The sequence below is a fragment of the Thalassospira australica genome (genome assembly GCF_000763295.1).
Lineage (GTDB): Bacteria > Pseudomonadota > Alphaproteobacteria > Rhodospirillales > Thalassospiraceae > Thalassospira > Thalassospira australica.
The window spans coordinates 173014-230684 of sequence record NZ_JRJE01000005.1 but is presented as its reverse complement, the minus strand read 5'-3'; the positions used below and the strand labels follow the sequence as shown (position 1 = coordinate 230684).

The following is a 57671-nucleotide window of genomic DNA, read 5'->3' as shown; positions in this document are numbered from 1 at the left end:
CGCTGGTTTCAAGCGGCTGGTGTTCTGTCACGATTGAACCGATGACTTTTGCCAGACCGGTCGCCTTGTTGATCGCGCCTTCTGCGGCTGCGAATGGGAGCGACGGACTTGCACCACCGTTTGGCGTAATCGCCTCATTGACGGCCTGTGCCGCTGAACCAAGTCCTGAACCTTGAACCGAACCGATCATCCTGACCTCATCACATTCCTGATGGAGAACTACCTTTATCCATCACTGGGATCATCAAAACTGCCTGATGATTAAGGTATGGCGTAACGATGCCCGAAAAAGTGACGGTTGTCACACCGGTCCTGTCTGCGGTGCGTACGGGCATTGCAATTACTTGGTTTACAAGCATTTTGAGGAAGGTGGACGGGTAAGATTTTTTTAACCAACTGGCGATGTTGGTGGTCGGCAAGGATTGCTGTGGTTGGGGACTCGGCCGTTTTAACAGTCGTTAGGTCCAGGTCCAGGTCCCGTCCCTGATCCCTGACTCCAGCCCCGGCCCCGGCCCTGTATTGACCCTGCCTCTAAGTCCGGACGCGCTCTTTGGTTGTCGCGATCGCATCATGGACAGCTTTTTGAAGCTGTGCTGGCCTGAACGGCTTTTTGATAAAGACATGGTTGCCCAAAAGGTTTTCAAGTTCCTTGCGCGACCGTGCAGGATAGCCCGACATAAACACCACGCCATAGCGCGGGTTGTGGCGTAGCGCCTCGATAACCAGTTGCGGCCCGGTTCGGCCGGGCAGAACGACGTCAGTCAGAATAACGTCAAATGGATCACTGTCATTTGCCTGTTTGAGCATCGAAAGCGCTTCTTCGGTGCTTTTGGCGGTTTCGGTCTGATAACCGGCATCGCTCAGGATAATTTGCGCTGTTGTACGCAAGGACAGCTCGTCATCAACGACCAGAACGCGTTCGCCATTGCCCGGAAATTCGCCAGGGTCACTAACGGTATCCACCGGGTCGGTGCCCGGTTCAGAGCGCGGAAGATAGACCGAAAATGTCGTGCCTTCACCCTCGATGCTTTCGACATTGATAAAGCCTTTGGACTCTTCAACCCAACTATGGACGATCGATAGGCCAAGGCCCGTGCCCTTGCCCGGCTCCTTGGTCGAAAAGAAGGGTTCGTAAATATTGTTGATGATCTCATCAGGGATGCCGGTTCCGGTATCCTGAACCGTGATGACAACAAACTGTCCCTCGACCTCAAGAGGATAAAAGTCTTCGTCCTCGTCGTCATTGCGTCGGGCTGCGGGGGGGATATCAATGCTGCGACACGAAATTTGCAAAGTTCCGCCATCGGGCATGGCATCACGCGCATTGATGGCAAGGTTCAGGATGCAGGCTGAAAGCTGTGTCGGGTCAACACGGGTATAAAGATCGGGTGCATCTGACCAGATTTGCAGATCAATCCGGTGTTCCAGCAAGGTGACAAGCAACTGTTCCATTTCTGAAAAGATGCTTTCGACCCGCACATTCTTGGGTTGATCGATCCTGCGGCGCGAAAACATTAAAAGCTGGTCGGCAACGCTGGTGGCGCGTTCGCCCAGTGAAATGACGTGCTCAAGATATTCTCTGACCTTTTCAGGGTCATCGATTTTTGCCCGCGCGACTTCGGCGAAGCTCAGAATACCGGCAAGACAGTTATTGAATTCATGGGCAACGCCCCCGGCCATTTGACCAACAGCTTCAAGCTTTTGCGACGTCGCAAGCTGGCGTTGCAGGGCGTGCTGCTCTTCGGCGGCACGGCGTTGATCGGTAATGTTGCTGCCCGTGCCGCGGTAACCATTAAAGCTGCCATCAAGGGCAAAAACCGGTACGCCGTTGATGCGCCCGTAATGTTTTTCGCCGTCGCGGGAGGTCCAGGAAAACTCAATGTTATGGAAGGCCGTATGTTCATCCAGATGGTGTTTAAGGTCGCGCCAGCCATCAGGACTTTCCGGTTGCAGGCCAAGTTGATCAAATGACTGCCCCTGGGGGGAGCCGTTAATTTCTTCGATCAGCTGATAGAACTTGTAGGAGGCAAAGGCGATCTTGAGATCACTGCCCATCTCCCAATACCAGTCAGCAGACGACAGCGTAAAGTCGCGGAAGCGTTCTTCGCTGTCGCGCAATGCTTCTTGTGCGACCTGATGTTGCTTGGTGCGCCGTTCAAGGCTTTCGGCCATGGCGTTCAGGCCGCGCTCAAGTGTGCCGATTTCATCACGCCCCATTGGTGTCAGCCGTGAACTGAGCTTGCCGATCTGGATTTTGTTGACGAACTGGGCTGCGGTGATCAGGCGATTGAGGACGGTCTGCTGGGTAAACAGAAAGATCAGCGCCGAGGTCATGAAAATGCACATCGCTGACCCGACGACCAGCACCGTTTGCATCTGACGTTGGCTTTCCTCAAGCCCAAGCGTGGACACCTTGAGGAAGACATACATGAAGGGCTGGTTGGCATTCAGGTTGAAGATGGGGGTGATGCTGACCATGCTGTGTCCGCTTGCATCATCCACGGTCATCAGCACCTGTTCGGTCAGGTCAGGTCTAAGTTGGTCAGACGGGAAGTTTCGCAAATCATTGACCGACCGGCCGATCATCATCGGGTCCGTCGAATGATAGATCGTCCCGTCAAAACCAATCGCCAGCGCTTGCCTGAAATGCTTTCCGAGCAGCAGTTCCATCTGCTCGGGGTCACTCAAGATAGAGATTTTAAGTTGTTCTTGCTGGATGAGGCGGCCGGGGCTGCTGATTTGCTCGGCAATTCGGCGGTCGATTTCCGCACCGAAGTATTGAACATAATAGCCACCAAACAGGCTAAGAAGAATGGTTTCCACAATGATAATCGCAAGCGCGATTTTGAAAACCAAACTGCCGATCATCCTGTCAAACAGCTTCTTCAAGTGACCTCGTCCCCCCCGATTAACACCTTGTTTTACTGAGTATTGTTACTTTGGCTCAATAAAATACTGACTTGGGTTTGTTGGTGCAGGTGTCGCATAACTCCAGGCAGCAGGCATCACTTTCGGGACATTATGGAAGTTGCGCGCAACAACGCCTCTGCGGTTTGGCGGCAATGCAATGCCCATAACGTAAAACTGATTTGCACTGATGTCGAGGATATCACGCATCAGTTGATTTTGTTTTTCTGTGCTCGCCGTCGCCTTGAGTTCTTCATAAAGAGAGAACTGCTTTTGCACGATGTCGGGTGGTGTGACAGCATCGATGCTTTCGGAGTTAAGGTACCAGTGCGCCCAGCCGGTCGCATACCAGGATGATTCTGACGACATCGGCAGGTAATTGATCGGAATAACCATCGCATCAAGACCGCCATCACCGCCCCAGGCGCTGGCTTGGTGATCATTGGCTTCACGCAAGGCAACGAATTCATCCCGGGGAAGGTGGCGGGCTTTTGCATCGATTCCCAAGGCGCGCCAGTATTGGACGATGGCATCAACCATTGCAAATCGACCAGCCCCCTCGGTATCAATCGTAAACGACAGGGGCTTGCCATCCGGTCGCAAGATGATGCCATTTTCGTTTTTTCGGGTAAGCCCGATTTTGTTCAGCAGGTTCTCGGCCAATTCGACATCATGGTTAATGAACTGCCGGGCAAGAACCGTGTGATAAAGCGGACTTTCCGGACGCGGGGCCGCTTGATGGGGTCTGGCACCGGGCACAAAACGGTCAATGATGCGGTCCCGGTCTATCGCGTGGGATAATGCAACGCGGAAATCCTTTGTTTGGAAAATCTTACGCAGGACCGGGTCCTTGTCATTAAGGTTAAGCGACAGCGTCAGGATATTCATGTCGCTTTCGATCAGCGTAAATGGCTGCAGATCAGGATTCTGGGCAAGAATTTCTGGGGCATAATTGCTGACGTGGCGTTCTTGCATGTTGACCAAACCCGCGATTGCGGCATCCCCGGCTGCTTTTTTGGACGGGACAAGGGTCATCGAGACAGAATCGATATAGGGCAGTTGTCGCCCGGTCGGGTCAATTTTCCAGTAATAGGGATTGCGGGTGGCGATCAACGGATCGTCTTGGCCATAAACACCGGTAAGGATCCAGGCATTCAGTGTCGGGACATCCGGGTTGTTCCAGCGTGTCGGATCGTCAATGGTGCCAGGCTGGCCAAACACATGAATGAACCGTTCTTTCCAGCCATCAAAGCCCAGTTCGCGGGCCTCGGCATCAGCATTGGCATTATACTTGGGCAAAAGCGGTTTCAAAAAATGTGCCGGATAGCTTACCGGCTCGACACCTTCTGGCCGGGCCAGTGCGGTGGGGAAAAGACCGTATGGTTTATCAAACCGGAAGGCGACAGTGTATGTGTCAATCGCTTCAATCTGGACTGTTTCACCACCAGAGCTAAGCCATTCCGGAATGGCTTCGGCAAAGGCCGGATTGATCAGAATATCTTCGTACCAGAAAACAATGTCAGCGGCTGTAAAGGGCGCGCCATCAGACCAGCGCATGCCAGGGCGTAAGCGAAACAAGAATTCTGTCGCGTCACTGCTGGGTTGGAAGGACAGGGCGACATTGGGAATCGTTGATGACCATTGCGGCGTCCAGCGCAGAAGTGGTTCATAGCCGATGTTACGGATCAAAAGCGCATGGTCGCGCTTATTGCGCTGCGCCATTTTCCAGGTGCCACCATAGGTGCCGATCCGGTCGTTGGGGCTTACGATCATTGGCGTCGTCGGCAAACGGTCCTTGACCGGCGGCAATATGCCGTTCTTTACCTTCTGGCTAAGTACAGGGGCTTCACCGAATTCAACAGCACCTGCCGTGTCCGTCCTAACCAAAAGTATGGCCATTGCGACGGCTATGACAAAAGTAAAGTGCTTCAAAAAGAACCGCGTCCCCATGGTTTCCATGCCTATAGTCAAAGGTATCGAGAGTGCTACTCAAAAGTGGTAGCCCATTAAACCATCAACCTAAATACATATGCGTAGTTGTTAAAGTACAAAATGTGTAATTGACTGTATTTTTAAGCCATTAGCATGCGCCAAACGGTCAAATATCAGGTGTTTGGCGAGATTTTGAGGCATTGGTCGGAATATTTGCGCCGACAGTAACCTGAATTCTCACACCCATAATCTCATCCGACACGACCGCATATCAAAGTTTGAGTCTATATAATAGGCCATAACAATAGAAATATCCGATAGTGTTCTGTGACATGATGTTATTTTGTGTTTGAAGTTTGCTCATTCCGCCCGATGTATAAAACTGCCCCAAAAACACGACGAAGGTTCTGTGATGACGCGATCTGACGACCCGGACCAACCGAATGGTGCGCCGTCTTTCTTGCCCGGTCCCAAACCAATGGCACCGATACCGCGCTACGAGCCGGGGTCGGATACACGGTTGCGTGACCAATTACGCGGGTCAACGACAACTGGTTCAATGATCCCTGTCAATGACGATCCGGATAATTTCAGTGTTGCAGGCGTTGAAGGCATGATTGATCGCAAAAAGGCCAATATCGCCGCCAAACTGGTCGATACAGATCCTGATCAGGCATTGCGGGTAATCCGCAACTGGCTATTGGAGGACTAGAGTCAGGCGATAGGCCACACGCCATTTTCCCCGGATATTCGCATCGCGACATCCCTTGCCTGAATGAGGTAAGCGGATAATGCTTTGGCAATGCTGTGATTTTTGTCATTCTCGGATTGGTATGAGGTGGTCCGCATTCACGCGGTGATTGGGGCCGACTATATGTTGCGGGATAAACATGGGGTAGTCCGCCAAGGATTGGCGGCATCAAGGGGGCGTATTAATGACTGATTTCAGCACGCTGATCACCGAACAGTTCTGCGTATTTGATCCCGATTATGTTGCACAGAAAGCCAGTTTCACAGCCAAACTGGCCCCGTTGCAGGATCGACTGATTGCCGCCCAGAAAACAGGCAACAGCATGGCGGCATCTGATCAGAAGATGATCGAATGCAAGTGGTTGTTGCTTTACACCGCAGACTGGAAAGCGCTTGAGACAAAGCTGGATGCATTTGCCAGGTCATTGGACAATCCCGATCAGGCATGGGCCGAAAAGCAAGTGGCAAGCGACGGGTCGTGGGGGCCTTGTTATGATCAGTGGTTCCTGAAGGTCGACGCGATGATCGATGCGGTCAACACGCTGGCGGATGCCGGGCAGCCACCGGAATATCCGTTTGCGTTTCTGGCGCCGATTGCAACGCCGGAAAAAATGATTTCCTGGCTTGAAGGTCAGAAAACCTCAAGAATTTTTGACGATGGGATCGATCGCCGTGATGCGCTGGGTGCGGTGACGGCCAGCCTGTCCCAAATGTGCTTTAAAAGTGAGATCCGCGATTATTTCCGAAACAACGTAAAAGGCTTTGACCTGACCGATGCCTATATCAATGCCTACAAGTCCTGGCTTGATGAATGGCAGGATGGCGAAAGTGGATATTGGGGCGGCTGGTTTGATACGCGCGACCAGGGTGTGTTGAAAAGCAGTGATCTGAGCCTGACTTTCCACAATATTTCCTACCAGCATGGCAAGGTTGATTTATGGCCCGAGATTTTCCAGACCACCCTTGCCATACGTGACGGGGCATACCCGTTTGGCTGGAAGCACAACGGTGATTTCAACAATCACAACAATTACGATGTGACCAAGATTTTTGATCTTGGTTGGGATCAGGTCGATAGCGCCACCCAAAAAGCGGCTTCCAAAGATATCGCACTGGTGCTGCACTGGTGTTTGACCAAATCCATGACCCCGGATGGCGGCTTCATTGATGATCCGACATTCTATAACTCGGTCGGGGCCGCCTATTATTACGGGGTCTCTTTCCTTGATCAGGCGGGATATTTCGGCACCACTGCGCCGTTCTGGACGGATAAACCATTCCCGGATGGCCCGGCGCTTTGCTGTAAAATCCAAAAGAACATCAAATCCGAAGGCCTGGATGATGACGAGGCCAAGGCAGCGCTTGAGAAACTGGTAGATGCTTGCGGAAACTGCACCTGATTGTGGTGATTTCCGCATTGGGGTTGGCGAAACCGGTCGGGAAGTTCCCATATGTAAAAGGAACAAGAACAACAACCCACGAGGTTTCGCATGACGGACCGAACAGATATTGATCTCGCAAAGTTACGCGCACGTCTGCAAAAGCGGCGAGCTGACATTCTGGCGCATTCCAATCACTCAGAGGACTACCGCAAGCCGGTTGAGCTTGATCAACAGGCCGTCGGGCGTTTGTCACGAATGGATGCATTGCAAAATCAGGAAATGCATCTTGAACAGGAACGCCGCCGAACCGCTGAACTTGCCCGGATCGAGAAGACCCTGTCGCGGATGGATGATGACGCGTATGGGCATTGCCACAACTGCGGTGAGCCTATTCAGGCGAAACGTCTGGAATTTGATCCGACCACGCCCCTGTGTGTTGAATGTGCCGATCGGGTGCGCCATACCTGACACCGGGGCGTAAACAGGATGTCCATGAATACTGCGTTCGGCCAATCTGTTGCGCAGGATCTGCATGAAAACGGGAGAAGCTGTTTGCCAGTCTTGGGGCATCTCAACCATCTGAACGCGCAGCGTGCCATAAAGATGGTGTTCGCGGCTTTGGGGCTTCTTGTCGTGGCAGGCATGAGTAATCCCGCAAACGCCCAAGGAACCTGTGGGCCTGTTCGGTCACCGCAGGCTTTTCTTGAATTTAATCATATGGACCCGATGCTTGATCGCCATCGATCTGTCAGATGGCTTAACAGTCGTGCGGGCGGGAATGCCCGTTACCTTGTCACCGGCCTGACAGAATATGAGGTCCAGGCGAGTTTCGACATGCGCTTTGAACCCCGCGACGTTGGTGGCAGGCGCTATTGTCTGGACCCTGTGCGGGTGACCCCGAAGGTCGATGTGGTCAAACATCTTGTCTATATCGCATCTGAACTTGACCGCGGCACATGCGAATATGATGTGGTCTATGCCCACGAAGGCGAACATGTGAAGATCAATCAGGGCATGGAAGCCGATATTCGGGCCGCCCTTGATGATCTGGTTGCCGACATTGTCGGCAAGGTCGGCGCGATGTATCCACTGTCAGCCGATAATGTGCCCGGTGCGATCCGGCGGCTGCTTTCCGAATATAGCCGTGATTTCAAACGCCGTCTTAATGATATCCGCCGACGCAGCCGGGAAAAACACCGGCAAATTGATACCCCGCGCGAATATGAAAAACTCTCGCTGGCATGCGGGCCAAAATCGGCGTTTCAGACCACGTTGCAGGATGCCGTCAGGTAATATGAGATCGGGACGATGATTTGAATGAGTTTTGATTCTGGACCGGATCGCGGACAGTCGCTTCGGGCAAAACCGAGGTCGCTTGATGATACAGCTGTATCTAGCCGTTCGCATCAAGGGTCACCAGACCCTTTTCAATCGCATAGCGCACAAGGCCCGCCGAACTATCAATATCAAGCTTGCGTTTGATGTTGCGGCGATGGGTTTCAACAGTTCGCACACTGATGTCCAGTTCGCGTGCGACATGTTTGTTGCTTGCCCCTTTGGCCAGCAATCGCAAGACGGTCCGCTCGCGCGATGTCAGTGGTACGCCATCTTCGCTGCTGTTATTGCGCTCGCTGATACGATCAAATGTCGAGCTATAAGCCTCGCCGCCATTGGCGATGGTCTCAATCGCGCGGACCATGTCATTGGATGACACGTCTTTTAGGATAAAGCCCTTTGCGCCCGCCTGTTGTGCCGTGCGCAGATATTCCGGGTTTTCATGCATCGACAGGATCACGACCTTGGTGTCGGGCAGGGTTTCGCGGAATTTTTCTGCTGCTTCAAGCCCGTTCATCACCGGCATGGAGATATCCATCAGGACGATGTCCGGATGCAATTCACCCGCAAGTACAAGCGCTTCGGCCCCATTTCCGGCTTCGCCAATGATGTTAATATGTTCAAAACATTCCAGTCGCGACCGGATGCCATCCATTACAAGGGCGTGGTCATCACAAAGCAAAATCCGCAAAGGCCGGTCGGTGGAATAGGCTTGATTGGCATTGGTCATGGATCGAACGCGTTCCTGTCACGTGGCTGTCGGGTTTTAGGAGCAGGACCAGATTACCCGCTGATAGGGCCTGCCGATAGGGCAATTTGGCCTGATGCGGGAATAAATGCAGTGATCTTTGTCCCGTCATCGGGTTCGGAGCGCACAGAAAGCCCGCCGCCATGGAATTCCATGCGTTCACGCATGTTGCGAAGCCCGATGCCTGCACGCGGATCACGGTTTCGGATATATCGATTGGTTTCAAAGCCAACCCCGTTATCGACGATCCGCATGACAATGCTTTTGCCTTCGTGCTTGATGGTGATCTTCACGACCGTTGCGTCGGCATGGCGTTCAATATTGGTCAGCGTTTCCTGCAGGACGCGATACAGCGTGGTCTTTTTGCTGATATCAAGCTGGGCGTCGATGTTGTCACATTTGACCTCAAACAGGATGCCCGATCGGTCCTGCAGTTCGGCGCACATGCTTTCAATCGCGGGTTTCAGGCCAAGATCATCAAGAACGGCCGGCCGCAGGTCGCGTGAAATTCGGCGCACTTCATGGATGGCATCCTGCAGGCGTTTGGCCGCCTTTTCCATGGGTTCCATCGCATTGTCGTGTTTTTGCGTGATACGCGCGATGGCCGTTTCAACGGAATATTTCACCGACACCAGTATCTGGCTGATCCCGTCATGCAATTCACGCGATACCCGAAGGCGTTCCTGTTCCTGAACATCGACAACGCGGTGGGTCAATTCCTTGAGCTTGGCATCGGCCAGTTTGCGTTCCGAAAGGGTCACAACCGTGCCCGATATGCCGACCAGAAGCACGGCAAGGATGGTCACTCCGATGATGGAAATCGTGGTTTCGCGAATGTGGGTTGAAACTTCGGCCTCGATTTCGGCAACCTGTTCTGAAATATCGTCGATGTATATTCCGGTGCCGATCATCCAGTCCCATTTTTCAAGCATCAGGGAATAGGTGATCTTTTCGGTGGGTTCCCCCGTCGATGGTCTTTCCCAGACATGTTGCAGGAAATCGCCGCCCTTTTCGGCATTAAAGATCAGGGCCTGAATAACGGTGTTGCCGTTAATATCGCGCAGGTTCCAATATGTGCGCCCCTGACGCCAGGGCTGCGGCGGATCAACCAGTGCCGTGCCATCGCGATCATAAATAAAGAAATAGCCATCTTCACCGTAAGACAAATCCTCGATGATCGCCTTGACCCGTTCCTTGGACACCGCATCAAGCGGGCTTGCCACCGAATAGATGTGGTCGATCGAGGCCATCGCCAGTTCGAGGTAGCTTTTGAGCTCTTCCTTGCGCGCTTGCAGGATGTTGCGTTCAAAGGTTCTGATCTCGGCTTCGGCCAATCTTTCTGCCTGGGCAAAGACCAGCCAGGAGATCGCAGAGGCCGCCAGAACCAGCGGCAGGATGGAAAGCAGCAAAAACTTTAGTCGAAGATTCAGCTTCGGCATGGGCGCAACCGTTTCGGGATTTCGGGTTTTCCTTTGGGCGGACAATAGCATATTCGCACCAAAAGTCGCCGAAAGATCGCGGCTTGGCAGACTGTCGGCCTCGTCTGTTAAGGCGATTTGTTCCGCATGGTGAAAAGAAACTGGTCGGGTTTTTCTGGAATTGGTATTACCAATTAACGAGATCATGCTTTGACAGGGAGAGGGCAATGCGCATATACCAGAATTGTCGCCTGCCCACCGGGCGCCAAAAGCTCTGGATGCATTGCACAAGAACTCAGCGTGCAGGCATCCCGTATCGCCACATTAGGTATGGCGTTGCAGGCATCCCGCACCGCAACGCATTCCGGGACCATATCGTGGCGTTTCACTTGGTTTTGGCAGGCGCGCACAGGCACGTTCCTGCCAGGAAAATGTGGTAGGAGCCCGGTGTCCATGACGCGTTCAGCACCAAAGCGTATCCGTAAACTTCTGGTCGCCAACCGTGGCGAGATTGCGATTCGTGTTTTGCGAGCCGCCAACGAACTTGGCATTCGCACTGTTGCGATCTTCTCTGACGAGGACCGTTTCGCCCTTCACCGTTTCAAGGCTGATGAAAGCTATACGGTGGGCAAGGGTAATAAACCCATTCGCGCCTATCTTGATATCGAAGACATCCTGCGTGTTGCACGCGATGCCGGTGTCGATGCAATTCATCCCGGCTATGGCTTTTTGTCAGAAAACCCGGAATTTGCCGATGCCTGTGCCGAGGCCGGCATTCAGTTCATCGGCCCGGATTCAGACGTCATGCGCACCCTTGGCAACAAGGTATCTGCGCGTAATCTGGCCGAAAGTGCCGGTGTTCCGGTCATGCCGGCATCCAGTGCATTGCCAGAAGACATGGCAGAAGTCACCCGCATTGCCGAGGAAATCGGCTATCCGCTGATGCTCAAAGCCAGCTGGGGGGGTGGTGGCCGCGGCATGCGCGTTATTGAGAATGGCAAGGATCTGGCAGGGCAGGTTTTGGCCGCACGCCGCGAAGCCGAAGCCGCCTTTGGCAATGGCGAGGTCTATTTTGAAAAGCTGATCCGCCGCGCCCGCCATGTCGAGGTGCAGCTTCTGGGCGACACCCATGGCACCCTTGTCCATCTTTATGAACGTGACTGTTCCGTTCAGCGCCGCAACCAGAAAGTGGTCGAGCGCGCACCAGCCCCCTATCTTGATGACGAACAGCGTGCTGAGATTTGTGACGCGGCCATTCGTCTGGGCAAGGCGGCTGATTATGTGAACGCCGGAACGGTCGAATTCCTGATGGATGTTGATACATCCAAATTCTATTTCATCGAGGTCAACCCGCGTATTCAGGTCGAACACACCGTGACCGAATGTGTCACCGGCTTTGATCTGGTCAAGGCGCAAATCCTGATCGCCCAGGGTGGACGCATCGGTTTCCCGTCCGAAACCGGCATCCCCTGGCAGGAAAAGATCAAGCTGCGCGATCACGCGCTTCAGTGCCGTATCACCACCGAAAACCCGGAAAATAACTTTGTCCCCGATTACGGGATCATCAAGGTCTATCGCGGGGCCAATGGTTTTGGCATTCGTCTTGATGGCGGCACGGCCTATTCCGGGGCGGTGATCACGCCGTTCTATGACAGTATGCTCGAAAAGGTCACCGCATGGGGCAGTAGCCCGCGCGAAGCGGTCGACCGGATGGACCGTGCGCTGCGCGAATTTCGTATTCGTGGTGTTGCCACCAACCTGGCCTTCCTTGAAAACCTGATCAACCACCCGAAATTCCGGGCCGGTGAATATACCACGCGCTTCATTGACGAAACGCCTGATCTGTTCAAGTTCGTCCGCCGCCGGGACCGTGCCACCCGTTTGCTGCGCTTCATCGGTGAAGTCGCGGTCAATGGCAACCCGGAAGTCGAAGGCCGCGTGGTGCCGACCAATCTGCATGATCCGGTGATGCCAAAGTCGATTGACCTTGGCGAAATCCGTCCGGGCACCAAGCAAAAGCTGGATCAGTTGGGACCAGAAGGTTTCTCGCGCTGGATGAAGGATCAGGAACGCGTCCTGATGACCGACACCACCATGCGTGACGCCCACCAGTCACTTTTGGCAACGCGCATGCGCACCTATGACATGCTCGAAATTGCGCCTTATTACGCGCACGGTCTGCCGGAACTGTTTTCAATCGAATGCTGGGGCGGGGCGACCTTTGATGTTGCCATGCGCTTCCTGAAAGAAGATCCGTGGGATCGTCTGGTCAAGCTGCGCGAACGGGTGCCCAATATCCTGACACAGATGTTGCTGCGCGCCTCGAACGCGGTGGGCTATACCAACTATCCCGATAATGCGGTGGATTACTTCGTCAAGCAGGCGGCCGAACACGGCATGGATGTGTTCCGCGTGTTCGATAGCCTCAACTGGGTTGAAAACATGAAGGTCGCGATGGAATCGGTTTTGAAAACCGACAAACTCTGCGAAGCGACCATCTGTTATACCGGCGATATCTATGACAAGGACCGTCCGAAATATAACCTTGATTACTATGTGAATATGGCCCGCGAACTTGAAGCATCCGGTGCGCATATTCTTGGGCTCAAGGATATGGCGGGTGTCTTGCGTCCGGCGGCTGCGACCGAATTGGTCACAGCACTTAAGGACACGGTCAATATCCCGATCCACTTCCATACCCACGACACCAGCGGCATTTCGGCCGCCACCGTGATTGCCGCCATTGATGCCGGTGTGGATGCGGTCGATGCGGCGATGGATTCCATGTCGGGTCTGACATCCCAGCCTAATCTGGGATCAATCGCCAATAACTATATCGGTCAGCCGCGCGATCCGGGGCTTAAGACCGAGGCGCTCAAGGAAGTCTCGACCTATTGGGAACAAGTCCGGCGTTACTACGCCGGGTTCGAAAGCGACATTCGCAGTGGCACGTCGGACGTTTATGTCCATGAAATGCCGGGCGGCCAATACACCAACCTGCGCCAACAGGCCCGTGCATTGGGGATCGAGGATCGCTGGCCCGAAGTGTCCAAGGCCTATGCTGCGGTCAACAAAATGTTTGGTGACGTTGTCAAGGTAACGCCAAGCTCCAAGGTTGTTGGCGACATGGCGCTTATGATGGTGACCTCTGGCTTGTCCGAGGAAGATGTTCTTGATCCGAAAAAGGATATCACCTTCCCCGATAGCGTCATTTCCTTCTTCCGGGGCGAAATCGGTCAGCCGGTTGGCGGCTTCCCGCCGGCCCTGCAGCGCAAGGTGCTCAAAGGTGCCGAGGCCCTGACAGACCGTCCGGGCAAATCCCTGCCGCCGATTGACTTTGAGGTGACCCGCAAGGAAATCGAGAAGAAAACCCATCGCAATATCAGCGATGCCGAGGTTGCATCCTATGTGATGTATCCCAAGGTGTTCCTTGATTACGCAGAACACCGCAGTCACAACGCCGATGTTTCGGTGCTGCCGACCCCGGTCTTCTTCTATGGGATGAACCAGAATCAGGAAATCTCGGTTGATCTTGAAAAGGGCAAAACCCTTGTCATTCGCTATCTGACAACATCAGAAGCCGGGGACGAAGAAGGCAACCGCACCGTGTTCTTTGAACTGAACGGTCAGCCCCGTACGGTCAAGGTCGCCGATAAAACACTGGCCGGTTCGGGCAAGGCAAAGCCAAAGGCCGAAGACGGTAATGCGCTGCATGTCGCAGCCCCGATGCCCGGTCTTGTGGTCGAGGTGCATGTCGCCGAAGGCCAGAAGATCAAGGCGGGTGACGTGATGTGTTCGCTTGAAGCCATGAAAATGGAAACCGCAGTTCACGCGGAAAAGGACGGCACCGTGGCCAAAATCCATGCCCCTGCCGGTACACAGGTCGACAGCAAGGATTTGCTGGTCGAATTGACGGAGTAAAAAACCGATGCTTAGGATGCCTGAGCCTGATCAAAACACGCTTGCACGTCGCAAGGATATCATCACGGCCATGCGGGACATTATCCCGTCACCGGGTGGGGTGATTGTCGATGATGATCAGCTCAGGCCCTATGAATGCGATGGGCTGATGGCCTATCGGCAACTGCCGATGATTGTTGTGCTGCCTGAAAACACACAACAGGTCGCAGACATCCTGAAATATTGTCATACGAATAAAATCCGTGTCGTTCCGCGCGGTGCAGGCACCGGCTTGTCCGGTGGTGCATTGCCAATGGCCGATGCGATCACGATTAGTATGATGAAATTCAATCGCGTGCTCGACATTGATTGGGACAACCGGGCAGCCGTCGTGCAGCCCGGTGTCACCAACCTTGGCATCACGCGCGCGGTCGAACACGAAGGTTTCTATTACGCACCTGACCCGTCCAGTCAGATCGCCTGTTCGATTGGCGGCAACATCGCCGAAAATTCCGGCGGGGTGCATTGCCTGAAATACGGGCTTACCACCAACAATGTGCTGGGCGTTGAAATGGTCACCATCGAAGGTGAAATCCTGCGCATCGGCGGCAAGGGGCTTGATCAGGCGGGCTATGACCTGCTTGGCATTATTACAGGCTCCGAAGGGCTGCTTGGCATTGTGACCGAGGTGACGGTACGCATTCTGCGCAAACCTGAAACCGCGCGCGCATTGTTGCTGGGCTTTAATTCATCCGAAGAAGGCGGCAATTGCGTTGCCGCCATCATTGCGGCCGGGATCATTCCGGGCGGTCTTGAAATGATGGATGCCCCGGCGATCAAGGCGACCGAAGAATTCGTTCAGGCAGGTTACCCGCTTGATGTCGAAGCATTGCTGCTTGTCGAACTTGATGGCCCGTTGGTCGAGGTCGACTACCTGATCGAACGGGTCGGCAAGATCGCCAAGGATTGTGGTGCGGTCTATTCGCGCATTTCCGAAAGCGAAGAAGAACGTTTGCTGTTCTGGTCGGGGCGGAAAAACGCCTTTCCCGCCATCGGCCGAATTTCACCCGACTATATGTGCATGGATGGCACCATCCCGCGTGGACGCCTGTCCGAAGTCCTGACCGGCATGCAGAACCTGTCAAAACAACACGGTCTTGGCGTTGCCAATGTCTTCCATGCTGGTGACGGCAATTTGCATCCGCTGATCATGTTTGATGCCAACAAACCCGGCGACCTTGAAAAGGCCGAGGCCTTTGGTGCCGATATCCTCAAGCTTTGTGTCGGGGTCGGCGGGGTTCTGTCGGGCGAACATGGCATCGGGGTCGAAAAGCGCGATCTGATGGGCGAAATGTTCACAACTGATGACATGAAACATCAGGAACGCATCAAGATGGCCTTTGACGAGGGCCAGTTGCTCAATCCCGGCAAGGTTTTCCCGACCTTGCACGGCTGTGGGGAGCTTAAAACCCTGCATGCCAAGGCCGTGGCCGACAAGTTTCCGGATATCCCGCGCTTTTAGATGCGCCAATAAACAAGACAAAAGTAACAAAAACAAAAGCCATCCGATCAGTTCCCGCAAATCTGATCAGACCGGCTCAGGAGAGGAAAAGAGAGACAATGGTGGATGTGCTTTCCCCCACCACGCCGGAACAACTGCGTGACGCGGTTGGTTGGGCGCTTGGATCAGAGACCCCGCTTGAAATCATCGGATCAGGCAGCAAACGCGCATTTGGCCATGCTGTTAAAACCAATGCCGTGCTTGATTGCTCCAAACTGTCCGGCATTCTGTTTTATGAACCGGAAGAATTGGTGATTTCCGCCCATGCGGGAACCCCGCTGGCGGATATAAAGACCACCTTGGCGGAAAAGAACCAGCAATTTCATTTTGAACCCGGAAACCTCCCGGCGTTGTTAAACGGCGCTACAGGGGCTGATTTGGGAACCATCGGTGGTCTTGTGGCCTGTAATGTTGCCGGGCCACGGCGGATCAAGGTCGGTTCGGCGCGCGATCATGTTTTGGGGTTTGAAGCCGTTTCCGGTCGCGGAGAGGATTTCAAATCCGGCGGCCGGGTGATGAAAAACGTCACCGGTTTTGATCTGTCCAAACTGATGTCCGGGTCGTTTGGGACGCTTGGGGTGATGCATACGGTCACACTTAAGGTCATGCCATGTGATGAAACCTCTGCGACCGTCATCGTAACCTGCAGTGATCCGCGCGCCGCCGGAAAGGCGATGACATTGGCAATGCGCAGCGAGAACGAAGTTTCCGCCGCCGCCTGGATTGCGCCCGAAGATGCCAGCCACCTTGATGTGCCACTGACCGGCGAATATGGCAGCGGGTTGGTTGTCCTGCGCCTGGAAGGGCCAAAGCCATCTGTTGCCTGGCGGGCAGAGGCCTTGTGCCGTGCGCTTGACGGTTTCGGGGAATGTCACGAAGTGCCCGAAGCCCACAGTCAGCGTATCTGGCATGTTGTTGCTGACGTTGCACCGTTCAAGGCATCCGCAAACAAGAACAGCCTGTTGTGGCGCGTGTCCGTCCCGCCCGCCAGCGGCGGCGAGGTCTGCGCGCGTCTGATGGCACAAACCGGGGGGCGTGCGATGATGGATTGGGCCGGTGGTCTGATCTGGTTGCAGGTATCCGCAACAGATGCACCCGATGCAATGGCCGGTTCCATCCGTGACATCGCGGCGGATGCAGGCGGGCAGGCCGATCTGGTGCGGGCCTCCGACGAAATCCGGGAAACGGTTCCGGTCTTCCATGCAGAGAACGCAGCACTGGCGCAGATCAATGCCCGGATCAAGGAGAACTTTGATCCAAAGGGTATTCTTAATCCCGGGCGGCTTATGCCCGGTCATCAAAGCGGGGAGGGCGCATAATGCAAACCAACTTCACCCCGGCCCAGCTTGAAAATCCGGTCATCGCCGAAAGCGAACAGATCCTGCGCAAATGCGTACATTGCGGTTTTTGTACTGCGACCTGCCCGACATTTGTGACACTGGGCGACGAACTTGATAGCCCGCGTGGGCGGATTTATCTGATCAAGGACATGCTGGAAAACGACAAACCGGCAACCGAAAAGGTGGTCAAACATCTTGATCGTTGCCTGTCCTGTTTGTCCTGTACCACCACCTGTCCATCTGGTGTGGATTATATGCACCTGATTGATAACGCGCGCGCCCACATCGAGGAAAACTATGAACGCCCCTTGGGGGACCGTTTGCTGCGTAAGTTGCTGTCGATTGTCGTGCCAAACCCGACCCTGTTCCGGTTGTCGCTGATCGGGGCCAGGTTTGCTGCCCCCTTTGCACGGCTGATGCCCGGTCGGCTTAAGGGCATGGTCAAGATGGGCGCACGTCCCATGCCGCCATCCAGTTGGGTCGATAAACCGCAGGTCATTCCGGCAGTCGGGGAACGCAAGGGCCGTGTCGCCATCCTAACCGGTTGTGCTCAGCAGGTGCTTGAAACCGAAATCAACGAATCGACGGTTCGTCTACTCACCCGCCTAGGCATCGAGGTGGTTGTTGCCAAGGGGGCAGGATGTTGTGGCTCGCTTGTCCATCATATGGGCAAGGAAGAACAATCCCATCATCAGGCCAAGGGCAATATCGACGCATGGTCGGCTGAACTTGCTGGCGAGGGCCTTGATGCCATCGTAATCACCGCATCGGGGTGTGGCACCACGGTCAAGGATTACGGGCATATGCTGCGTCATGATCCGGCCTATGCCGACAAGGCCGCCACCGTATCGAGTCTTGCCAAGGATATTACCGAATATCTGGCGGGGCTGGATATTGATGCCGCCGTCTTTGCCGGGGCCACCCATGGGAGCCCGCGTGTGGCCTATCATTCGGCGTGCTCGATGCAGCATGGTCAAAAGATCACCCGTCCGCCACGCGATCTGTTGAAAAAGGCCGGGTTCGATGTGGTGGAGATCGCCGAAGGGCATCTGTGCTGCGGGTCTGCCGGGGTTTACAACCTGCTGCAGCCCGAAATCGCGAGCCAGCTTCAGGAACGCAAGCGCGGCAATATCCGTGCAACCCAACCTGATCTGGTTGCGACCGGCAACATCGGCTGCATGGTGCAAATCGAAACGGATGACTTAAAGGTGCTGCATACCGTTCAGCTGCTTGACTGGGCCGCAGGTGGGCCGGTGCCCGAAAAGCTCAGCCCCCCGATGGATGCCAATTTCGCCGGGCAGGCAGGGTAAAGCAACAAGGTATCAAGCATGAAAAGGACGGCAGGAATGACCATCTGCCGTCCTTTTGTATTTTACAAGATGCGCGGTTGCCGCAGTCAGGCGGAGGCAGCGGTAGCGGTTATTGCCCTTCTTTGCCCAGCAGACTTTGGGCAATGCCCTCGGCAGCGGATCCTTCGCTGCTGTCTTCGGCATAGGCTGCCGTCTTGTCGCGGATCCATTTGATCGCGTCGGCTTCGTCGATATCGACCTTTTGTGCCACCAGCGACAGAACAGCTTCGATCGCCAGAACATGAGACGCGACATTATTCACGGCGATATGCAGGTCATCGATATGACGTGATGCCGCCTCGGACATTTCCCCAAGTTCGCCAGACAGCTTCTGGATCAGTTCCTGAATCTCGTCGATCGAGGCGTTGCTCATGTCTTTCTCCTGTTATGGCGGTGCGCAGACAGACGCACTGCATGTTTGACCCGTGCCTGAACAACAGTTGCGTGGAACGCGGGCCGTGTAAAGAGCTTGCTGGAATTAATCATCGGTCCCGGCGGTTGGCGCGGCGTTATCGCTTCTTGGCGGCAATTGTTACAGTGATTGTTACAATGATCGCGCAAGCCCATCGCACATCAACGCTTATGGGCCATGTTGATGTGAAAATATTCATTTTCAGGTGAACGCAAAACTAAACTAAGTATTTGTTTTTAAATGAAATACACGAGTGTTTTTACCGCTCTGATACGTTGTCACATAACGTTAACAAAAGCGACACAATACCGTAAGCACCCAGCGTTAGAGTCCGCCTCGCAGATCGTTGCACCGTTCCGAAGTGGAACTACCATTGGGGAATTTATGATGAAGAAGACTCTTGCTGTTGCGGCGCTTATGAGCGTTGCCTTTGCTGGCGCTGCCGAAGCACGCGACCAGATTCGTATCGTTGGTTCGTCCACCGTCTTCCCGTTTGCAACCGCAGTTGCAGAAGAATTCGGTAAAACCACCTCCTTCAAAACGCCGGTTATTGAATCGACCGGTTCTGGCGGTGGTCTGAAGCTGTTCTGCGCCGGTGTTGGCGAACAGCACCCGGACATCACCAATGCTTCGCGTCGCATCAAGAAGTCCGAAGTTGAGAAATGTGCTGAAAACGGCATTTCGGAAGTTACCGAAGTTAAAGTTGGTTACGACGGTATCGTCCTGTCGAACTCCAACGCTTCTGAGCAGATCGACCTGACCAAAGAACAGATTTTCCTCGCTCTTGCGAAAACTGTTCCGTCAAAAGACGGCCAGTCGCTGATCGACAACCCGTACACCACCTGGTCAGAAATTGATCCGAGCCTTCCGGACGCGAAAATCGAAGTTCTTGGCCCGCCGCCGACCTCGGGTACCCGTGATGCTTTCACCGAGCTGGTACTTGAAGAAGCTTGCGAAAGCTTCCCGGTTATTGCTGCTCTTGAAGAAACCAACGAAGACCAGTTCGAAGCAGTTTGCGCTGGCGTTCGTGAAGACGGCGGCTACGTTGAAGCTGGCGAGAACGACAACCTGATCGTTCAGAAACTTGAAGCCAACAAAGATGCATTTGGCATCTTCGGTTTCTCCTTCCTTGATCAGAACGGCGACAAACTTCAGGGTTCGATGATCTCTGGTGTTGCTCCGACCTTCGAAGCAATTTCTGACGGTTCTTACCCGGTTTCCCGCTCGCTGTTCTTCTACGTCAAGAACGCACACGTTGGTACCATTCCGGGTATCAAGGAATATCTTGCTGAGTTCACCGCAGACAAAGCTTGGGGTGACGAAGGCTATCTTGCTGACCGTGGCCTCATCCCGATGGATGCAGCTGAGCGTGAAGCAGTACGCAATGCAGCGATGAACCTTTCGCCGCTGAGCATGTAACGCGATCTTTCAACCGGTGGCAGCATTCGCTGCCATCGGTTTCTTTGTTTTCTGCCTTGATTTGTTTATTCTTTCTGTCCTATTGGCCTTTCGAACTGACTTCTGCAGGCTCACCTGGCGAACGGATTAAAAATAATGTCCCTGTCTTTCCTGTTGCTCGCGGTTGCCGCGCTTTGTGCTTTGTCCTTTTATTTTGGACGCCAGCGGGCTGTGGCTCTTTCGGGCGGCCGACATAGCAATCTTCACTCGTTGCCAGCTCATTACGGAGCTTACACAGCGGCATGGTGCGGTATCCCCGCACTGTTTTTGATTTTGATCTGGTACATGTTTCAGGGGACAGTGATCGAAACCCTGATCATTTCTGACCTGCCGGCTGAAATTGTCAACGACTCGGGTCAACTGTCACTTGCGCTCAACAGTATTTCGCTGATTGCTGCAGGTAACGGTGAACACCTGTCGGTTTCACCGGAAATTATTGATGCCGGCCGCAGACTTGGCAACTTGCAGACGGTCGCAAATGTCGCCCTGGTTGTCGTGATCCTGAGTGCAGCAGTTCTTGGCCTTGCCGTTTCCTATCGCAAAATCGAAGCCGAGATGCGCGCGCGCAATAATATCGAGCGCATTGCACGTTACGTGATGATTGGCTGTTCGGCGATTGCGATCCTTTCGACTGTCGGGATTGTTTTTTCGCTTTTGTTCGAAGCGATGCACTTCTTTACCAAGGTCAGCCCGCTTGAGTTCCTCTTTGGGCTGGAATGGAGCCCCCAGACGGCGATCCGTGACGATCAGGTGGCCTCCGAAGGCGCATTTGGCGCGATCCCGCTGTTTGCCGGTACGCTGCTGATCACCCTGATTGCCATGTGTGTTGCGGTTCCGATCGGTTTGTTCTCGGCCATTTACATGGGCGAATATGCCTCGCCGAAATTCCGCGCGGTTGCCAAACCGGCGCTTGAAATTCTCGCAGGCGTACCGACCGTTGTGTATGGCTTCTTTGCCGCACTCACCGTGGCGCCTTTCCTGCGTGACAATGGTGCCGTGCTTGGCCTTGACGTCAGTTCGGAAAGTGCCCTTGCAGCGGGTCTTGTGATGGGCGTGATGATTATCCCGTTCGTATCATCCCTGTCAGATGACGTGATGTCGCAGGTGCCCAAATCGTTGCGGGATGGCTCCTATGGTTTGGGGGCGACAAAATCCGAAACCATTCGCAACGTGATTTTCCCGGCGGCTTTGCCGGGGATCGTTGGTGCCGTTCTTTTGGCGGTGTCGCGTGCGATTGGTGAAACGATGATTGTTGTGATGGCAGCCGGTTTGGCTGCAAATATGACAGCCAACCCGCTTCAGGCTGTAACAACCGTAACCGTGCAGATTGTGACCCTTCTGGTCGGTGACCAGGAGTTTGACAGTGCCAAAACCCTCTCGGCCTTTGCGTTGGGGCTGGTTCTTTTCCTTGTCACCTTGGGTTTGAATGTATTTGCCCTTAAGGTTGTTCAGAAGTATCGCGAGAAATATGACTGATATGGCATCTCTTATGGAAGACAGAGCTGCGGCCAAGGTGATCTCTGACAATCTGCGCAAGCCGGTTGACTGGGATAGCCCCAAGATCGCCCGCAACATTAAAAAACGTTACGCTGCTGAGCGCCGGTTCAAAATTTATGGTCTTGCTGCGATTTTTCTCGCACTTACAGCCCTCTTTGTTCTGGCAGGTTCAATCGGTTCCAAAGGCTACAGTGCCTTTTACCAAACCTATGTTCAGCTTGAGGTGACCTTCGACAAATCGGTGATCGACCCCGATGGTACGGGCGATCCCGAAGTGATCGGACGTGCGAATTATGATGGTTTGATCAAGTCGGCCCTGCGGGAACGGTTCCCCGATGTTACGGCACGGCGCGACAAGCGAAACCTTTATGGCATTGTGTCTGGCGGCGCGTCCTATGACCTGCGCGAGCGGGTTCTTGAAAACCCGAGCTTGATTGGTCAGACACGGTCCGTCTGGCTTATTTCGGGCGATGACTTCGATATGCTCAACAAAGGCTATATCGATCCGGCAGTGCCCGAGGGCGACCGTCGCCTGAACGATCAGGAAGTGGGCTGGTATAACGAATTGGTCGCAGACGGTGCTGTTGACAAGCAGTTCCATGCGCGCTTCTTCACCAATGGTGACTCCCGCGAGCCGGAGCTTGCCGGTATTTGGGGGGCTGCTGTCGGGTCATTCTATACCCTGATTGTCACCTTGGCGCTTTCCTTCCCGATCGGGGTTCTGGCTGCGATCTATCTTGAGGAATTTGCCCCCAAGAACCGCTTCACCCAGATCGTTGAGGTCAATATCAACAACCTTGCTGCCGTGCCGTCGATTGTGTTCGGTCTGCTCGGTCTTGAAGTTTACCTCAATGTCATGCATTTGCCGCGCTCGGCCCCGGTTGTCGGTGGTTTGACGCTGGCGCTGATGACGCTGCCGACCATCATTATTGCATCGCGTGCCGCGATCAAGGCGGTGCCGCCGTCGATCCGTCAGGCCGCCCTTGGCCTTGGGGCATCCCCGGTTCAGACCGTGACCCATCACGTGTTGCCGCTGGCAATGCCGGGCATTCTGACGGGCACGATCATTGGCATGGCTCAGGCATTGGGGGAAACCGCCCCGCTTTTGATGATTGGCATGGTGGCCTTCATTGTTGATGTGCCAGGCAGTGCCTTGGACCCGGCAACGGTTCTGCCGGTGCAGATTTATCTTTGGGCGGATAGCCCGGAACGTGCCTTTGTCGAGAAAACCTCGGCAGCGATTATGGTGTTGCTGGCCTTCCTTGTCCTGATGAATGGACTGGCCGTGTATCTGCGCAAAAAATTTGAACGGAAGTGGTAAAATGGCTGCTGTATCCCAGAGCGCAATGACGGCGGAGCCGTCGGTCGAAAAACCGAAAATGACCGCGCGTAACCTTGATCTTTTCTATAGCGATAATCAGGCCCTTTTCGAGGTGAACCTTGATATTGCCGAAAAGCAGGTTACCGCGCTGATTGGCCCGTCGGGTTGCGGTAAATCGACCTTCTTGCGGTGCATGAACCGCATGAACGACACGATTGACGGTGTCACCATCAAGGGCGACGTCACCCTTGACGGTCGTGACATCTATGACAAACGCATCGACGTGGTTCAGTTGCGTGCGCGTATCGGCATGGTGTTCCAGAAGCCGAACCCGTTCCCGAAAACGATCTATGACAACGTGGCCTATGGCCCGCGTATCCATGGTCTGGTGAACTCGCGTGACGAACTTGACGAGATCGTCATGACCTCGCTTGAACGTGCCGGGCTTCTCAAGGAAGTCAAGGATCGCCTGCAGTCACCGGCAACCGGTCTTTCCGGTGGTCAGCAGCAGCGTCTTTGCATTGCACGTGCGGTGGCGGTCAGCCCGGAAGTCATTCTGATGGATGAACCATGCTCGGCCCTTGATCCGATCGCGACTGCCAAGGTCGAAGAACTGATCGACGAGCTGCGTTCGAACTACACCATCGTGATTGTTACGCACTCCATGCAGCAGGCTGCACGTGTGTCGCAGCGCACTGCGTTCTTCCACCTTGGCAAGCTGGTTGAAGTCGGTGAAACCGATCAGATCTTCACCAACCCGAAGGACGAACGTACCAAGGGTTACATTACCGGTCGCTTCGGTTAAGCGCTGTCAGGAGAACGATGAGATGTCTGAAGACAAAACACATATTGTAAGTTCGTTCGACGAAGAGCTGACGCGCCTCAATAACATCATTTCGCAGATGGGCGGGCTTGCGGAAAGTCAGCTTATTTCGGCCATCCGTTCCATCGTTAAACGCGATTCCGAACTGGCTGAAAAAGTCATTCTGTCTGATCAGCGCATCGATGTGCTGGAACAGGAAGTACAGGACTTTGTCGTGCGCTTCCTTGCCCTGCGTCAGCCGATGGCAGATGACCTGCGCCATGTTGTGACCGCGCTTAAGCTGTCCAACGATCTGGAACGTATTGGTGATCTTGCCAAAAACATCGCCAAACGCGCACAGGTTCTAAACCAGATCCCGCCGATCCGCCCGGTTCAGGCGATCCCGAATATGGCCAAGCTGGCCCAGGAAATCATCAAGGATGTCCTGGACGCCTATATCGAAGGCGATGCCGAAAAGGCCCATCGTGTTTGGGAACGCGATCAGGAAGTTGATGACATGTACAATTCGCTGTTCCGCGAATTGCTGACCTACATGATGGAAGATCCGCGCAACATTACCGCGTCGACCCATTTGCTGTTCATCGCCAAGAACATCGAACGTATCGGGGATCACGCCACCAACATCGCCGAAACGATCTACTATCGTATCAAGGGCGAAGACCTGCCGGGTACGGACCGGCCAAAAAACGACGCAGCGAACTTCGCTGTCGTCGAACCGAATGAGTGACACTGGAGCATAGGAAGATGGACCCAACGGTTCTTATCGTCGAGGACGAAGCTGCAATCGTAACCATGTTGCGCTACAACCTCGAACGCGAGGGGATGCAGGTCGTCGAAGCCGGGGACGGTGACGAAGCGTTGAAAATCATGGCCGAGACCCACGTCGATCTGGTCTTGCTCGATTGGATGCTGCCCGTCATGTCGGGCATCGAGGTCTGCCGCCAGATCCGCCGCAAACCCGAAAGCCGCGATTTGCCGGTGATTATGGTGACTGCACGCGGCGAAGAGGGCGACCGTATCCGCGGTCTTGATACCGGTGCTGATGACTATGTTACCAAGCCATTTGCCATTGGCGAGTTGCTGGCCCGTATCCGCGCATTGTTGCGTCGATCCGGACCGGCGCAACCACAGGGGCAGTTGATCTATTCCGATATCGAAATGGATCTGGCGGCTCACCGTGTCAGCCGCAATGGCAAGGCGATCCATCTTGGCCCGACCGAATTCCGTTTGCTGCGCTATTTCCTTGAGCATCCGGGTCGCGTTTTCTCGCGCGAACAGCTGCTGAATGCGGTCTGGGGTCCGAATATTTATGTCGAAACCCGTACCGTTGACGTCCATATCCGGCGTTTGCGCAAGGCGCTGAATGACGTAAAGGGCACCCGCGATATCATCCGCACCGTCCGTGCAGCAGGCTACGCGCTGGATTCCGAAACAGCGGCCTGATTTCATCGCGAAACGCTTCTGATAAAAAACCTCCGTTGCCGGCCGCAGCGGAGGTTTTTCAATGTTACAGGCTTAGGCTTAGGCTTAGGCCTTGTCTTCTTTGGCTTTGCCGGATGTTTCGTTGCCGCCTGGTTTGCGCTGGGCGCGTGGGGCCAGTTCGTTCATCAGCAGCATATCAGCCCGCCGAAACTTGGCGATTTCGGCATCAATGTCTTCCTGGGGCACATCACAAGCTGCCAGAACATGATCCGAAAGGCGCAAGCCGGTTTCCAGAACTTCGGGGATGGCCGCATCCGCACCATGACGCGACAGGGGGCCGATATGGGTGATGTCCTGCGCACGGGCAAAAATCTTCAAATGCGGATAATGTTGGCGCAAAAGGGCGACGGTTTTTTCGGTCGCATGCGGGTTCCCCATGGCAACAACCGCAATTTTTGCTTCGTCGGTGTGTGCTGCCCGGAATGTTTCCGGTCTTGATCCGTCTGCGAAATAAACCGGCAGGCCTTCTGCCCGACCGCGTGATACCTGTTGCGCATCACTATCAAGGACCAGAAATGGTATTTCCTGCGTTTTTAGCATTCGGGCAAGAACGCGGCCCACACGCCCACTGCCAATCACCAGAACATGCTGTTGAATGCCCTCGGACTCTTCGGCGATTTTGCCAAGCTGGTCTTCTTCCTTGGGATGGAGTTTGTCCTCGATCCGGTGGCCCAGATTGATCAGTGTCGGGGTGAGCGCCATGGAAATCGCCACAACCGGGATCAGCATTGCTGCGATATCAATGGGCACGGCACCATTTTGGGCCGCAAGGGCAAGCATCACAAAGGCAAATTCACCCCCGGCCGCAAGGCTCAGCGCAACCCGGATTGCAGAGCCGGTTTCAAAACGCATCACGCGTGCCAGAACAAAAAGCACAGCCGTTTTGATTGTCAGCAGCAATGCAAGCCACATCACAATGCTGCCGAACTGGTTGTAAACCACATCGCTGTTTACCGACATGCCGACCGACATAAAGAACAGCGACAGGAACACCCCGCGGAAGGGCGCAATATCGGCTTCGATCTGATGGCGAAATTCGGTTTCGGCCAACATGACCCCGGCAATGAATGCGCCAAGCGCCATGGACAGTCCGGAAACCTCGGTGAGCGTACTGGCGGCAAGCACCACAAAAAGCGTGCCGATGGCAAACAGTTCCGGGTTTTTAAGCGACGCGATATAGCGAAACAGGCGGGGCAACAAATACCGCCCCACCAGCAACAGCAAAGCGACCGAACCAAACCCAAGCAGAATGCTGATCCACGGGCTGGTTTCCGTACCGGCATTGCCCGCAGCCTGCACCATGATCAGGAACGGACCAACCGCCACGTCCTGCATCAACAGGATCGCAAGGGCCGCGCGACCGAAACGGGTGTTAAGCTGCCGGTCATCAGAAAGCTGTTTGAGGATGATCGCCGTTGAGGACAATGCCAGCGCACCGGCAATGACCAGTGCGGTCGGCAGGGCAAGCTTCATGACAATCAACACCCCAAGCAGGGCGGCCATGGATACAAGAATTTGCAACAGCCCGAGTGCGGCAAAACGCCCGCCAATGACGCGCAAACGTTCACGCGAAAGCTCCAGCCCGATCATGAACAGCAGGAAAACAACGCCAAGTTCGGCAACCGTGGAAATATCTTCGCGTTCCGTAATCAGGCCAAAGCCGAACGGCCCGATGCAAAAACCACCGATCAGAAAACCGATAATCGAATTGGCGCGCAATTTGTGCGCAATCGGTACGGCGATGATTGCCGCAGCAAGAATCAGGAACAGCTCGAACAGGACGCTGTGATGCATGGCAAACCATCCGGCAGGCAGCGGGGACATGGCCCCTAAATATTTGAAAACAACAGGATTAGAGCCTCATCTAAGACAATAACGAAAATAACCCTTATCGTCCTGTGGAAATTTGCGTCATTTGCGAATTCGACCCTGACCCTGCCACCAATCCGTCGATGCGCGGGCCATGGTGATTTGATCTTTCGACATCTCGCTGGCATCGGCATATGTGTCTTGATTGTCATCGCCTGATGGCTTGCCATTCGGCCTGTCAAATGCCATGTTCCGCAGGCCGAAAGAGGCACATCAAAACGCTTTCAACACGAGCACACATCTTGGAACAGCTTATCCCCTATCTTCAGATTATTGCCGGCCTTGTCCTTCTGACCGCAGGCGGCGAATTTATTGTGCGCGGGGCCGTTGGCCTTGCCCTGTTGCTTGGGGTGTCCAAGGTGATCGTCGGTTTGACGATTGTGGCGGCGGGAACATCCGCACCGGAATTTGTCGTCTCCCTGAACGCAACGCTCAAAGACACAGCAGACCTTGCGATGGGCAATGTCGTTGGGTCCAATATTGCCAATATCCTGCTGATTTTGGGGGCGGTCGCGCTTTTGAAGCCGGTCGCGGCAAGCCGGGTGACAGTGGTGCGCGACGGCGGGGCAATGCTGCTGGGAACCGTGTTGTTCATCGCATTTTGCATGTTTGGCGTGATTGAACGCTGGGCCGGGGCGGTCATGCTATGTGTGTTGGCAGCGATCTGGTATTTCACCTATCAGCATGACAAAAAATCACCAAGTGAGGCCAGCAACCTGCACGAAAATGAAGTCGATGAAGTCGGCGAAAAGCCGTCGGGTTGGGCCAAGCCGGTTATCGCAACCCTGATCGGGATTGTCGGTTTGATGGTGGGCGCGGAATGGCTGGTGGATGGCGGGGTTTCGGTGGCACGCCAGTTCGGCGTTTCAGAAGCGGTCATTGGCTTGACCCTTGTGGCCTTCGGAACGTCGCTTCCGGAACTGGCCGCATCGATTGTCGCGGCTTTTCGCGGGCATTCCGATGTTGCACTTGGCAATGTGTTTGGCTCAAACCTTTTGAACCTGTTGGTGATCATTGGCGGGGTGTCGCTGATTGCGCCTATTCCGGTACCTGATCAGATCATGAATTCCGATATCTGGATCATGCTTGCGGTAACCGTGGGCTTGCTCGGTGTTGCCTATGCCATGCGCAAAATTTCGCGCATCACCGGCATTGCATTCGTGATTGCCTATCTGGTCTATGTCTTCCAACTTGTCGTAGCATAGATGTTCGGTGCTGTTTTTCGCGGCAGCACCTCGGGAACCTCTGGATGTTTTGAAAAGGATCGTGGCAGCAATGACAGGTCAATTACCAAAGGCGGCTTTGATTACCGGTGCGGCCAAACGGATTGGCCGGGCTGTTACGATGGATCTTGCGCGCAATGGATACGACATCGCCCTGCATTGTCATACATCGCGTGAAGCCGCAGAAACCCTGGCCGAGGACGTCCGGGCTCTTGGACAGAAAGCCTGTGTGATTTCAGCCGATCTTTCGCAGGAAGACGCCACACACAGCTTGGTTGCCAAGGCCCATGACGCGCTTGGACCGATTGGCGTTCTGGTCAATAACGCGTCGACCTTTGAATATGATGATGTGAACAGTACGACCCGCGAAAGTTGGGACCTGCATATGGAAGCCAATTTGCGCGCGCCTTTTGTGCTGTCCCAACAGTTCGCACAACATCTGCCCGACGACTGTCAGGGGGTGATCATTAACCTGATTGATCAACGGGTTTGGAATCTGACGCCGCATTTCATGTCCTATACCCTGTCCAAAGTCGGGCTTTGGACCCTGACCCAGACGCTGGCACTGGCCTTGGCACCAAGAATTCGTGTGAATGGGATCGGACCGGGGCCGGCACTGCCTAGTACCCGACAAACACAGGAAGTTTTTGATCAGCAATGTGCAAAAACGCCTCTGAAAATCGGGACAAACCCGCAAGAGATTTGCGACGCGGTTCGGTTTTTCCTTGCCGCACCGGCCATCACCGGGCAAATGTTAGCCCTTGATGGCGGGCAGCACCTTGATTGGGCGCCCAGTGGCGCGGCCGACACGCCAACCGAATGATGCCCGGCAACCGTGTTTATGGTTATTGCCAGTTAATGGGCCGGACACGCATGGTAATGGTGCATTGGGCCATGCCAGAAAGCAGCACAAGGAATACCGGAATATGACCGCAGGCCTAAAACAGGATGCCAAAATTACGACATTGCCCTTTGCCGATCTGCCCCATGCAGAAAGGGCAGGCAACCTGCGCCGTGTCTTTGTGCGTGACATGATCATTCACACCTCTATCGGGGTGTATGATCACGAAAAGGAAGCCCCGCAACGCGTGCGGATCAATCTTGATCTGGCGGTGCTTGAGGGCGACGGTGTTCAAAACGACGACATCACCACAGTGCTGAGTTACGAAGATCTTGTGGTTGGCACCCGACGTATTTGCCAGGATGGTCACACAAACCTTGTGGAAACCCTTGGGGAAAAACTTGCTGATATGTGTCTTGCCGACACACGGGTGCGCAAGGTAATCGTCAGGGTTGAAAAGCTTGACGTGTTTGAAGACGTAGCAGCCGTCGGTGTGGAAATAGAACGCCACAATATCACCCGCTAATTTACGTCGCATTTCGGTAAAAAATTTACTTTTTCAGATGGGCAACCCAAGGGACTCTGTGATTCCTCTAGGGCGAATCGTGATTCCCGTTATGCACATGCATTTGGCGAGTTGGAATCAAAGGAAAATATTCGATTTTTACGACTGTATTACCGAATGATTTCAGGTTGACAGTATTTTTATTTATATAAAACAATGACTTAGTTGTTTTGCTCAATATTTGGGCACTTCACAGAACGTTAAGACTCTCAAGGGGTGTAGGAACTCACCCCCCTATTACCCACATAGTTATCCACAGTCTTGGTGGACATCTTTTTTTGGCAGGCGATTCCCTGTGATGCTGTTGTGATGTTAATCTTTTAGACTATGTTCCAAAGCGCCTTTGCCTGTGACAGCCGTCACAACTTTGAATGTATTTTATTGTCTGTTGCAGCGTACCCGAACGATAACAGACTTTGGTGATGACGGAGTGCCTTTATGAAGCCACCAGTTTCCCCCGAAAGCCCTGTCGGGGAAGAAGCCCCGAAACGGGAAATCGGTCTGTCACTTGAGGGGGACACTGTCGAAGGTGGCGCTGCGCGAGGTGTCGATGCCATCAAGCATGCCTTGAAAACCATGCCCGGATCCCCGGGCGTCTATCGCATGATCGATGACAAGGACCGGGTTCTGTATGTCGGCAAGGCCAAGAACCTTAAAAAACGCGTGGTCTCCTATACTCGGATCATGCAGTTGCCTATCCGCATTGCCCGGATGGTGGCCCAGACGGTGAAGATGGAAATCATCACCACCCATACCGAGGCCGAGGCACTCCTTCTTGAATCCAACCTGATCAAGAAACTCAAACCGCGCTACAATATCCTGCTGCGCGATGACAAAAGCTTTCCCTATATCCTGATCACCGAGGATCACGATTATCCGCGCATCGTCAAACATCGCGGTGCGCGCGCCAAGGATGGCAGTTGCTTTGGCCCGTTTGCCTCGGCCTGGGCGGTCAATAACACCATCAACCATTTGCAACGCGCCTTTTTGTTGCGCTCTTGCACCGATGGGGTGTTTTCCAACCGGTCGCGCCCGTGCTTGCTTTATCAAATCAAACGTTGTGCCGCCCCGTGTGTCGATCGCATCTCAAAACCGGAATATGACGAACTTGTTGATATCTGCCGCGATTTCCTGACCGGGCGCAGCCAGAAAATCCTAAAGCAGCTCGAAGCTGACATGATGGATGCGTCTGAAAAGATGGAATTCGAGCAGGCCGCGATGTATCGCGACCGCATTCGTGCGCTCAGCCAGATCCGGTCCCATCAGGACATCAACCTCGAAGGTGTCGAAGAGGCCGATGTCATTGCCCTGCATCAGGAAGGCGGGCAAAGCTGCGTGCAGGTGTTCTTTTTCCGCTCCGGCTCGAACTATGGCAACCGGTCCTATTTCCCGCGCCATGAACAGTCGGCCGAAATTCCGGAAATCCTGTCGGCCTTCGTCGGGCAGTTCTATGCCGACAAACCCGCCCCCAAACAAATTTTCCTGTCCCATGAAATCGAAGGCCAGGAACTGGTTCAAACCGCCCTTGGCGTCAATAACGATCGCAAGGTCGAATTGCTTGTGCCCAAGCGTGGCGGCAAACGCAAACTGGTCGAACATGCCCTGACCAATGCCAAGGATGCGCTGGGGCGGCGCATGGCCGAAAGTGCGACCCAGCGCAAATTGCTTGAAGACCTGGCAGACAAGCTTGATCTTGAAAGCACGCCCGAACGGATCGAGGTTTACGATAACTCCCACACGCAGGGCACCAATATGGTGGGCGGCATGATTGTCGCCGGTCCCGAAGGCTTTGTTAAAAGCGCCTATCGCAAATTCAACATCAAGGGCGATATCGCACCCGGCGATGACTTTGCTATGATGCGCGAAGTCTTAACGCGCCGTTTTGCCCGCGCACAAAAAGAAGACCCGGACCGCGAAAACGGCACATGGCCGGACCTTTGCCTGATTGACGGGGGCTTGGGGCAGCTTGGCGTGGCACGCGAAGTTCTCGAAGACCTCGGGATCGAGGACGTCATGCTGGTCGGTGTCGCCAAGGGGGTGGATCGCAACGCCGGCAAGGAAGTCCTGCACATCCCCGGCAAGGCCCCGGTGCGGCTTGATATGAAAGACCCGGTGCTTTATTTTATCCAGCGCCTGCGCGACGAAGCCCACCGTTGGGCGATTGGCACCCATCGTGCCAAACGCGGCAAACAGATCGGCAAAAGTGTTCTGGATTCGGTGCCCGGCGTGGGTGGGGCCCGCAAAAAGGCACTGCTGCACCATTTCGGTTCGGCCCGCGGGGTTGCAGATGCCGGTTTGTCAGACTTGGAGGCCGTCGATGGCATCAGTGCCGCACTCGCTCGAAAGATTTATGATCATTTCCATGATGAAAAGTGATCACTTTCGCGCCTGAATGTTGCGATTGCGAACAATGGCAAAGCAGCCCTTGTGGTATGTGCTTGAAGCCATTAATAATTGCGCGGCTTTGGGCGGTGATGTGGCCCATGCCATAACCATGACCATAACGTCGTCGCCGTAAAATCCGTCAAACAGGCCCGTTTATGAAAAACCAGATTCCCAATCTGCTGACCATGTCGCGTATTTTCGTGATCCCGGCACTGGTCGCATCGTTTTACATTGATGGCCCTGTCGGGAACTGGATTGGCTTTGCCCTGTTTGCCTTTGCCGGTGTGACCGATTTCTTTGACGGCTATCTCGCGCGCAGTATGAATGTGGTTTCCCCGCTTGGCCGGTTCCTTGATCCGATTGCCGACAAACTGTTGGTTGCAGCCGCCCTGATGATGATGGTGTCCTTTGATCGAATTTCCGGGTTGGCGGTTTTGCCTGCTGTTGTGATCATGTGCAGGGAAATCATGGTTTCAGGCCTGCGTGAACATCTGGCCGAACTCAAGGTGCCCTTGCCGGTCACGGTCCTTGCCAAATGGAAAACCACAGCCCAGATTTTGGCGATTGGTTTCCTTCTGGTTGGCGATGCGTCACCTGAAATGATCCCATCGATCCTGATCGGCGATATCCTGCTTTGGATTGCCGGAATTGTGACGGTGCAGACGGGCTATATCTATCTGCGGACCGGCCTGAAACATCTCGACTAATTTTCGCAACCCGGGGCAGCATTGATGTCACGCGTTTCTGTTCAACAACATGATTTTGATCCCGGGGCAGAGCTATCGGCCCTGACGAGTGGGCGCACCGATATTGGTGCTGCTGTCAGTTTTGTCGGGCTGGTGCGCGATATTCATGGTGGGGAAGATGTGTCTGCCCTGACGCTGGATCATTATCCGGGCATGACCGAACGCGAACTTGAAAAGATCGCCGATGAGGCCGCAAACCGTTGGCCGCTGGATGATGTGCGCATTGTCCATCGGTTTGGCAGGATGCTGCCCGGTGAACGCATTGTTCTGGTGATCACCTTGTCCGCCCATCGCCGTGCGGCCTTTGAGGCCTGCGACTTCATCATGGATTTCCTGAAAACCCGCGCGCCGTTCTGGAAACGCGAAGAAACCCCGGATGGCGGCGATAAGTGGGTCACGGCAAAGGCATCTGATGATGCCGATGCCGACCGTTGGAAATGAAATCAGGGTCTGTCAGATAAACTTCGACAGGATCGAAACCAGTTTCAATAGGCCGCTTTGCAGGGTGGCGGCATCATTGACCTGCTGGCGCAGTGTGGCCATTTCCGCCTCGTCCGCCGCATCGACCTCGGTTGCGCTATCAAGCTGCTTGGCCTGAAGTGCTGCAAGGTGACTGGCGGCTTTATCAAGGTCGGGCTTTGATTGCACCTTCTGATCAATGCTGGCCCCTTGATAGGTCACCGCCGCCGTGACATAGGCCTCCTGCGCATCGGCAATCAAGGCACCGAGTGTCTGGCTCATGGCAATATTCCCTTTCTTGTCTAGTTGGTGGCCGTTTCAAGCAGGCCGGTGGTCTGTGTGATGAGGTCCGCCGGGCTAAGCTTGCCGATCTGATCAGAAAGCTTGATGCCGTCTTCGACTGCGGTGATCAGCGATGCCATATCAAGCTTGGCATAATTATCGATCTGGCCTTGCAGCTTATCGCCCAATGCCGATGCCGTGACAAAGGCGCGCAGGGTTTCGGCCTGCATGGCACTTTCCGCCGCAATCAGGCTGTTCCATTGCTGCCACCAGGCCTCGACCTGCAGACGCTCCGCTTCGGGGGTGTTGCTGTCCTGGCTGCGGATCTTGTTCAGCTCGGCAATCAGGGTGCTGCGCCGGGTCAGGAATTGTGGCGGGGTGCGGGCGAAATCATTGCTGATGGTCGCAAGCTGTTTGCGCAGTTTTTCCAATATTGGCCCGGATCTGGTCACCGCCGATGCGCCAAGCGCCGATCCCGCTTCGATATTGTCAAAGATTGCGACAAACTGCCGATACTGGCTGCGCAGCCCCTTCAGGGTGTCTTGCCATTGGCGTGCGACATCGGGATCGACCTTTACCGCATCGGGGTCAAGCAGGATGTCGATATTGGCTGGTGTGACCTGACCGGTGAAGTCCTTGATATTGGTAACAAACGTGTTGCGCTGTGCGATATCGGATTTCGGGAAGGGGGCGAACTGGGTGCGATAGGCATCGCCATATTTATCAAATGCCTGCTCGGTCGCGCTGCCGAACTGTGTCACCGAAAGTTTAAGCGTCTCGGCCTTCTGGCTGCACGCTGCAAGCAGGGTGATCGTGCCGATCAAAAGGCTGCGGCGGATAAATTGTATGAGGATTGAAAAGGTCATTTCGGCCCCGTCTGATGATTTTGCCCGATCGGGCATCAGATTTCAGACGGGGACGGGATCGGTTTGTGATTTGGCAGGCGGGATTGTTTAATGAAAATGAATAATCGATCTGATTATTTGCTCAGCATGAATAGTGCCTGATTGCCCAAAAAGTTGGAAAATCGGGTCTGGCTGCCCAGACTGAGTTTTGAGCCACTTTCATTCAGAACCATGCTTCGTTCAATGGTCAGCCCCATCTCTTCACACATGGCGACAAAATCAAGCACCGTGCAAAAGTGGATGTTCGGGGTTTCGTACCACATGATCGGCAGATTGGGGTTTTGTGGCATGCGCCCGCGAAACATCAAATCAAACCGTGCGCGCCAATGCCCGAAATTCGGAAAGGACACAATCGCCTTTTTGCCAATGCGCAACAGTTCGGAAAGAACCTCTTTCGGGCGATGTGTCGCCTGAAGCGTCTGGCTTAGGATCGCGTAGTCAAACGCCCCATCGGGGTAATCGCCAAGGTCGCGGTCCGCATCGCCCTGCATCACCGGCAGTCCCTTTGCAACGCAATTGCGCACCCCTTCGTTGGACAGTTCAAGTCCGCGGCCATCAACATTCTTGGTGCGGGTCAGATAGCCCAGAAGTTCCCCGTCGCTGCAGCCGATATCAAGAACACGCGTGCCCGGTTCGACCATATCGGCAATCAGCTGCAGATCGACACGGATGCGGTCACTATGGGCGGGCAAGGCCGCGCCGTTTGAGATGGTATCGTTCATGATTATTTCAGTCCCCGACCTTCGGCAGCACCCTGGATAAAGCCGCTTAGAACCATATGGAAGTCCGGCTCATCAAGCAGGAAGGCATCATGGCCCTTGTCGCTTTCGATCTCAACACAGCTGACATTGCAGGATGCCGCGTTCAATGCATGGGCAAGGATGCGGCTTTCACCGGTGGTAAAGCACCAGTCGCTTGAAAACGACACCACACAGAACCGGGTCTTGCAGCCGGTAAAGGCATCGGCAAGCCGCCCGTCATGTTCAAGCGACAGGTCGAAATAATCCATCGCACGTGTGATATAAAGATAGCTGTTGGCATCGAACCGGTCGACGAAGCTTTTGCCCTGATGGCGCAGATAACTTTCGACCTGAAAGTCCTGATCGAAGCTATAGGTGATTGCCCCACGATTCTGAAGCTTGCGCCCGAATTTGCGATGGAGTGCGGGTTGCGACAGATAGGTGATGTGCGCAGTCATCCGTGCAACCGCCAACCCGCGCGACGGTTTCTTGCCTTCAAGCAGGTAGTTGCCCCCGCACCAGTCCGGATCGGCCATGACGGCCTGACGCCCGACTTCGTGGAAGGCGATATTTTGCGCCGAATGGCGGAAGGATGTTGCAATCGGGGCGGCGGCATAAACGCGCTCGGGATAGCTTTTGCACCATTCGAGAACCTGCATGCCGCCCATCGACCCGCCAATGACGGCAAACAGCATATCAATGCCAAGCGCATCAATCAGCATGGTTTGGGCGCGCACCATATCGGCAATGGTGACCACCGGGAAATCAAGCCCCCAGGGTTTGCCGGTTTCGGGATTGATGTCCTTGGGGCCGGTACTGCCAAGACAGCCGCCAATGACGTTACTGCAGATCACGAAATACTTGTTGGTATCAATAATTTTGCCGGGGCCGACAATTTCCGACCACCAGCCTTCCTTGCCGGTGATCGGATGGACATCATCGGCAACATATTGATCACCCGTCAGGGCATGACACACCAGAATCGCGTTTGATTTGTCGGCGTTGAGTTCACCATAGGTCTGATAGGCCAGCGTAAAGGGCCCGAATTCGACACCGCTATCAAGGCGCAGCTTGTCCGTTTCCCCCAGAACCATATGATGGCCGGGAAGCGGCGGGCGCTTTTCTGTGTTGGCAGCGGTGGACATATAAGTCGGTATCCCTGTGGTTTCTTGATTTCTTGTCTAAACCGGGCGTGAATTTTCCCCTCACGACCCGATTTGTTGAAAATTCGCTTGCTCTAGCTATGAAGCAGAGCCGGGTTTAGTCAATCTTTTCTTTGCATTTCTGCGGCCCTGTCCTAATACTGTGCGCCGTTTTATAAAAGAGTGAATCATGGCGTGCGAAGACGAAAATTTGGCAAATCTTGACCTTGATGGCCTGCGCGGGGAGATTGATGAAATCGATCAGGCGCTGCAGTCGCTGATCATCCGCCGGACCAAGGTTGTACAGGCTGTCGGGGCCTATAAGGACCGTGTGATCGCAGCAGGTGGCAAGGTCAAGGTGCCTTATCGGCCGGCACGTGAAGCACGTATCATGCGCACATTGGTCGACCGGCACGAAGGGGCGTTTCCCAAAACCGCATTGATCCAGATCTGGCGCGAAATGATCGCTGCCGGTACGCGTCTTGAAGCCCCTTATACCGTCGCCCTGTGCCGCAATGCCGAAGGACTGGATTGTTGGGAACTTGCACGGTTGAACTTCGGGTGCCTAAACGAGATCATCGAATTTGAAACGCCCGGCGAAGCATTTGGCGCGCTTGAAGAAGGCCGCGCTGCCGTTGGTGTGTTCCCCAAGCCGCAACTTGGCGAACCGCTGCCGTGGTGGGTGCATCTGACGGAACAAAGTGCTGTTCGGGTTGTCTCCAAGCTGCCATTTGGTGGCCGCCCTGTCGGGCGCGGGGAAACGACCGAAGGATTTGTTCTGGCAGCCATCGACCTTGAAGACAGCGGTGATGACCGGACTCTGTTTGTTGTCAGCCTGTCAAAAGAGATTTCGATGGATACGGCACGCAAAAAAATTGCGGATGCCTTTGATGGTTCGGCAATCCTTGGCTTTTCTGACGATACAGCGGCGGATCGGCGTTTTGTGCTTGTTGATGTGCCGGGATTCTTTTGTAATCGCGCCAATGCGTTTCAGGCGACACTTGATGCGCAGGGCCTGCGCCCCGAAAGTTTGCGGGTTGTTGGTGCCTATGCCGTGCCGATTGCCGAAGACGCACTGAGTTAAATATGCTTGGCAGACCGTGATCGGCTGCTGTTTCCCTTGGGAGAATATACCTGATGTCTGCGCCCACCCCACGCCCCGGAATTCTTGATATTGCGCCCTATAAAGGCGGAAAATCCAGTGCTGACAGCGCTCAGCGCGTGATCAAGCTGTCGTCAAACGAAGGCGCACTTGGCCCAAGCCCCAAGGCCATGGAAGCGCTTCGTACGTCTGCTGATCGTCTGCATCGTTACCCGGATGGTGGCTGTGACGTTTTGCGCAACAAACTGGCCGAGAAATACGGTCTTGAGTTTGACCAGCTGATCTGTGGCAACGGATCGGATGAAATTCTGACCTTGTTGATCCGTGCTTATGCCGGTCCGGGGGATGAAGTGCTGTATTCCGAGCACGGCTTTTTGATGTATCAGATTGGCGCGATGGGTGTTGGCGCAACGCCGGTCACGGCCAAAGAAACCAACATGACAACCGATGTTGATGCGTTGTTGGCGGCGGTGACCGACAAAACAAAGATCGTTTTCGTTGCCAATCCGAACAACCCGACGGGCAGCTATATTTCGGATGCGGAAATGAAGCGCCTGCGCGATGGTCTGCGTGATGACATTGTTCTGGTGGTTGATGCGGCCTATGCCGAATTCATGACCGGTCAGGAAGATTATTCTGCTGGTGAAGAGCTTGTGAAAGCAGGCAACAACACGGTGATGACCCGCACATTTTCCAAGATCTATGGTCTTGGCGGTATTCGTCTTGGCTGGTGCTATGCCCCTGCTGAAATTGCCGATGTCTTGAACCGTATTCGTAACCCGTTCAACGTTCCGCTGCCGACGCAGGAAGCCGGTGCTGCGGCCCTTGATGACGACGATTTCATTAATGAGTGCGTGCGCCACAATGCCGAAACGCTTTCGTGGTTCCGCGATGAGGTTAATGCCATTGCGGGGCTTACGGCACATCCGAGCTATGGCAACTTCGTTATGGTCGAATTTCCGGACGAAGATGGCAAAAATGCCGATGCCGCCAATGATTTCATGATGGCGCGAGGCGTAATCCCGCGCAAAATTGGTGCCTATGGCCTGCCGCAGATGCTTCGTATCTCTATCGGTACGAAGGAAGAAATGGAAATCTGCCTTCAGACCATCAAGGACTTTGTGAACCCGTAAAATGACCAAAACTGTATCCCAACCGCTGTTTGAAACTGTCGCCTTTATCGGCATGGGCCTGATTGGTTCGTCCATGGCACGTCGCATCAAGCGTGACGGCCTTGCCAACAAGATTACCTGTGCGGTGCGTTCTGACGCGACCCGTGACCGGGTGCTTGAACTTGGTCTTGCCGATGAGGCCTATTGCGACATCAAGGATGCGGTTGGTGATGCAGATCTTGTCATGGTGTGTGCCCCGGTTGGTGCCAACCAAACCATTGGCGCGCAGCTTGGCGGTGCGCTTAAAAAGGGGGCGATTGTTTCTGATGTCGGTTCGGTCAAGCAATCGGTGATCCGCGATATCGCCCCGCATCTTGACGAAGGCGTGCATTTTGTTCCCGGTCACCCGTTGGCCGGGACGGAACATTCCGGGCCGGATTCCGGTTTCCCGGAATTGTTTGAGGAACGCTGGTGCATTCTGACCCCCGTGCCGGGCGAAAGCGAAGAAGCCACGGCCAAGGTGCGCGCCCTTTGGGAAGCCTGCGGGATGTATGTTGAATGTATGGATGCGGACCATCATGACCGCATTCTGGGCATCACATCGCATCTGCCGCACCTGATTGCCTATACGATTGTTGGCACAGCAACCGATCTGGAAGATGCGCTGCGTCAGGAAGTGATCAAGTTTTCTGCATCGGGTTTCCGTGACTTTACCCGTATTGCCGCATCGGATCCGACCATGTGGCGGGATGTGTTCCTGAACAACCGCGAAGCTGTTCTTGATGTGCTTGGACGTTTTCAGGAAGACCTGATGGCCCTGCAACGCGCTATTCGCTGGGGCGAAGGCGACAAGCTGTTTGAACTGTTTTCGCGCACCCGTGAAATCCGGCGTGGCATTGTTGATGCCGGTCAGTATTTCGCCAACTTCTCGGCTGAGGGTGAAGATCGTCAAAGCGACGAAAAGAGCAAGAAGAAGCCGATAGAATAAAGCGTTTTAACCCGGCCCGCCGGGACAAACCGACGGCTGCATCGCCCCAACTGGTGCACTGTCCGGTCCAAGGGGAATGAAATGTCTGCCGCCCATGACCTGCCAGAGCATCCGTGATGGAAAGTGCTCTTTTCGCCCGTATCATGCCATTTGTGTTTGTGTTCCTCTGGAGCACCGGCTTTGTCGGCGCCAAATTCGGTCTGCCCTATGCGGACCCGTTTGTTTTTCTGTTCGTTCGATTTGTCATCGTCCTGATCCTGATGATTCCGGTCCTTTTCCTGATGGGGGCAAAGTGGCCGAAAACCTGGCGCGAGGCCGCCCATATCGGCACCACCGGCGTGCTGGTGCATGGGGTTTATCTGGGCGGGGTGTTCTGGGCGATTGATACCGGATTGCCTGCCGGGCTTGCGGCCCTGATTGTTGGCCTGCAACCGGTTGTGACGGCATCGGTTGTTGGGTCGTTGCTTGGCGAACGGGTATCGATGCGTCAGTGGGGCGGGTTGATCCTTGGTCTGATCGGTGTGGCGCTGGTTTTGTTGCCCAAGATCGGTGACGGTGTTGGCATTACCGCATTTGGCATCGGCTTGGCGGTTGCCGCCCTGTTTGGGATGACCGCCGGGACACTTTACCAAAAGCGATTCTGCACGGGTATGGACCTGATGAGCGGGACGGTTGTGCAATATATTGCCGCAGGCGCCTTTGTCGGTGTTATCGCCCTGTTCAAGGAACCGCTGACGGTTGAATGGAGCATGGATTTCATTCTGGCGATGGCGTGGCTGGTGCTGGTTCTGTCAATCGGGGCAATCATGCTGTTGATGGTTCTGATCAAGCAGGGTGAAGCGACCCGGGTTGCCAGCATGTTTTATCTTGTGCCGCCCACGGCTGCTTTCTTTGCGTGGGTGCTGTTTGACGAGCAACTCGGCCTCCTTGGTTTTGCCGGGTTTGCAATTGCCGCCCTTGGGGTGGCATTGGTCATCATGAAGCGCTAGGGTCCTGATTCTGGTTTCGCCTGAAGCTGAAATTGTTGCAAGTGTCTGCCGGAGGTTGGTTTGACGGATGCCCGGGATAAGTGGGTTTTTGGATATGGTTCGCTGTTGTGGCGGCCGGGGTTTGAGTTCGTGGAATGTTCGCGTGCGCTTTTGCCTGGCTACCATCGGTCGTTTTGTATCTATTCCCATCATTATCGCGGAACGCCGGAAAATCCCGGCCTGGTTCTTGGCCTGAACAAGGGCGGGGAATGTGTTGGTAACGCGTTTCGGATCGCCCACGAAAACTGGTCAAAGGTGAAAGCCTATCTTGATGAGCGCGAATTGGTGACCAACACCTATATCCCGGCCGATGTCGAGGTCGAACTTCACGACGGTCGCAAGGTGATCGCGCACACCTATGTTGCCGATCCGACCCACGAACAATATGCCGGGAATTTGCCGGTCCGCACCGCTGTCGAGATCATTGTCGCAGCGCATGGCAATATTGGCCCCAACCTTGAATATCTGGAAAATACAGTGCTGCATTTGGATGAAATGGGGATCGTTGATCCGCCCCTGCACGATTTGATGGATTTGGTCCGCCGAGAATATGGCGAGATCAATATGGGGGCGGGGATCTGATGAGCCAGTCAACCGGATCAAACGCTGCGACCGCAGACAGCGGGGCGCAAACGCCGATGACAGTCGCCTATATGATGCTGGTGGCCTGCACCTTGATGTGGGGGTCAAATCACGTTGTTGCGCGCGGCATCAATGAAACCGTACCGTTTGAAGCACTGTCGTTCTGGCGCTGGATCGTTGCGATTTGTTTGCTGCTGCCATTTTGCTTTAAATACCTGAAGCGCGACCTTGCGATTATGGCACAACACAAATTGTCGATGTTCCTGATCGGCTTTACCGGTGTGTTTCTGTTTTCCGTGGTCATCTATCTGGCGGCCTATAATACCACGGCGGTCAATACCGGGCTTTTGAACGCGACGACGCCAATCTGGGTGTTGCTGTTTGCCGCAGCACTCACCGCAGACAAGCCAAAGCTTGGTCAATGGTGTGGCGTTCTGATCGCAGGGGCCGGGACCGCGACAATCATTGCCAAGGGGGATGCATCGGTTTTTGCCAGAATGGATTTCGTTCTGGGTGATGTGCTGGCGATGATGTCGGCCATGGTCTGGGCGGCCTATTCGATGTTTCTGAAACGCGCACCAAGGGGTGTTCACCCGCTTAGTCTGGTTTTTGTATCAGCACTGATTGGTTTGTGTTTCCTGACCCCGCTTTATGTCTGGGCACTGGTGGTGGATGGCAAACCGTTCTTTACCAGTCTGGACCCGGTTTGGCCGGATATGATCAAGATATTCTATATCGGCGCCGGACCCGCGTTCCTGGGGTATATGTTCTGGAACAAGGGCGTCTCAATGGTTGGGCCTGCCAAGGCCGGGGTGTTCATGTATCTGATTCCGGTGTGTTCAAGCGGGCTTGCCATCGTCTTTCTGGGCGAAGCGCTGCATCTTTATCATCTGGCCGGGATCACGTTGATCGTATCGGGGATCTGGCTTGTCACGCGTAAGAAAACCTGACGCTGACGCGACCGATACAAATGAAAAAGGCCCGGATACCAGGCGGTATCACGGGCCTTTTGTTTTGTCGGTACAGGCGCAGTCAGCCGAGCACTTATTTTGCTGAGTCGGTCTTGGCGTCTTCGATGGCCTTTTCGGCATCAATATCGTCAGAGGTCAGCATGGGCAGTTGGAATTCAGACTGCGCTTCGGCTTCGAGTTCGCGGGTGCGCTGATCGATGCGGGTTTTGATTTCCGTCATGAAGGTCTTGCGATCAAGACCCTTTTCCATCGGCGGCAGGAATTCCATCGTCACCCGTCCACCGTATTTCATAAAGCTGTCGCGGCCCCAGAACATGCCGGAATTAAGTGCAACCGGGATGACATCGGTTTCCGGGAAGGCCTTGTAAAGCGCATAGATACCGGGATGGTACGGGCGGTTGGACCCCGGTGGTGTGCGTGTGCCTTCGGGGAAAATAATCACCTGACGGCTTTCCTCAAGTGCCTTGGACGCACCCTTGATCATGTCCTTGAGTGCGGAACCACCCGCCGAGCGATCCACCGCGATCTGCCCGGAAAGTACCAGAAACTGCCCGACCAGCGGAATGCGGGTCAGTTCCTTTTTCAGGATATAGGCCGGGTCATTGACCACCGTGTGGAATGTCAGGGTTTCCCATGCAGACTGATGTTTGGCAACAAGGATACACGGTCCGTCCGGCAGGTTTTCCAAGCCGACGAAGCGTTTACGCATGTTAACCGAATAGCGCAGCATAAACTGGATCAGTCGACACCAGGCATGGCCGACAAACTGGTTGGCCTTGCGCCCACACACCATCAGTGGCGTCAACACAATGCAAAGCGCCGCCGTACCGCCAAAAAACAACACGTTAAACAACAACGCGCGGAGGGTTCTCATTCAGATAAAATCCTTCATACGCCCAAGTATTCGCTGTTTTGTAACAGCAATATTGCAATCAGAAAATGCCGATTGTTCAGCCATCCTTGTTCGTCGTGTTGGATGCGGAGTATTCATCGCGCTCCGGCGCGTTGCCGGGGCTGCGCAATGCCTTGCGATCGCCATTTGGCAACCAGTTCAGCAGCGTGTTGCGCATGCTGGCAAAAACATACTTGTTGTACTCGCTGGCGATCAGGGCTGTGCTGCCCGGGAAACGCCACCAGTTTTCGATTTTTACGGTATCGGGAAAGACCGGATGGGCGATGATATTGACATCGGGCATCAGGCTTTTGAATTCCAGAAGCGATCTTGGCATGTGATAGTTTGCCGTCACAATGCGCAGGCTTTTATAGCCTTCCTCATACATCCAGACAGCCGTTTCAATCGCATTGCCACGGGTGTTTTCCGCAACGTGCCCCAGAACCACACAGCAGGCGATCAGACGCGGGTCTGATTTTCCCACGGACAGAAGTTCGTCGACCTCAACCCCGCGATAGACACCCGATATGAAAAGTTTATCGGCCAACCCGCGCGCAAGAAGACGCCGCCCTTCTGACAGGCGTTCACTGCCGCCGGTCAGAACAACGATTGCATCGGTATGCTGGGTGGGGTTCTTAACCGTTTTGGGGATGTAATCGACATACCAGACAAAACCCGCCGCCCAAATCAGCCCGCAAATGATCAGGCTGGAAAGCAGAAAGCGAAACCGCCGGAAGCGGCGGCGATGCTGCACACTCAATGGGGGCTTGTTCATGAATGCGTGCCTAAATGGGGGCGATCTGGCATAAATCCGGAACTCCTGAGAGGGCCAAGGCCATGATCCCTAAAGGGAAGTAATGACACCCGACTATACGAAGACCTTCAACGGGTTACAACATCCGGTGTAGGACACGTAGGACAGTTCGGGTTGCTGTGATACCTGCAACCATCGCAACAACAAAGGGAATGGCAACAATCAGCGCGATGAAAGAGGGGCTTAGAACCAGTGACGGAATTGGCCATCCCGCCCGCATGCCAAGCCAGCCGATCAGCGCAGAGACAGGCAGCGCAATCAGCAGGCCAATTAGTGCGCCAAAGAAGGCAAGCCGCTGGTTGTGACGCCCGAACTGACGGGCGATATAGCCATCCTGCGCACCGATCAGATGCAGCAATTCAATGATGCGATGATGGATCGAAAGGCCCGAACGCGTGGCAAATACGACCGAAAGCATGGTTGCACCAAACAGAACGATGATCAAAAGCGCCAAAGCAAGTTCGACCGAAAAGGCGACATCGGCGATGCGTTCGATCCAGATGCGATGGTCATCCAGCACGGCTTCGGGGGCAATGACCCCCAAGCGGGTTTCAAGGGCGTCATAACTGAACCCGGTTTCCGGTGTGATTTCGATGATGCGCGGAATGGGAAGTTCGCTGATGACTTCATCAGGGCCAAGCCACGGTTCAAGCAGGGCAGCCATGGTATCGGGGCTGAGTTCCTCTATCCGGGCGATGCCGGGCAGGGTGGAAACTTCATCAATGATTGCATCAACCGTTTTCTGAAGGGCTTCTTCGCGTTCGATGGGGGAACGATTGGCAAGTTCGGTCGGGGGCACCTGAATGGACAGGCTTCCTTCGATTTGTCCCGACCATTGACCGACACTGTCATGCAGGGCTGCAAGCCCGACGATTGAAAAAGTCAGCAGGGCAACCATCAGGGCAACGATGCTTGGCAAGAAACGTGCGGAAGAATCGCTTTCCAGAGGTAAGTGCGATGGAGGTGCGCGGAATGCCATGATCGTTTGCTGGTCCTGTTGATCCTGTAACGACTAACCTTGAACGGTTAAGGGGGTGATATCAGCCAGTGTTGGTCGTATCGTGCAAGGTACCACCTTCAAGCAGCCATTGGGTATGGCCGAACCGTTTGACCAACTGGCGATTATGGGTCGCAATCAGGACGGTTGTGCCAAGTTTGTTGAGTTCTTCAAAAAGATACAGCAAGCGCATGGCGATTCGGTCATCGACGTTACCGGTCGGCTCATCTGCCAGCAGAAGGGCAGGGCGACCAATTACGGCGCGCGCAATGGCAACACGTTGTTGCTGACCACCCGAAAGCCGGGATGGCTGGGCGTTGATATGATCGCCAAGTCCGACCCATTCGAGAAGTTCGGTGACGTTTTTGCGAATCTGCAGGTCTTCCACCCCGGCAACCCGAAGCGGCAAGGCGACGTTTTCAAAGGTGGTCAGGTGATTGATCAGACGGAAGTCCTGAAACACGACGCCGATTTTGCGGCGAATCGCCGGAAGTTCTTCGCGCGGGATACGGATGTTATCGCGCCCGAAAATCGATATTTCCCCGCGCGTCTGGCGCAACGCCAAATATAAAAGCCGCATCAGAGTCGATTTACCAGCCCCCGAAGCACCTGTCAGGAAATGAAAGCTGCCGCGGCCCAATGAAAAATTGAGATCGCGCAGAATTTCCGGTCCGGACTCATAGCGGACTCCGACATTCCTGAAACTGACGACATCGGTCAAAATTCGTGCTCCATCTGGCAGAATGACGGTCTGCGTTGGCGACTGCTTTCGCAGCTTATAGCGGCTTTCTCTATTGCCTTACAGGGTTGGAATGTGTCGCTGTCGTGACAATATCGAAAATGAATTAACCGGATACAGCGGTTTTTATTTTTGTTTTCGGATGCCACGATCTGCGCGGATATGCAATGATTTGACACCCAAATCCGGGCAGCTTCTGTTATCTGTACTTAACAGTCTGTTAAATCGGCGCTATTTACATATAGTGTACGTCTTGGCTGACGGGATAGGGGGCCGTCAGTTGTGAACAATTTCATGCCTCCCCCATGTTTGATGCTGCCGTCATCGAAATGCCAGGTTTGCAATGATCATTACTTGCCCAGAGTGTTCGAAGAAATACTCAGTTAAGACCGAAGCAATCGGCCCGAAGGGCCGAACCGTGCGCTGTAAAAGCTGCGGCAATAGCTGGCATCAGGACCCGCCCGGCGCAAAGAAGGCCGAACCGGCCCCTGCGCCCGCACCCGAAAACGATCTTCCGCCACCCTTTAACGAGGAAGGCTCGCTTGGTGCTGACTTCAATGCAGATCAAATGGGCGGTGGCGCGGTTGACCCGGGCTTTGAAGATGCCGACAAGATCCCTGATCCGCCCCCGATCCCGCAGCAGCTCATTCGCAACAACCCCAAGCCGGAACCCAAAAAGAAAAAGGGTATCGTTGGCTGGATCATCTTCCTGTTGTTGCTTGGTGGTATCGGTGCGGGCGGTTATTTCGCCAAGGATCAGATCATCGAGTTGTGGCCGCCGATTGCCAAGGTCTATGACATGGTCGGACTGGATGTTCCCCATGTTGGTGAAGGCCTTGATATTCGCGAATTGCCACCGACCCGCGAAGAAGAGGACGGCGTTGACGTTCTTGTCGTGCGCGCAGAGATCGTCAATATCGTAGAAGAGCCGCGTCCGCTGCCCTATCTGCTGATCGAGCTTCTTGACCCGCTTGATCGGGTGGTTCAGCGCAAGAAGGTTCCGTTGATCTATGATGAATCGCTAGTCTCCACCGGGGCTGAAATGCCCATGCAGCAACAGATGTTGCCTGTTGGCGAAAGCCTGACGGTTGAAACCAGAATTCGTCGTCCGAACCCGACGGCAACCCGTTTGCAAGTGACCTTCCTTGATCCGCGTGAAGCGGTCGAGCCTTAAGCGAGCTGATACGACCTGACATGATTAAAAAAGGCAGCGCTGATGTGGCGCTGCCTTTTTGCTTGATTGGGTGTCTGACCGGAGGGTGTTAATGCGATCGTTGATCGGTGATCAGAAGCGTTTGAGCAATCGGTCGATATAGTCCTGTTCGATCTGGGGACGGTCCGGGTCGCCAGACCGACGGCGCAGTTCCTGCAGGATGCGCCAGGCCCGCTCAAGGGTGTTTACATCGGGAATAATGGTGGTGCCATTGCCCCCGACCGGGCGGCCCAGCGGGTCACGGCGACCTGATCCGTCAAGATCTTCAAGCATCGGTGCCATCTGACTTAGGCCTTCAAGGGCGCGGTTGATCTCGCCTATGCCGCGTTGCAGGGCCTCCATGGCCTGGTGTTGATATTGCAGGGCCTCGTGGGAGCGATTGTTGCCAAGGGCCTCTGCGGCACCTCGCATGGCGTTTATGACTGCGTTCATACCGCTGACATCGCCAAACTGCCCAAGGCCGGGATTTTCCAGGATGTTGCCTGCGTCATCGGCAAGGCCCTGTTGCTCGTTGGCGCGTTGACCGTTGCCGTTTTGCGCCGATGCATTGTCGCCCTCGTTCATCAGATCCTGTTGACGGCGCGACAGGTCGCGCATGCCATCAAGCATGTCGCGTAAGCTGGAGGTAATGTCCATTCCGCCCTGTCCGGTGGTGACCTGCATGTTTTCGACCAGTTCGCGCAGCCGGTCGATCAATTGGCGGGCCTGATCACGTGCGCCTGCACGCATGAGTGAATCAATCTGGTCGATGATGCGCGACAGGTCCTGTTGTTCCAGTGTTGCGCTTGCGGTGGGCTGTTCGTCGTCGGTTTGCGGGCTTTCGCGCATCAGTGCTGCCAGATATTCATTTAATGCCTGGCGGTACTCATCAATCAGGCGGGCAATCTCGCTTTCGGTGACGTCAGGGTTGGCAAGTGCTTCAAGCAGGCGTTCTTCGGCTTCCATCAGGTTGCGTTCGGCAATGCCGTAGCTGCCGCGTTCGATCTCTTCGGCGATATGCCACAACAGGCCGGCGACGTCCTGATGAACATCCGTATTACTCAGATTTGCCGCAAGTCGGGTTTCGGCAACCGACAAGGTCAGGAAAACGCCAATATGACCATTAAAGGCCTGCGGGGCGTAAAGAACCGGCAGGATGGCCTGATGCATTTCCTGAGCGCGGTCGGGAAAGCGCAGCAACCCGCGGCGAATGGCAATCAGTTTTTGCGCCACAGGATGGGTGAATTCCCGTTCGGGCAGGATCAGGGACCGTATGTCACTTTCACCACGCTGATCGGCATTGTCGTTTGATACCATCTGAATGTTGACCGGCAGCCCGGCCCAGGGATGGGCAACCAGATCAACAAAGCGCGGCCCTTCCACACGGGTCGGCATCGCGTTGGCAGCGACACCTTCGCCTTTCAGATCAATGACAATCTGATCTATCGGACCATATTGCCTGCGCGCTTCTGGTTCTGCTGCCGGTGTAATGACCAGATCAAGGCTGGCCAATCCGTAATCATCACTGGCGACATAGTCGAGGCGCATGTGATCGCGTCTGGTAATGGTGGGCGGGCTGACAAAGGACAGGCTTGGAATCGTATCGGCCAGCACTTTGATATCAAGTGTCAGGCGATCATTGCCCCAAACCGAAACACGCCACTGACCCGACTGGTCAATGGTGCTTGACAGGACATAGCTGTTTTCGCCGCTTTCGCTAAAGGCATAATCCCCGTTGGGGGTGGTCAGGCTGGGTTTCCAGATGCTTGATATGCTGCCATCAAGGGTCGATCCCGCCGGGACCTGCACCGACATGACATCATTGGGCCTGTTTTGGTCCGTGGCGCTGTTGTTACGAACGACTTCAGGGATGCTGTCATTTTCGAGGGAACTGAATTGCAGAATTCGGGGAATCTGCCCGGTGTATGCCGGCGGTGTGACCCACAATGTGGCACTGAAATCTGCGGCCCCAAGACGTTGCAGCGGGCTGAAGGCTTTTGAAAACCGTTCAGAAACATGGTCGCTGCCCGTCATCAGGCCGACAAAAAGCAGCAATACCGGGATGGCCGTCAGCCCAAACCGGTCAATGCGGGTAATCGCAGGGATCGGGCGGGGCAAACGCAGATTGGCAAGGGCGGTTTCATGCAGACCCAATTGCCGTTGCCACAGCAAGCTCGTCAGCGGATCGTCTGTGTCGGCGATATGGTCTTCAAGGCTTTGTAGCGGATTGTTCCTGAGCCGGTTTTCGATTTCGATCCGGTGCAATATCTCGCGCCGCGTCGGGGTGCGAAAATTGCGCCATGGTGCGACAACAGCAACCATGGCCGCGACCGACAGGATCGATAGCAGGATGATATGCCCGGTTGCGGGCAGTAATTCGAATGTCCCGGTCAGGGTCAGCCCGACAACCAGCATCCCAATCGACAGCGACGGGATCAAGCACGGCCAGACCGTTTCCCACAGCATGACCATGCGCGTCTTGCGCACATGGTGTTCCATTTCGGGATACGGTGGTATCAACGACATAGGTCTGGTGATCCCTGCTTGTCGATATGGTGCAACATTGATTGCACCTGCCATCCCTTACAGCTTGGGGTTTTAAGGGGGGCGGTCAAGCAGTTCGACCGTTTTTGCGCAAAATAAAAGGGCGGCAGGCACATCGCCAACCGCCCCAAAAGCAAGTTCAGATCAGAAAGTATCCGCCCTTAGGCGTTGCTGAGCCAGGACGGCACCTGATCCATGTTGATCAGGTCATCGATTTCCTGACGCGGGCGGACGATGGCAAAGTTGTTGCCCTTGACCAGAACTTCCGGCGTGAGTGCGCGGGTGTTATAGGTCGACGACATCACCGCACCATAGGCACCGGCTGACATCACGGCAACCAGATCACCTGGCTTGAGGTCGTCGGGCAATTTGCGGTCCTTGCCAAAGGTGTCGCCGGTTTCACAAACCGGACCAACCACATCGACAGTTGCCTGTTGATCGTCTTCACGCTGTTCATTGACCGGAACGATTTCGTGGTAGGCGCTGTAAAGTGTCGGGCGGATCAGGTCATTCATGGCGGCATCAAGAATGACAAAGCGTTTCGCTTCGCCGTCTTTGATGTACATGACACGTGACACCATGATCCCGGCATTCCCGGCAATCAGGCGACCCGGTTCCAGCGTAATGTGGCAACCAAGGTGGCCAACAGTTTCGCGCACCATCTGGCCATAGGCATCAGGAAGCGGCGGTGTTTCACCCTGATAGGCAATGCCAAGCCCGCCCCCAAGGTCAAGGTTGCGGATATCAATACCTTCGGCGCGCAATTGTTCGACCAGACCGGAAAGACGGGTAAAGGCCTCGCGGAACGGGGTCAGGTCGGTCAACTGGGAACCGATGTGCATGGCAATGCCGGTGATTTCGATGCCGTCCATTGTTGCCGCATCACGATAGACCTCAATCGCACGGGGCCAGTCGATGCCAAATTTGTTCTCGGCTTTGCCGGTTGCGATCTTTTCATGGGTTTTGGCGTCAACATGCGGGTTGATGCGAAGCGCAATGCGCGCCTTTTTGCCCATGTCGATGGCAACACGGTTCAGTTCGATCAGCTCGGGAATGCTTTCGACATTGATCTGCGCGATGTCGGCGTCAAGTGCCTCGCGCATTTCGGCGTCGGCCTTGCCAACCCCTGAAAAGATGATCTTGGATGGTGAAATACCGGCGCGCAGGGCACGGCGCATTTCACCAACCGAAACAACATCGGCACCCGCCCCAAGATTGCCAAGCGTTTTCAGAACTGCCTGATTTGAGTTGGCCTTGACCGCAAAGCAGACAGTGGCATCAAGCCCGTCAAACGCGTCAGCATAGACCTTGTAATGGCGCTCAAGCGTTGCCGTCGAATAGCAAAAGAACGGAGTGCCGACTTTATCAGCCATTTCCGGCAGCGAAACGCCTTCTGCGTGAAGGACGCCATCAATATATTCAAAATGGTTCATTGGGTGGGGTAATCCCTTGGATATTCATGACCTGCATCGGTTGGCGGTTCGAGCGGCCCTTTTTTGCCACATGCCGCCACCGAAAGTCCCAAGACAATGGCCAATGCGACCATGGCGCTGCGTTTTAGCAAGGTGTTGTTCATTTCAGAAACCTTTCCTTTGCGCTCGCGACCGATTCCTTGACGCGAACCGGCGCGGTACCGCCAAAGCTTTGGCGGGCGGCAACCGATGCCTCGACCGTGAGCACATCATAAACCGCATTGGTGATCTTGGGTTCGATCCCCTGCAGGTCTTCAAGGGACAGCTGATCAAGATCACACCCCTTGGTTTCGGCAAGCTTGACGGTCGCACCAACAACGTGATGGGCATCGCGGAACGGCATGCCAAGTTCGGCCACCAGCCAATCGGCAAGATCGGTTGCGGTGGTGTAGCCCGCACCGGCAGCAGCACGCATGTTATCAGCAAAGACCTTCATATCGGCGATCATGCCGGTCATGGCAGCAACACACAGGCCAAGATGGTCGTGGGCCTCGAATACCGGTTCCTTGTCTTCCTGCATGTCTTTGGAATAGGCCAGTGGCAGGCCCTTCATCGACAGCATCAAGCCGTTATAGCAGCCAACAATACGCCCGATCTTGGAGCGGATCAGTTCAGCCGCATCCGGGTTGCGTTTCTGCGGCATGATCGACGAGCCGGTCGAGAATTTGTCGGACATGCCGATAAAGCGGAACTGGGCCGAGCACCAGATGACCATTTCTTCGGCCAGACGTGACAGATGCATGGCGGTAATCGATGCGGCGTTGAGGTATTCAAGCGCAAAGTCACGATCCGATACCGCATCAAGTGAGTTTGCCGTCGGGCGATCAAAGCCCAGTGCGCTTGCCGTCATGTGGCGGTCAATCGGATAGGGCGTTCCAGCCAGGGCAGCAGAACCCAGCGGATTTTCGTTGATACGGGTGCGGCAATCGGCCACACGTCCGCGATCACGGCCAAACATTTCGACATAGGCCAAAAGATGATGACCAAATGTGACCGGCTGGGCTGCCTGCAAATGCGTAAAGCCCGGCATGATGGTTTCAGCGTGGGTTTCGGCCTGTGCGATCAGGGCATCCTGCAGGCCCTTGAGGCCAACTTCAAGATCGCCAAGGGCAACATCACGGACCCACAGTTTGAAATCGGTGGCAACCTGATCATTTCGCGAGCGCGCAGTATGCAGGCGACCCGCCGCCGGACCGATCAATTCGCGCAGGCGGCTTTCGACATTCATATGGATGTCTTCAAGGGCAGCCGAGAATTTGAAGTCGCCGCTCTCGATTTCTTGAAGAATCTGGTCTAGACCGTTGGTGATCTTTTCGCCATCTTCAGCAGGAATGATGTTCTGCTTGACCAGCATGGCGCAATGGGCTTTGGAGCCCTGAATATCCTGGGCGTAAAGGCGCTTGTCAAAACCGATGGAGGCATTGATTTCTTCCATGATGGCTGACGGGCCTGCTTCAAAGCGGCCGCCCCAAAGGGAGTTTGCGTTTTTCTGGTCAGTGGCGTTTTGGTCGGTCATTTTGATCCGCAGTCTTGGAAAGGTGGGTGTCGTGAAGGCATTGCTTCGTTACGTAAAACTTGGCGTGATTGTCGCCATCTCGGGCATTTATGCAACCCCTGCCTTTGCTGATACGCAATTCCCGCAAGAACTTTCAAAAATGGTTGTGCCATCAGAAGGCGGTTCTTTGCCCGAAGATCTGGCATTTGTCGATGAAAATGGCAATGAGGTCACCTTTAACAGCCTGAAAGGACAGGTTGTTTTGGTCAATCTGTGGGCGACATGGTGCGTGCCCTGTGTCAAGGAAATGCCTGATCTGGATCGTTTGTCGGTGGAAATGGCAGATAAGCCGTTCCGGGTTTTGGCGCTCAGTCAGGACCGTGGCGGCGCAGAGGCGGTTTCAGAATTCTTTGCCACCAATGGAATCGAACACCTTGACGTCGTCCTTGATCCACGCGGGGCAATTGCGCGCAGCATGGGGGCACGAGGCCTGCCGACCAGTTTTGTTTATGACGCCAAGGGTACTTTGCGCGGCAAGCTTGAGGGCATCGCCCAATGGGACGCACCAGCGGTTATTGCATACTTTGAACATCTGATTGATCAGACGTCCTGAACAACAAACCCACCCAAACGCGACGACCAACGACGCACGCCTAAAATGCACCGATCCGGGGGGAAAACGTCCTAGACCTCGCCGTCTTTCAGCAGGGCAAGAACGTCTGCCAATGCCGGGGCGGATTGTGCGGCCCCATTGTTGGTGGTCGACAAAGCGCCGGTGGCACAGCCAAACCGAACAGCATCGCCAAGCGATTGACCGCCATTCAGCGCAACAGCCAGCCCGGCATTAAAGCAATCGCCCGCAGCGACAGTATTGATTGCACTGACGTCAAAGCCCGGCACCATGCCGGTTTGTCCGTTTGAGGAATAAAACGCGCCCGCACTGCCCATTTTGATAACCACGGTTTCCGGACCCATTTCATGCAACTTTTCGGCTGCAACTTTGGCCGAGATTGCGTCCGTTGGTTCAATACCGGTCAGGGCAAGGCATTCACTTTGATTGGGGGTGACAATATGTGTCAGGGCAAGCAAATCGCGCATCACCACCAGATCAGCAACCGGGGCCGGATCAAGGATGACCTTTGCCTTGCCTTCGCGGGCAAGTTTGATCGCACAATCAACGGCGACGGCCGGACATTCAAGCTGTAACAACAGATAGTCGCAGTCACGCAGGTGTTCTTGCTTGTCACGCAGGTCGTTGCGGCTCAGGGTCATGTTCGCACCGCCAACCACCGTGATCATGTTTTCGCCTGCTTCATCAATTGAGATCAGCGCAGTACCGGTTTGTGCTTCGTCGGTGATGATCAGTTGACTGGTGCCAAGCCCCTCAGAGGCAAGCGTTTCCAAAAACTGCCGTCCAAGCATGTCATCACCGATTTTCGAGATGAACACAGGTTCGACACCAAGTCTGGAAACCGCCAGGGCCTGATTGCAGCCCTTGCCGCCCGGGCCTGTTTTGTAATCCTTTGCACTGACAGTTTGTCCCTGACGCGGGAGCTTTGCCACCTGCGCGGCAAAATCAAAATTCGAACTTCCAACAACTGTGATGCTCATGATTATCCGGATGTATAAATTAAATAGGTCCTGATCCTAATGTTGGTACTAGATCAGGGGTTTAAAGTCTGTGGAATAAGAATTTTGGATGTCAGAGGAAAGAAACCGGCGACCTGCGATGACCGGCAAAAATTCCCTGTCGTTAAAAGAGGGGGCTTCTTGGGTTTTGATCCTCGTTTGGCGTGAATTCATCTGACAGTGCGCTATAAATATGCTGAAAATTTGTCAAACACGGTTGATAAGGTCGCCTGACCGACAGGGCTGGGCTGGGTCATCGCGTTGTCAATGGGGGGGCAGATTACAACAAAAAAGCCGCTGCGAATGCAACGGCTTTGATGCGAATATTTCGATGCCAAATGCACGGCAATTAGCGGGTCGGGACCGGTTCGTCGCCGCTGTAGTCGTAAAAGCCACGGCCAGCCTTGCGGCCAAGCCATCCGGCTTCGACATATTTGACCAGAAGCGGGCAGGGGCGATACTTGGTATCGGCCAAGCCATCGTGCAGGACATGCATGATCGACAGGCAGGTATCAAGCCCGATAAAGTCTGCAAGTTGCAGCGGGCCCATCGGATGGTTCGCACCCAGGCGCATTGCCGCATCAATGGATTTGACGTTCCCCACACCTTCATAAAGGGTGTAGATCGCCTCGTTGATCATCGGCAGCAGGATACGGTTGACGATAAAGGCCGGGAAGTCTTCGGCACTTGCCGTGTCCTTACCAAGCTTTTTGGTCAGCTCGTGGATGGTGCGATAGGTGGTTTCATCCGTTGCGATACCCCGGATCAGTTCCACCAGTTTCATCAGCGGGACCGGGTTCATGAAGTGCATGCCCATGAACTTCGCCGGACGGTCCGTGTAGGACGCCAGACGGGTCACTGAAATGGATGATGTGTTGGTGGCAATGATGGCTTCCGGGCCAAGAACCGGGCACAGCGCCTTGAAGATCTGTTTCTTGATCTCTTCGTTCTCGGTGGCCGCTTCGATCACCAGATCACAATCAGACAGGAAGGAATATTCCGTTCCGGTTGAGATCAGCGCAAGTGCAGCATCTTTTTGCGCTGCAGTAATCAGCTCTTTCTTGACCTGACGCTCCATGTTCTTGTCCATCACGCCGATGGCCTTATCAAGGGCATCTTGCGAAATGTCGAGAATTCGGACGTCGTAACCGGCAAGGGCGATCACATGCGCAATACCATTGCCCATTTGACCGGCGCCGATTACGCCAATGGTTTTAATATCTTCCAACGAAGCCATTTGTTCCCCACTCGTCCCTTAGGGTCAAAACAACAGAATGCAGTGTTTTGACCCTAAATGGGATCAGATTATTTGTCGAGTTCACTCGCCAGAGCGGGAAGGGCCTCAAACAGGTCACCGACAAGTCCGTAATCCGCTACCGAGAAGATCGGTGCTTCTTCGTCCTTGTTGATTGCGACAATGACCTTACTGTCCTTCATGCCGGCAAGGTGCTGAATAGCACCCGAAATGCCTACAGCAATGTATAGCTGCGGTGCAACAACTTTGCCGGTCTGACCGACCTGCCAGTCGTTCGGGGCGTAACCGGCATCAACTGCAGCGCGTGATGCGCCAATTGCGGCCCCCAGTTTATCGGCAATCGGTTCGATCAGGTGGAAGTTTTCACCCGACCCCATGCCGCGACCACCAGAGATGACAATGCTTGCAGCGCTGAGTTCCGGACGTTCCGACTCGGTCAGTTCCTGACCAACGAAGCTGGATTTGCCAGCATCTGCTACAGTGGCAACATCTTCGATGGCAGCAGAGCCGCCTTCGCCAGCAACCGGATCAAAGCCCGTGGTCCGAACCGTGATCAGTTTCAGTGCGTCAGACGATTGAACGGTCGCCATGGCGTTACCGGCATAGATCGGACGGACAAAGGTATCGGCACTGACGACATCGGTGATGTCGGAGATCTGTGCGACGTCTTTCATTGCCGCAACGCGCGGCATGAAGTTTTTGCCCGAGGTCGAAGCCGGAACCAGAACGTGGCTGTAGTCATTGGCAAGTTCGGAAACCAGACCGGCCATGTTTTCAGCCAGGAAGTGGCCGTAGGCTGCGTTGTCGGCAACCAGAACCTTGGAAACGCCATCGACTTTTGCTGCGGCGTCGGCAACGCCACGGCAGTTTTCACCGGCGACAAGAACGGTGATGTCGCCACCGATCTTCTGTGCAGCTGCAACGGTGTTAAGCGTGCCGCCCTTCAGTTCGGTATTGTCGTGTTCGGCAATAACAAGAATGCTCATTTGATTGATCCCCGCTTAGATTACTTTTGCTTCGTTGCGGAGCTTGTCGACAAGCTCTGCGACATCGGCAACCTTGACACCTGCCTGACGTGCCTCCGGTTCGGTGACTTTCAGGGTTTTCAGGCGCGGCGCGGTATCAACGCCAAGGTCGGCCGGGCTCAGGGTGTCGAGCGGCTTTTTCTTGGCTTTCATGATGTTCGGCAGTGACGCGTAACGCGGCTCGTTGAGACGCAAGTCAGTGGTCACGATGGCCGGAAGATCAATCTTGATGGTTTCGAGACCACCGTCGATTTCACGGGTGACATCCAGTTTGCCGTCAGAAGCGGTAACTTTGGATGCAAAGGTGCCCTGCGGCCAATCCAGAAGTGCAGCCAGCATCTGACCGGTCTGGTTGGCGTCATCATCAATTGCCTGTTTGCCAAGGATCACAAGATCCGGGCTTTCTTTGGCAACGACTTCTTTCAGGAGTTTTGCAACAGCAAGCGGCTGCAGCTCGTCCTCGGTTTCGACCAGAATGCCGCGATCGGCACCCATGGCAAGGGCGGTGCGCAGGGTTTCCTGGCACTGTTTAACGCCGAGCGACACAGCAACCACTTCGGTGGCGGTGCCTGCTTCCTTGAGGCGGATGGCCTCTTCAACGGCGATTTCGTCAAACGGGTTCATGGACATCTTAACGTTGTTCAACTCAACGCCAGACTGGTCCTGTTTGACACGGATCTTGACGTTGTAATCCACAACGCGCTTAACGGCGACAAGAACCTTCATGACAGACCTGTTCGTTTTTGTTGTCGAAACTGCGGGCTTTTTGCTTCCTGCCGGGGCAGGAGGCCAGCGGGCCCGCATGGTAATGTTTTCCCCGCGATGCACAATAGGTAGTGATGCGCAGGATGTCAATTTACGTAAAGGTGTTGACGTTAACGACAACTTCTTCACGAAAATCTTGATGCCCTTCGCGGTCTTGATACGGCAAAAATCCGCATGGGAACAAGGATTTTGTCCGGCAATCTTCTGATCGGGTCAGATTATCGGGTTAGTCCGGGCTGCCAGAGAACATCATCCTTGCCGCCATTATTGGCATGGCGGGCCAGAACAAACATGTGG

The 57671-nt window shown here is 54.6% G+C and carries 53 protein-coding genes (2 of these 53 only partly in view); 29 read left to right on the top strand and 24 right to left on the bottom strand.

Annotated features, from left to right (window positions below; genetic code table 11):
- From JF44_RS0105265 to JF44_RS0105255, 3 genes are all read right to left on the bottom strand, one after another.
- Positions 1-190 carry the 5' portion of a hypothetical protein gene (locus JF44_RS0105265; RefSeq protein ID WP_033067892.1) on the bottom strand. The gene continues 35 nt to the left of window position 1, outside the view, so only the first 190 of its 225 coding nucleotides appear in the window; its start codon is at positions 188-190; its stop codon lies off the left edge, out of view.
- A 341-nt stretch (positions 191-531) separates the two neighbouring features.
- Positions 532-2889, bottom strand: coding sequence for an ATP-binding protein (locus JF44_RS0105260; protein WP_033067891.1), 2358 nt, complete (start codon positions 2887-2889; stop codon positions 532-534).
- A 45-nt stretch (positions 2890-2934) separates the two neighbouring features.
- Positions 2935-4806 carry an ABC transporter substrate-binding protein gene (locus JF44_RS0105255; protein ID WP_238318378.1) on the bottom strand — a complete coding sequence of 624 codons (1872 nt, stop codon included), beginning with the start codon at positions 4804-4806 and terminating at the stop codon, positions 2935-2937.
- Positions 4807-5251: 445 nt separating this feature from the next.
- Between JF44_RS0105255 and JF44_RS0105250 the strand changes: the two genes are divergently transcribed.
- The 4 genes from JF44_RS0105250 (at position 5252) to JF44_RS0105235 (ending at position 8264) form a co-directional block, all read left to right on the top strand.
- Positions 5252-5551, top strand: a complete 300-nt coding sequence (locus JF44_RS0105250) for a hypothetical protein (protein WP_052065452.1) — start codon at positions 5252-5254, stop codon at positions 5549-5551.
- Positions 5552-5774: 223 nt separating this feature from the next.
- Positions 5775-6989, top strand: a complete 1215-nt coding sequence (locus tag JF44_RS0105245; protein WP_033067890.1) for a hypothetical protein — start codon at positions 5775-5777, stop codon at positions 6987-6989.
- Positions 6990-7079: 90 nt separating this feature from the next.
- On the top strand, positions 7080-7439 hold the full coding sequence (locus tag JF44_RS0105240) for a TraR/DksA family transcriptional regulator (RefSeq protein ID WP_033067889.1): 360 nt from the start codon (positions 7080-7082) through the stop codon (positions 7437-7439).
- Positions 7440-7463: 24 nt separating this feature from the next.
- Positions 7464-8264, top strand: coding sequence for a hypothetical protein (locus JF44_RS0105235; RefSeq protein WP_238318377.1), 801 nt, complete (start codon positions 7464-7466; stop codon positions 8262-8264).
- Positions 8265-8364: 100 nt separating this feature from the next.
- Here JF44_RS0105235 and JF44_RS0105230 read toward each other — a convergent pair whose 3' ends face one another.
- Together JF44_RS0105230 and JF44_RS0105225 are read right to left on the bottom strand one after the other, a co-directional pair.
- The gene (locus JF44_RS0105230; protein ID WP_033067888.1) at positions 8365-9036 is read right to left on the bottom strand and encodes a response regulator transcription factor; all 672 of its coding nucleotides are present in this window, start codon (positions 9034-9036) and stop codon (positions 8365-8367) included.
- Positions 9037-9089: 53 nt separating this feature from the next.
- The gene (locus JF44_RS0105225; RefSeq protein ID WP_052065470.1) at positions 9090-10493 is read right to left on the bottom strand and encodes a cache domain-containing protein; all 1404 of its coding nucleotides are present in this window, start codon (positions 10491-10493) and stop codon (positions 9090-9092) included.
- A gap of 432 nt (positions 10494-10925) precedes the next feature.
- Between JF44_RS0105225 and JF44_RS0105220 the strand changes: the two genes are divergently transcribed.
- The 4 genes from JF44_RS0105220 (at position 10926) to glcF (ending at position 18583) form a co-directional block, all read left to right on the top strand.
- Positions 10926-14393: a pyruvate carboxylase gene (locus tag JF44_RS0105220; RefSeq protein ID WP_033067887.1), complete on the top strand. Its 3468-nt coding sequence runs from the start codon at positions 10926-10928 to the stop codon at positions 14391-14393.
- A gap of 16 nt (positions 14394-14409) precedes the next feature.
- Positions 14410-15894, top strand: a complete 1485-nt coding sequence (locus JF44_RS0105215; protein WP_033067886.1) for an FAD-linked oxidase C-terminal domain-containing protein — start codon at positions 14410-14412, stop codon at positions 15892-15894.
- Between the two features lie 98 nt (positions 15895-15992).
- Positions 15993-17252, top strand: coding sequence for a glycolate oxidase subunit GlcE (glcE, locus tag JF44_RS0105210; RefSeq protein ID WP_033067885.1), 1260 nt, complete (start codon positions 15993-15995; stop codon positions 17250-17252).
- Positions 17252-18583 (top strand): glycolate oxidase subunit GlcF, encoded by a 1332-nt coding sequence (glcF, locus tag JF44_RS0105205; RefSeq protein ID WP_033067884.1) that lies wholly within the window; start codon positions 17252-17254, stop codon positions 18581-18583. Before glcE ends, glcF begins: the two co-directional genes overlap by 1 nt.
- 109 nt (positions 18584-18692) lie before the next feature.
- Here glcF and JF44_RS0105200 read toward each other — a convergent pair whose 3' ends face one another.
- Positions 18693-18995 carry a hypothetical protein gene (locus JF44_RS0105200; RefSeq protein ID WP_033067883.1) on the bottom strand — a complete coding sequence of 101 codons (303 nt, stop codon included), beginning with the start codon at positions 18993-18995 and terminating at the stop codon, positions 18693-18695.
- Positions 18996-19418: 423 nt separating this feature from the next.
- Between JF44_RS0105200 and JF44_RS0105195 the strand changes: the two genes are divergently transcribed.
- The 6 genes from JF44_RS0105195 (at position 19419) to phoB (ending at position 25576) form a co-directional block, all read left to right on the top strand.
- A complete protein-coding gene (locus JF44_RS0105195) occupies positions 19419-20453 on the top strand; it encodes a PstS family phosphate ABC transporter substrate-binding protein (protein WP_033067882.1) in 1035 nt (344 codons plus the stop codon).
- Between the two features lie 135 nt (positions 20454-20588).
- The gene (pstC, locus tag JF44_RS0105190; protein WP_033067881.1) at positions 20589-21968 is read left to right on the top strand and encodes a phosphate ABC transporter permease subunit PstC; all 1380 of its coding nucleotides are present in this window, start codon (positions 20589-20591) and stop codon (positions 21966-21968) included.
- On the top strand, positions 21961-23310 hold the full coding sequence (pstA, locus tag JF44_RS0105185) for a phosphate ABC transporter permease PstA (protein ID WP_033067880.1): 1350 nt from the start codon (positions 21961-21963) through the stop codon (positions 23308-23310). The genes pstC and pstA overlap by 8 nt, the downstream gene beginning before the upstream one ends.
- Position 23311: 1 nt before the next feature.
- Positions 23312-24115, top strand: a complete 804-nt coding sequence (gene pstB / locus JF44_RS0105180) for a phosphate ABC transporter ATP-binding protein PstB (RefSeq protein ID WP_033067879.1) — start codon at positions 23312-23314, stop codon at positions 24113-24115.
- Positions 24116-24137: 22 nt separating this feature from the next.
- Positions 24138-24860 (top strand): phosphate signaling complex protein PhoU, encoded by a 723-nt coding sequence (gene phoU / locus JF44_RS0105175; protein ID WP_033067878.1) that lies wholly within the window; start codon positions 24138-24140, stop codon positions 24858-24860.
- Between the two features lie 17 nt (positions 24861-24877).
- Positions 24878-25576, top strand: coding sequence for a phosphate regulon transcriptional regulator PhoB (gene phoB, locus JF44_RS0105170; protein ID WP_033067877.1), 699 nt, complete (start codon positions 24878-24880; stop codon positions 25574-25576).
- 84 nt (positions 25577-25660) lie between these two features.
- Here the strand turns inward: phoB and JF44_RS0105165 are convergent, their stop codons facing one another.
- Positions 25661-27409: a cation:proton antiporter domain-containing protein gene (locus JF44_RS0105165; protein WP_033067952.1), complete on the bottom strand. Its 1749-nt coding sequence runs from the start codon at positions 27407-27409 to the stop codon at positions 25661-25663.
- A 317-nt stretch (positions 27410-27726) separates the two neighbouring features.
- Between JF44_RS0105165 and JF44_RS0105160 the strand changes: the two genes are divergently transcribed.
- The 6 genes from JF44_RS0105160 to JF44_RS0105135 all read left to right on the top strand — a co-directional run bounded on the left by JF44_RS0105160 (position 27727) and on the right by JF44_RS0105135 (position 33685).
- The gene (locus JF44_RS0105160; protein WP_033067876.1) at positions 27727-28689 is read left to right on the top strand and encodes a calcium/sodium antiporter; all 963 of its coding nucleotides are present in this window, start codon (positions 27727-27729) and stop codon (positions 28687-28689) included.
- Between the two features lie 70 nt (positions 28690-28759).
- Entirely contained in the window at positions 28760-29530 is a 771-nt protein-coding gene (locus JF44_RS0105155) for an SDR family oxidoreductase (protein WP_052065450.1), read from the top strand.
- A gap of 103 nt (positions 29531-29633) precedes the next feature.
- On the top strand, positions 29634-30074 hold the full coding sequence (gene folB, locus JF44_RS0105150) for a dihydroneopterin aldolase (protein WP_156111598.1): 441 nt from the start codon (positions 29634-29636) through the stop codon (positions 30072-30074).
- A 477-nt stretch (positions 30075-30551) separates the two neighbouring features.
- Complete coding sequence (gene uvrC / locus JF44_RS0105145; protein WP_033067874.1) at positions 30552-32489, top strand: excinuclease ABC subunit UvrC; 1938 nt, start codon at positions 30552-30554, stop codon at positions 32487-32489.
- A 164-nt stretch (positions 32490-32653) separates the two neighbouring features.
- Positions 32654-33205 (top strand): CDP-diacylglycerol--glycerol-3-phosphate 3-phosphatidyltransferase, encoded by a 552-nt coding sequence (gene pgsA, locus JF44_RS0105140; protein ID WP_033067873.1) that lies wholly within the window; start codon positions 32654-32656, stop codon positions 33203-33205.
- A gap of 24 nt (positions 33206-33229) precedes the next feature.
- Entirely contained in the window at positions 33230-33685 is a 456-nt protein-coding gene (locus JF44_RS0105135) for a molybdenum cofactor biosynthesis protein MoaE (protein WP_033067872.1), read from the top strand.
- 12 nt (positions 33686-33697) lie between these two features.
- Here the strand turns inward: JF44_RS0105135 and JF44_RS0105130 are convergent, their stop codons facing one another.
- The 4 genes from JF44_RS0105130 to metX all read right to left on the bottom strand — a co-directional run bounded on the left by JF44_RS0105130 (position 33698) and on the right by metX (position 36775).
- Positions 33698-33985, bottom strand: a complete 288-nt coding sequence (locus JF44_RS0105130; protein WP_033067871.1) for a hypothetical protein — start codon at positions 33983-33985, stop codon at positions 33698-33700.
- A 20-nt stretch (positions 33986-34005) separates the two neighbouring features.
- The gene (locus JF44_RS0105125) at positions 34006-34851 is read right to left on the bottom strand and encodes a hypothetical protein (RefSeq protein WP_238318376.1); all 846 of its coding nucleotides are present in this window, start codon (positions 34849-34851) and stop codon (positions 34006-34008) included.
- A 113-nt stretch (positions 34852-34964) separates the two neighbouring features.
- Positions 34965-35612, bottom strand: coding sequence for a methionine biosynthesis protein MetW (gene metW / locus JF44_RS0105120; RefSeq protein ID WP_052065449.1), 648 nt, complete (start codon positions 35610-35612; stop codon positions 34965-34967).
- Between the two features lie 2 nt (positions 35613-35614).
- Positions 35615-36775, bottom strand: a complete 1161-nt coding sequence (metX, locus tag JF44_RS0105115) for a homoserine O-acetyltransferase MetX (RefSeq protein ID WP_033067869.1) — start codon at positions 36773-36775, stop codon at positions 35615-35617.
- Positions 36776-36962: 187 nt separating this feature from the next.
- Here metX and JF44_RS0105110 point away from each other — a divergent pair, with 187 nt between their 5' ends.
- From JF44_RS0105110 to JF44_RS0105085, 6 genes are all read left to right on the top strand, one after another.
- A complete protein-coding gene (locus JF44_RS0105110) occupies positions 36963-37856 on the top strand; it encodes a chorismate mutase (RefSeq protein ID WP_033067868.1) in 894 nt (297 codons plus the stop codon).
- Between the two features lie 53 nt (positions 37857-37909).
- The gene (gene hisC / locus JF44_RS0105105) at positions 37910-39007 is read left to right on the top strand and encodes a histidinol-phosphate transaminase (protein WP_033067867.1); all 1098 of its coding nucleotides are present in this window, start codon (positions 37910-37912) and stop codon (positions 39005-39007) included.
- Position 39008: 1 nt separating this feature from the next.
- The gene (locus tag JF44_RS0105100; protein WP_033067866.1) at positions 39009-39974 is read left to right on the top strand and encodes a prephenate/arogenate dehydrogenase family protein; all 966 of its coding nucleotides are present in this window, start codon (positions 39009-39011) and stop codon (positions 39972-39974) included.
- A 116-nt stretch (positions 39975-40090) separates the two neighbouring features.
- Positions 40091-40963 carry a DMT family transporter gene (locus JF44_RS0105095; RefSeq protein ID WP_033067865.1) on the top strand — a complete coding sequence of 291 codons (873 nt, stop codon included), beginning with the start codon at positions 40091-40093 and terminating at the stop codon, positions 40961-40963.
- A 60-nt stretch (positions 40964-41023) separates the two neighbouring features.
- A complete protein-coding gene (locus JF44_RS0105090; RefSeq protein ID WP_033067864.1) occupies positions 41024-41584 on the top strand; it encodes a gamma-glutamylcyclotransferase in 561 nt (186 codons plus the stop codon).
- Entirely contained in the window at positions 41584-42534 is a 951-nt protein-coding gene (locus JF44_RS0105085; RefSeq protein ID WP_033067863.1) for a DMT family transporter, read from the top strand. Before JF44_RS0105090 ends, JF44_RS0105085 begins: the two co-directional genes overlap by 1 nt.
- Before the next feature lie 94 nt (positions 42535-42628).
- Here the strand turns inward: JF44_RS0105085 and JF44_RS0105080 are convergent, their stop codons facing one another.
- From JF44_RS0105080 to ftsE, 4 genes are all read right to left on the bottom strand, one after another.
- Positions 42629-43429, bottom strand: a complete 801-nt coding sequence (locus JF44_RS0105080) for a lysophospholipid acyltransferase family protein (RefSeq protein WP_033067862.1) — start codon at positions 43427-43429, stop codon at positions 42629-42631.
- A 76-nt stretch (positions 43430-43505) separates the two neighbouring features.
- Positions 43506-44222, bottom strand: coding sequence for a YdcF family protein (locus JF44_RS0105075; protein ID WP_033067861.1), 717 nt, complete (start codon positions 44220-44222; stop codon positions 43506-43508).
- A 115-nt stretch (positions 44223-44337) separates the two neighbouring features.
- Positions 44338-45240 carry a cell division protein FtsX gene (locus JF44_RS0105070; protein ID WP_033067860.1) on the bottom strand — a complete coding sequence of 301 codons (903 nt, stop codon included), beginning with the start codon at positions 45238-45240 and terminating at the stop codon, positions 44338-44340.
- A 61-nt stretch (positions 45241-45301) separates the two neighbouring features.
- The gene (gene ftsE, locus JF44_RS0105065) at positions 45302-45979 is read right to left on the bottom strand and encodes a cell division ATP-binding protein FtsE (protein WP_033067859.1); all 678 of its coding nucleotides are present in this window, start codon (positions 45977-45979) and stop codon (positions 45302-45304) included.
- Between the two features lie 361 nt (positions 45980-46340).
- Between ftsE and JF44_RS0105060 the strand changes: the two genes are divergently transcribed.
- The gene (locus JF44_RS0105060) at positions 46341-47171 is read left to right on the top strand and encodes a DUF3426 domain-containing protein (protein WP_081944338.1); all 831 of its coding nucleotides are present in this window, start codon (positions 46341-46343) and stop codon (positions 47169-47171) included.
- A gap of 111 nt (positions 47172-47282) precedes the next feature.
- Here JF44_RS0105060 and JF44_RS0105055 read toward each other — a convergent pair whose 3' ends face one another.
- From JF44_RS0105055 to argH, 4 genes are all read right to left on the bottom strand, one after another.
- Entirely contained in the window at positions 47283-49715 is a 2433-nt protein-coding gene (locus tag JF44_RS0105055) for a DUF4175 domain-containing protein (protein ID WP_033067857.1), read from the bottom strand.
- A gap of 179 nt (positions 49716-49894) precedes the next feature.
- Complete coding sequence (gene lysA / locus JF44_RS0105050) at positions 49895-51166, bottom strand: diaminopimelate decarboxylase (RefSeq protein WP_033067856.1); 1272 nt, start codon at positions 51164-51166, stop codon at positions 49895-49897.
- Entirely contained in the window at positions 51163-51309 is a 147-nt protein-coding gene (lptM, locus tag JF44_RS20445) for an LPS translocon maturation chaperone LptM (RefSeq protein WP_162181385.1), read from the bottom strand. Before lptM ends, lysA begins: the two co-directional genes overlap by 4 nt.
- Positions 51306-52721, bottom strand: coding sequence for an argininosuccinate lyase (argH, locus tag JF44_RS0105045; RefSeq protein WP_033067855.1), 1416 nt, complete (start codon positions 52719-52721; stop codon positions 51306-51308). Before argH ends, lptM begins: the two co-directional genes overlap by 4 nt.
- Positions 52722-52752: 31 nt before the next feature.
- On the opposite strand from argH, the gene JF44_RS0105040 reads away from it, so the two are divergent.
- A complete protein-coding gene (locus tag JF44_RS0105040; RefSeq protein ID WP_033067949.1) occupies positions 52753-53313 on the top strand; it encodes a TlpA disulfide reductase family protein in 561 nt (186 codons plus the stop codon).
- 71 nt (positions 53314-53384) lie between these two features.
- Here the strand turns inward: JF44_RS0105040 and rbsK are convergent, their stop codons facing one another.
- From rbsK to JF44_RS0105020, 4 genes are all read right to left on the bottom strand, one after another.
- Positions 53385-54311, bottom strand: a complete 927-nt coding sequence (rbsK, locus tag JF44_RS0105035) for a ribokinase (RefSeq protein WP_033067854.1) — start codon at positions 54309-54311, stop codon at positions 53385-53387.
- A 367-nt stretch (positions 54312-54678) separates the two neighbouring features.
- Positions 54679-55566 carry a 3-hydroxybutyryl-CoA dehydrogenase gene (locus JF44_RS0105030; RefSeq protein ID WP_033067853.1) on the bottom strand — a complete coding sequence of 296 codons (888 nt, stop codon included), beginning with the start codon at positions 55564-55566 and terminating at the stop codon, positions 54679-54681.
- Between the two features lie 68 nt (positions 55567-55634).
- The gene (locus JF44_RS0105025) at positions 55635-56570 is read right to left on the bottom strand and encodes an electron transfer flavoprotein subunit alpha/FixB family protein (protein WP_033067852.1); all 936 of its coding nucleotides are present in this window, start codon (positions 56568-56570) and stop codon (positions 55635-55637) included.
- Between the two features lie 15 nt (positions 56571-56585).
- Positions 56586-57335, bottom strand: a complete 750-nt coding sequence (locus tag JF44_RS0105020; RefSeq protein ID WP_033067851.1) for an electron transfer flavoprotein subunit beta/FixA family protein — start codon at positions 57333-57335, stop codon at positions 56586-56588.
- On the opposite strand from JF44_RS0105020, the gene JF44_RS0105015 reads away from it, so the two are divergent.
- Entirely contained in the window at positions 57334-57582 is a 249-nt protein-coding gene (locus JF44_RS0105015; RefSeq protein WP_033067850.1) for a hypothetical protein, read from the top strand. The genes JF44_RS0105020 and JF44_RS0105015 overlap by 2 nt on opposite strands.
- 10 nt (positions 57583-57592) lie before the next feature.
- Here the strand turns inward: JF44_RS0105015 and JF44_RS0105010 are convergent, their stop codons facing one another.
- A protein-coding gene (locus JF44_RS0105010; RefSeq protein ID WP_033067849.1) for a cob(I)yrinic acid a,c-diamide adenosyltransferase crosses the window boundary here: on the bottom strand, positions 57593-57671 show its 3' end. Its footprint extends 494 nt past the window's final position; the window shows 79 of its 573 coding nt (coding positions 495-573); its start codon lies off the right edge, out of view — the gene reads right to left on this strand; its stop codon occupies positions 57593-57595.

Excerpts from the sequence above, each read along its gene's own strand:
- JF44_RS0105255 (WP_238318378.1), bottom strand. The coding sequence starts at position 4,806 with ATGGCCATACTTTTGGTTAGGACGGACACGGCAGGTGCTGTTGAATTC.
- JF44_RS0105250 (WP_052065452.1), top strand. The coding sequence starts at position 5,252 with ATGACGCGATCTGACGACCCGGACCAACCGAATGGTGCGCCGTCTTTC.
- JF44_RS0105245 (WP_033067890.1), top strand. The coding sequence starts at position 5,775 with ATGACTGATTTCAGCACGCTGATCACCGAACAGTTCTGCGTATTTGAT.
- JF44_RS0105240 (WP_033067889.1), top strand. The coding sequence starts at position 7,080 with ATGACGGACCGAACAGATATTGATCTCGCAAAGTTACGCGCACGTCTG.
- JF44_RS0105235 (WP_238318377.1), top strand. The coding sequence starts at position 7,464 with ATGAATACTGCGTTCGGCCAATCTGTTGCGCAGGATCTGCATGAAAAC.
- JF44_RS0105230 (WP_033067888.1), bottom strand. The coding sequence starts at position 9,036 with ATGACCAATGCCAATCAAGCCTATTCCACCGACCGGCCTTTGCGGATT.
- JF44_RS0105225 (WP_052065470.1), bottom strand. The coding sequence starts at position 10,493 with ATGCCGAAGCTGAATCTTCGACTAAAGTTTTTGCTGCTTTCCATCCTG.
- JF44_RS0105220 (WP_033067887.1), top strand. The coding sequence starts at position 10,926 with ATGACGCGTTCAGCACCAAAGCGTATCCGTAAACTTCTGGTCGCCAAC.
- JF44_RS0105215 (WP_033067886.1), top strand. The coding sequence starts at position 14,410 with ATGCCTGAGCCTGATCAAAACACGCTTGCACGTCGCAAGGATATCATC.
- glcE (WP_033067885.1), top strand. The coding sequence starts at position 15,993 with ATGGTGGATGTGCTTTCCCCCACCACGCCGGAACAACTGCGTGACGCG.
- glcF (WP_033067884.1), top strand. The coding sequence starts at position 17,252 with ATGCAAACCAACTTCACCCCGGCCCAGCTTGAAAATCCGGTCATCGCC.
- JF44_RS0105200 (WP_033067883.1), bottom strand. The coding sequence starts at position 18,995 with ATGAGCAACGCCTCGATCGACGAGATTCAGGAACTGATCCAGAAGCTG.
- JF44_RS0105195 (WP_033067882.1), top strand. The coding sequence starts at position 19,419 with ATGATGAAGAAGACTCTTGCTGTTGCGGCGCTTATGAGCGTTGCCTTT.
- pstC (WP_033067881.1), top strand. The coding sequence starts at position 20,589 with ATGTCCCTGTCTTTCCTGTTGCTCGCGGTTGCCGCGCTTTGTGCTTTG.
- pstA (WP_033067880.1), top strand. The coding sequence starts at position 21,961 with ATGACTGATATGGCATCTCTTATGGAAGACAGAGCTGCGGCCAAGGTG.
- pstB (WP_033067879.1), top strand. The coding sequence starts at position 23,312 with ATGGCTGCTGTATCCCAGAGCGCAATGACGGCGGAGCCGTCGGTCGAA.
- phoU (WP_033067878.1), top strand. The coding sequence starts at position 24,138 with ATGTCTGAAGACAAAACACATATTGTAAGTTCGTTCGACGAAGAGCTG.
- phoB (WP_033067877.1), top strand. The coding sequence starts at position 24,878 with ATGGACCCAACGGTTCTTATCGTCGAGGACGAAGCTGCAATCGTAACC.
- JF44_RS0105165 (WP_033067952.1), bottom strand. The coding sequence starts at position 27,409 with ATGCATCACAGCGTCCTGTTCGAGCTGTTCCTGATTCTTGCTGCGGCA.
- JF44_RS0105155 (WP_052065450.1), top strand. The coding sequence starts at position 28,760 with ATGACAGGTCAATTACCAAAGGCGGCTTTGATTACCGGTGCGGCCAAA.
- folB (WP_156111598.1), top strand. The coding sequence starts at position 29,634 with ATGACCGCAGGCCTAAAACAGGATGCCAAAATTACGACATTGCCCTTT.
- uvrC (WP_033067874.1), top strand. The coding sequence starts at position 30,552 with ATGAAGCCACCAGTTTCCCCCGAAAGCCCTGTCGGGGAAGAAGCCCCG.
- pgsA (WP_033067873.1), top strand. The coding sequence starts at position 32,654 with ATGAAAAACCAGATTCCCAATCTGCTGACCATGTCGCGTATTTTCGTG.
- JF44_RS0105135 (WP_033067872.1), top strand. The coding sequence starts at position 33,230 with ATGTCACGCGTTTCTGTTCAACAACATGATTTTGATCCCGGGGCAGAG.
- JF44_RS0105130 (WP_033067871.1), bottom strand. The coding sequence starts at position 33,985 with ATGAGCCAGACACTCGGTGCCTTGATTGCCGATGCGCAGGAGGCCTAT.
- JF44_RS0105125 (WP_238318376.1), bottom strand. The coding sequence starts at position 34,851 with ATGACCTTTTCAATCCTCATACAATTTATCCGCCGCAGCCTTTTGATC.
- metW (WP_052065449.1), bottom strand. The coding sequence starts at position 35,612 with ATGAACGATACCATCTCAAACGGCGCGGCCTTGCCCGCCCATAGTGAC.
- metX (WP_033067869.1), bottom strand. The coding sequence starts at position 36,775 with ATGTCCACCGCTGCCAACACAGAAAAGCGCCCGCCGCTTCCCGGCCAT.
- JF44_RS0105110 (WP_033067868.1), top strand. The coding sequence starts at position 36,963 with ATGGCGTGCGAAGACGAAAATTTGGCAAATCTTGACCTTGATGGCCTG.
- hisC (WP_033067867.1), top strand. The coding sequence starts at position 37,910 with ATGTCTGCGCCCACCCCACGCCCCGGAATTCTTGATATTGCGCCCTAT.
- JF44_RS0105100 (WP_033067866.1), top strand. The coding sequence starts at position 39,009 with ATGACCAAAACTGTATCCCAACCGCTGTTTGAAACTGTCGCCTTTATC.
- JF44_RS0105095 (WP_033067865.1), top strand. The coding sequence starts at position 40,091 with ATGGAAAGTGCTCTTTTCGCCCGTATCATGCCATTTGTGTTTGTGTTC.
- JF44_RS0105085 (WP_033067863.1), top strand. The coding sequence starts at position 41,584 with ATGAGCCAGTCAACCGGATCAAACGCTGCGACCGCAGACAGCGGGGCG.
- JF44_RS0105080 (WP_033067862.1), bottom strand. The coding sequence starts at position 43,429 with ATGAGAACCCTCCGCGCGTTGTTGTTTAACGTGTTGTTTTTTGGCGGT.
- JF44_RS0105075 (WP_033067861.1), bottom strand. The coding sequence starts at position 44,222 with ATGAACAAGCCCCCATTGAGTGTGCAGCATCGCCGCCGCTTCCGGCGG.
- JF44_RS0105070 (WP_033067860.1), bottom strand. The coding sequence starts at position 45,240 with ATGGCATTCCGCGCACCTCCATCGCACTTACCTCTGGAAAGCGATTCT.
- JF44_RS0105060 (WP_081944338.1), top strand. The coding sequence starts at position 46,341 with ATGATCATTACTTGCCCAGAGTGTTCGAAGAAATACTCAGTTAAGACC.
- JF44_RS0105055 (WP_033067857.1), bottom strand. The coding sequence starts at position 49,715 with ATGTCGTTGATACCACCGTATCCCGAAATGGAACACCATGTGCGCAAG.
- lysA (WP_033067856.1), bottom strand. The coding sequence starts at position 51,166 with ATGAACCATTTTGAATATATTGATGGCGTCCTTCACGCAGAAGGCGTT.
- lptM (WP_162181385.1), bottom strand. The coding sequence starts at position 51,309 with ATGAACAACACCTTGCTAAAACGCAGCGCCATGGTCGCATTGGCCATT.
- argH (WP_033067855.1), bottom strand. The coding sequence starts at position 52,721 with ATGACCGACCAAAACGCCACTGACCAGAAAAACGCAAACTCCCTTTGG.
- rbsK (WP_033067854.1), bottom strand. The coding sequence starts at position 54,311 with ATGAGCATCACAGTTGTTGGAAGTTCGAATTTTGATTTTGCCGCGCAG.
- JF44_RS0105030 (WP_033067853.1), bottom strand. The coding sequence starts at position 55,566 with ATGGCTTCGTTGGAAGATATTAAAACCATTGGCGTAATCGGCGCCGGT.
- JF44_RS0105025 (WP_033067852.1), bottom strand. The coding sequence starts at position 56,570 with ATGAGCATTCTTGTTATTGCCGAACACGACAATACCGAACTGAAGGGC.
- JF44_RS0105015 (WP_033067850.1), top strand. The coding sequence starts at position 57,334 with ATGACAGACCTGTTCGTTTTTGTTGTCGAAACTGCGGGCTTTTTGCTT.
- JF44_RS0105020 (WP_033067851.1), bottom strand. The coding sequence starts at position 57,335 with ATGAAGGTTCTTGTCGCCGTTAAGCGCGTTGTGGATTACAACGTCAAG.